43 protein-coding genes and 1 pseudogene (1 of these 44 running past the window's edge) are annotated in these 57,671 nt (G+C 73.4%); 22 read left to right on the plus strand and 22 right to left on the minus strand.

The window, feature by feature from the left end; all coding sequences use genetic code 11:
- Nucleotides 1-2,101: carbohydrate-binding module family 20 domain-containing protein (locus tag ABD52_RS00005; protein WP_047890359.1), on the plus strand; the 2,101-nt coding region annotated here is incomplete at its 5' end.
- 48 nt (nt 2,102-2,149) lie between these two features.
- Here the strand turns inward: ABD52_RS00005 and ABD52_RS00010 are convergent.
- The 4 genes from ABD52_RS00010 to ABD52_RS00025 form a co-directional block, all read right to left on the minus strand.
- Complete coding sequence (locus ABD52_RS00010; protein WP_152748161.1) at nt 2,150-3,346, minus strand: MFS transporter; 1,197 nt, start codon at nt 3,344-3,346, stop codon at nt 2,150-2,152.
- A 79-nt stretch (nt 3,347-3,425) separates the two neighbouring features.
- A complete protein-coding gene (locus ABD52_RS00015; protein WP_047890360.1) occupies nt 3,426-3,899 on the minus strand; it encodes a hypothetical protein in 474 nt (157 codons plus the stop codon).
- Between the two features lie 33 nt (nt 3,900-3,932).
- Entirely contained in the window at nt 3,933-4,121 is a 189-nt protein-coding gene (locus tag ABD52_RS41540) for a hypothetical protein (protein ID WP_047890361.1), read from the minus strand.
- Between the two features lie 41 nt (nt 4,122-4,162).
- Complete coding sequence (locus ABD52_RS00025) at nt 4,163-4,975, minus strand: hypothetical protein (protein ID WP_235437284.1); 813 nt, start codon at nt 4,973-4,975, stop codon at nt 4,163-4,165.
- Between the two features lie 110 nt (nt 4,976-5,085).
- On the opposite strand from ABD52_RS00025, the gene ABD52_RS00030 reads away from it, so the two are divergent.
- Nucleotides 5,086-7,746, plus strand: a complete 2,661-nt coding sequence (locus ABD52_RS00030; protein ID WP_047890363.1) for a cation-transporting P-type ATPase — start codon at nt 5,086-5,088, stop codon at nt 7,744-7,746.
- A 33-nt stretch (nt 7,747-7,779) separates the two neighbouring features.
- The gene (locus tag ABD52_RS00035) at nt 7,780-8,661 is read left to right on the plus strand and encodes a universal stress protein (RefSeq protein ID WP_047890427.1); all 882 of its coding nucleotides are present in this window, start codon (nt 7,780-7,782) and stop codon (nt 8,659-8,661) included.
- Between the two features lie 76 nt (nt 8,662-8,737).
- Here ABD52_RS00035 and ABD52_RS00040 read toward each other — a convergent pair whose 3' ends face one another.
- Complete coding sequence (locus ABD52_RS00040; RefSeq protein ID WP_013286839.1) at nt 8,738-9,037, minus strand: STAS domain-containing protein; 300 nt, start codon at nt 9,035-9,037, stop codon at nt 8,738-8,740.
- A complete protein-coding gene (locus ABD52_RS00045; RefSeq protein ID WP_047890364.1) occupies nt 9,034-13,182 on the minus strand; it encodes a SpoIIE family protein phosphatase in 4,149 nt (1,382 codons plus the stop codon). The genes ABD52_RS00040 and ABD52_RS00045 overlap by 4 nt, the downstream gene beginning before the upstream one ends.
- A gap of 293 nt (nt 13,183-13,475) precedes the next feature.
- On the opposite strand from ABD52_RS00045, the gene rph reads away from it, so the two are divergent.
- From rph to mmsB, 7 genes and pseudogenes are all read left to right on the plus strand, one after another.
- Nucleotides 13,476-16,070 (plus strand): rifamycin-inactivating phosphotransferase, encoded by a 2,595-nt coding sequence (gene rph, locus ABD52_RS00050; RefSeq protein WP_047890365.1) that lies wholly within the window; start codon nt 13,476-13,478, stop codon nt 16,068-16,070.
- Between the two features lie 48 nt (nt 16,071-16,118).
- Nucleotides 16,119-16,487: a MerR family transcriptional regulator gene (locus ABD52_RS00055; RefSeq protein WP_047890366.1), complete on the plus strand. Its 369-nt coding sequence runs from the start codon at nt 16,119-16,121 to the stop codon at nt 16,485-16,487.
- Between the two features lie 42 nt (nt 16,488-16,529).
- On the plus strand, nt 16,530-17,624 hold the full coding sequence (locus ABD52_RS00060) for a 12-oxophytodienoate reductase (RefSeq protein WP_047890367.1): 1,095 nt from the start codon (nt 16,530-16,532) through the stop codon (nt 17,622-17,624).
- Nucleotides 17,625-17,809: 185 nt separating this feature from the next.
- A complete protein-coding gene (locus ABD52_RS00065) occupies nt 17,810-19,162 on the plus strand; it encodes an endo-1,4-beta-xylanase (RefSeq protein ID WP_013286834.1) in 1,353 nt (450 codons plus the stop codon).
- Nucleotides 19,163-19,498: 336 nt separating this feature from the next.
- Nucleotides 19,499-20,503 (plus strand): annotated as a pseudogene (gene chvE, locus ABD52_RS00070) (multiple monosaccharide ABC transporter substrate-binding protein).
- A gap of 83 nt (nt 20,504-20,586) precedes the next feature.
- The gene (gene mmsA, locus ABD52_RS00075) at nt 20,587-22,125 is read left to right on the plus strand and encodes a multiple monosaccharide ABC transporter ATP-binding protein (RefSeq protein WP_047890368.1); all 1,539 of its coding nucleotides are present in this window, start codon (nt 20,587-20,589) and stop codon (nt 22,123-22,125) included.
- Nucleotides 22,122-23,372: a multiple monosaccharide ABC transporter permease gene (gene mmsB / locus ABD52_RS00080; RefSeq protein WP_047890369.1), complete on the plus strand. Its 1,251-nt coding sequence runs from the start codon at nt 22,122-22,124 to the stop codon at nt 23,370-23,372. Before mmsA ends, mmsB begins: the two co-directional genes overlap by 4 nt.
- A gap of 59 nt (nt 23,373-23,431) precedes the next feature.
- Here the strand turns inward: mmsB and ABD52_RS00085 are convergent, their stop codons facing one another.
- Complete coding sequence (locus ABD52_RS00085; RefSeq protein WP_047890370.1) at nt 23,432-25,087, minus strand: glycoside hydrolase family 27 protein; 1,656 nt, start codon at nt 25,085-25,087, stop codon at nt 23,432-23,434.
- Nucleotides 25,088-25,741: 654 nt separating this feature from the next.
- Here ABD52_RS00085 and araB point away from each other — a divergent pair.
- The 9 genes from araB (at nt 25,742) to ABD52_RS00130 (ending at nt 38,015) form a co-directional block, all read left to right on the plus strand.
- The gene (gene araB, locus ABD52_RS00090) at nt 25,742-27,424 is read left to right on the plus strand and encodes a ribulokinase (RefSeq protein WP_047890371.1); all 1,683 of its coding nucleotides are present in this window, start codon (nt 25,742-25,744) and stop codon (nt 27,422-27,424) included.
- Nucleotides 27,421-28,092, plus strand: a complete 672-nt coding sequence (locus tag ABD52_RS00095; protein WP_047890372.1) for an L-ribulose-5-phosphate 4-epimerase — start codon at nt 27,421-27,423, stop codon at nt 28,090-28,092. The genes araB and ABD52_RS00095 overlap by 4 nt, the downstream gene beginning before the upstream one ends.
- Before the next feature lie 97 nt (nt 28,093-28,189).
- Nucleotides 28,190-29,185 carry an ABC transporter substrate-binding protein gene (locus ABD52_RS00100; protein ID WP_047890373.1) on the plus strand — a complete coding sequence of 332 codons (996 nt, stop codon included), beginning with the start codon at nt 28,190-28,192 and terminating at the stop codon, nt 29,183-29,185.
- 72 nt (nt 29,186-29,257) lie between these two features.
- A complete protein-coding gene (locus ABD52_RS00105; protein ID WP_047890374.1) occupies nt 29,258-30,799 on the plus strand; it encodes a sugar ABC transporter ATP-binding protein in 1,542 nt (513 codons plus the stop codon).
- On the plus strand, nt 30,796-31,866 hold the full coding sequence (locus ABD52_RS00110; RefSeq protein ID WP_047890375.1) for an ABC transporter permease: 1,071 nt from the start codon (nt 30,796-30,798) through the stop codon (nt 31,864-31,866). The genes ABD52_RS00105 and ABD52_RS00110 overlap by 4 nt, the downstream gene beginning before the upstream one ends.
- A complete protein-coding gene (yjfF, locus tag ABD52_RS00115) occupies nt 31,863-32,855 on the plus strand; it encodes a galactofuranose ABC transporter, permease protein YjfF (protein ID WP_013286824.1) in 993 nt (330 codons plus the stop codon). Before ABD52_RS00110 ends, yjfF begins: the two co-directional genes overlap by 4 nt.
- Nucleotides 32,856-32,881: 26 nt before the next feature.
- Nucleotides 32,882-34,384: an L-arabinose isomerase gene (gene araA, locus ABD52_RS00120; protein ID WP_013286823.1), complete on the plus strand. Its 1,503-nt coding sequence runs from the start codon at nt 32,882-32,884 to the stop codon at nt 34,382-34,384.
- A gap of 248 nt (nt 34,385-34,632) precedes the next feature.
- Nucleotides 34,633-36,708 carry an RICIN domain-containing protein gene (locus ABD52_RS00125; RefSeq protein ID WP_047890376.1) on the plus strand — a complete coding sequence of 692 codons (2,076 nt, stop codon included), beginning with the start codon at nt 34,633-34,635 and terminating at the stop codon, nt 36,706-36,708.
- Nucleotides 36,709-37,025: 317 nt separating this feature from the next.
- Nucleotides 37,026-38,015 carry a LacI family DNA-binding transcriptional regulator gene (locus ABD52_RS00130; RefSeq protein WP_030268480.1) on the plus strand — a complete coding sequence of 330 codons (990 nt, stop codon included), beginning with the start codon at nt 37,026-37,028 and terminating at the stop codon, nt 38,013-38,015.
- Nucleotides 38,016-38,068: 53 nt separating this feature from the next.
- On the opposite strand, the gene ABD52_RS00135 is transcribed toward ABD52_RS00130, so the two are convergent.
- The 3 genes from ABD52_RS00135 to ABD52_RS00145 are packed head-to-tail and all read right to left on the minus strand — an operon-like array spanning nt 38,069 to nt 40,481.
- On the minus strand, nt 38,069-38,671 hold the full coding sequence (locus ABD52_RS00135; protein WP_013476443.1) for a copper resistance CopC family protein: 603 nt from the start codon (nt 38,669-38,671) through the stop codon (nt 38,069-38,071).
- A gap of 20 nt (nt 38,672-38,691) precedes the next feature.
- Nucleotides 38,692-39,909, minus strand: coding sequence for a Dyp-type peroxidase (locus ABD52_RS00140; RefSeq protein WP_047890377.1), 1,218 nt, complete (start codon nt 39,907-39,909; stop codon nt 38,692-38,694).
- On the minus strand, nt 39,906-40,481 hold the full coding sequence (locus tag ABD52_RS00145; RefSeq protein ID WP_047890378.1) for a copper chaperone PCu(A)C: 576 nt from the start codon (nt 40,479-40,481) through the stop codon (nt 39,906-39,908). The genes ABD52_RS00140 and ABD52_RS00145 overlap by 4 nt, the downstream gene beginning before the upstream one ends.
- Nucleotides 40,482-40,710: 229 nt before the next feature.
- Here ABD52_RS00145 and ABD52_RS00150 point away from each other — a divergent pair, with 229 nt between their 5' ends.
- The gene (locus ABD52_RS00150) at nt 40,711-41,115 is read left to right on the plus strand and encodes a Fur family transcriptional regulator (RefSeq protein WP_013286817.1); all 405 of its coding nucleotides are present in this window, start codon (nt 40,711-40,713) and stop codon (nt 41,113-41,115) included.
- 38 nt (nt 41,116-41,153) lie between these two features.
- Here the strand turns inward: ABD52_RS00150 and ABD52_RS00155 are convergent, their stop codons facing one another.
- The 6 genes from ABD52_RS00155 to ABD52_RS00180 form a co-directional block, all read right to left on the minus strand.
- Nucleotides 41,154-41,546, minus strand: a complete 393-nt coding sequence (locus ABD52_RS00155) for an SCO5389 family protein (RefSeq protein ID WP_013286816.1) — start codon at nt 41,544-41,546, stop codon at nt 41,154-41,156.
- Between the two features lie 139 nt (nt 41,547-41,685).
- The gene (locus ABD52_RS00160; protein WP_047890379.1) at nt 41,686-47,151 is read right to left on the minus strand and encodes a carboxyl transferase domain-containing protein; all 5,466 of its coding nucleotides are present in this window, start codon (nt 47,149-47,151) and stop codon (nt 41,686-41,688) included.
- A gap of 235 nt (nt 47,152-47,386) precedes the next feature.
- Nucleotides 47,387-47,617, minus strand: a complete 231-nt coding sequence (locus ABD52_RS00165) for a DUF2188 domain-containing protein (RefSeq protein ID WP_013286814.1) — start codon at nt 47,615-47,617, stop codon at nt 47,387-47,389.
- A gap of 133 nt (nt 47,618-47,750) precedes the next feature.
- On the minus strand, nt 47,751-49,130 hold the full coding sequence (locus ABD52_RS00170; protein WP_047890380.1) for a rhodanese-like domain-containing protein: 1,380 nt from the start codon (nt 49,128-49,130) through the stop codon (nt 47,751-47,753).
- 39 nt (nt 49,131-49,169) lie between these two features.
- Nucleotides 49,170-49,514: a rhodanese-like domain-containing protein gene (locus tag ABD52_RS00175; protein ID WP_047890381.1), complete on the minus strand. Its 345-nt coding sequence runs from the start codon at nt 49,512-49,514 to the stop codon at nt 49,170-49,172.
- 46 nt (nt 49,515-49,560) lie between these two features.
- Nucleotides 49,561-49,875 (minus strand): rhodanese-like domain-containing protein, encoded by a 315-nt coding sequence (locus tag ABD52_RS00180; RefSeq protein ID WP_047890382.1) that lies wholly within the window; start codon nt 49,873-49,875, stop codon nt 49,561-49,563.
- 197 nt (nt 49,876-50,072) lie between these two features.
- Here ABD52_RS00180 and ABD52_RS00185 point away from each other — a divergent pair, with 197 nt between their 5' ends.
- Nucleotides 50,073-50,723, plus strand: coding sequence for a cyclopropane-fatty-acyl-phospholipid synthase family protein (locus ABD52_RS00185; RefSeq protein ID WP_047890428.1), 651 nt, complete (start codon nt 50,073-50,075; stop codon nt 50,721-50,723).
- Nucleotides 50,724-50,735: 12 nt separating this feature from the next.
- On the opposite strand, the gene ABD52_RS00190 is transcribed toward ABD52_RS00185, so the two are convergent.
- From ABD52_RS00190 to ABD52_RS00215, 6 genes are all read right to left on the minus strand, one after another.
- The gene (locus ABD52_RS00190; protein WP_235437285.1) at nt 50,736-51,938 is read right to left on the minus strand and encodes a sugar efflux transporter; all 1,203 of its coding nucleotides are present in this window, start codon (nt 51,936-51,938) and stop codon (nt 50,736-50,738) included.
- Nucleotides 51,939-52,006: 68 nt separating this feature from the next.
- On the minus strand, nt 52,007-52,312 hold the full coding sequence (locus ABD52_RS00195) for a DUF2470 domain-containing protein (RefSeq protein ID WP_082171158.1): 306 nt from the start codon (nt 52,310-52,312) through the stop codon (nt 52,007-52,009).
- Nucleotides 52,309-53,847: a heme ABC transporter ATP-binding protein gene (locus tag ABD52_RS00200; protein WP_047890384.1), complete on the minus strand. Its 1,539-nt coding sequence runs from the start codon at nt 53,845-53,847 to the stop codon at nt 52,309-52,311. The genes ABD52_RS00195 and ABD52_RS00200 overlap by 4 nt, the downstream gene beginning before the upstream one ends.
- On the minus strand, nt 53,844-54,947 hold the full coding sequence (locus ABD52_RS00205) for an iron ABC transporter permease (RefSeq protein ID WP_047890385.1): 1,104 nt from the start codon (nt 54,945-54,947) through the stop codon (nt 53,844-53,846). The genes ABD52_RS00200 and ABD52_RS00205 overlap by 4 nt, the downstream gene beginning before the upstream one ends.
- Nucleotides 54,944-55,978 carry a hemin ABC transporter substrate-binding protein gene (locus ABD52_RS00210; protein ID WP_235437286.1) on the minus strand — a complete coding sequence of 345 codons (1,035 nt, stop codon included), beginning with the start codon at nt 55,976-55,978 and terminating at the stop codon, nt 54,944-54,946. The genes ABD52_RS00205 and ABD52_RS00210 overlap by 4 nt, the downstream gene beginning before the upstream one ends.
- Nucleotides 55,975-56,802 (minus strand): neocarzinostatin apoprotein domain-containing protein, encoded by an 828-nt coding sequence (locus ABD52_RS00215; protein WP_047890386.1) that lies wholly within the window; start codon nt 56,800-56,802, stop codon nt 55,975-55,977. The genes ABD52_RS00210 and ABD52_RS00215 overlap by 4 nt, the downstream gene beginning before the upstream one ends.
- Before the next feature lie 193 nt (nt 56,803-56,995).
- On the opposite strand from ABD52_RS00215, the gene ABD52_RS00220 reads away from it, so the two are divergent.
- A protein-coding gene (locus ABD52_RS00220) for an HtaA domain-containing protein (RefSeq protein ID WP_047890387.1) crosses the window boundary here: on the plus strand, nt 56,996-57,671 show its start. 818 nt of this gene lie beyond the right edge of the window; the window shows 676 of its 1,494 coding nt (coding positions 1-676); the start codon lies at nt 56,996-56,998; its stop codon lies off the right edge, out of view.

The raw sequence follows: 57,671 nt of genomic DNA on the forward strand, positions 1-57,671 counted from the left end.
CCCAGAGGTTGGCGGTCACCTCGCCGTCGTCCTGAACGACAGCGAGGTGACCGCCAACCTCTGGGAATGGAACTGGAACTCGGTCGCCGCCGCCTGCACCGACCACCTCGGACCGGCCGGCTACGGCGCGGTGCAGGTGGCGCCGCCGCAGGAGTCGGTGAAGCTGCCCGCCAGCGCCGACGGCGCCTACCCCTGGTACGAGGTGTACCAGCCGGTGTCGTACAAGCTGGACAGCCGGTTCGGCAACCGCCAGCAGTTCGCCGCCATGGTCACCGCGTGCCACAACGCCGGTGTGCGCGTCTACGTCGACGCGGTCGTCAACCACATGGCCGGCACCAACAACCCGGCCGGCACGCGCGGCTACGCCGGCACCGAGTTCTCCGGCTACAGCTACCCGGCCGTGCCGTACGGCGCCGGCGACTTCCACCGCCCCGGCGACAACTGCCCGACCGGCGGCGCGATCAGCGACTGGAACAACGAGGCCCAGGTGACCAGCTGCGAGCTGCTGTCGCTGTCCGACCTCTACACCGAGAAGGAAGCGGTCCGCAACAAGATCGCGGGCTACCTCAACGACCTGATCGGGCTCGGCGTCGACGGCTTCCGGGTCGACGCGGTCAAGCACATCCGCAAGGACGACTTCGCGGCCATCCTGGGCAAGCTGAACAACACCGTCGCCGAGGGCCGGCGTCCGTACGTCGCACAGGAGATCTTCGACGGCGCCAGTAATCCCGCGTTGCAGGCCCGGGCGTACATCGGCAACGGCGACGTGCTCGACTTCGCGTACGCCAAGGGCATTCGCTCGGCGTTCCAGGGCTCGATCTCGGCGCTGGCGAACGTGCCGAACTGGAACCTCGACGCGCCGAGCGCCAACGTCTTCGCCATGGTCACCAACCACGACCTGGAGCGCGACGGTGTGGTGCTGTCGTACAAGAACGGCACCGACTACGTGCTGGCGAACTACTTCGCGCTGGCCTACCCGCACGGCAAGCCGTCGGTCTACGACAGCTTCACCTGGTCCAACCGCAACCAGTCCCCGCCGCACGACGGCACCGGACGGGTCACCGACACGACCTGCGGCGCCGCCTGGAACTGCCTGAGCCGCAGCACCGGCGTCAAGGGCATGGTCGGCTGGGCCAACGCCGCCCGGCCGGTGAAGACCGTCTCGGACTTCACCACAGTGAACAGCAACGTGATCGGCTTCCACCGGGGCGACCGGGCCTGGATCGGCGTCAACGACTCCGGCTCGGCCACCACCGCCACCTTCGTCACCGGGCTCGCCGACGGCCGGTACTGCGACGTCATCTCCGGCGTCGCCACCGGCAGCGGCTGCACCGGCTCCACGGTGACCGTGGCCGGCGGCCGGGCCACGGTGACCCTCCCGGCCAACGACGCGGTCGCGATCCACGTGAACGCCCGGCCGGGTGCCAGCCCGTCCCCGACCGCCTCCCCGACCGTGTCGCCGACGGCCTCCCCGACCGCGTCCCCCACGGTCAGCCCGGGTGACCGGATCGCCACCACGTTCACCGTCGCCGCGAACCTGGCCGCCGGGCAGGACGTCTACGTCGTCGGCAGCATCCCCGAGCTGGGCTCGTGGACGCCCGCGAACGGCGTCAAGCTCGCCGCGCAGGGCGGCGGCACCTACCGCGCCACCGTCAGCCTGCCCCGGTCCACCGGCGTGGAGTTCAAGTTCGTCAAGCTGACCACCGCCGGTGCGGTCACCTGGGAGTCCGGCGCGAACCGGACGCTCACCACGCCGGCCACCGGCACGTACGCGGTGACCGAGACGTTCCGCGGCGACACCGTCAGCACGGCTGTGGCCACCACGTTCTCCGTCACCGCGACCACCGTCTACGGACAGAACGTGTTCGTGGTCGGCAACATCCCGGCGCTCGGCGGCTGGAACCCGTCCGCCGCCGTCGCCCTCTCGTCCGCCGCCTATCCGGTCTGGCGGGCCACGGTCGACCTGCCCGCGAACACCGCTGTCGAGTACAAGTACGTCAAGAAGAACCCGGACGGCACGGTGATCTGGGAGTCCGGCGCGAACCGGACGTTCACCACGCCGGCCGGCGGCACCCGGGCCGTCAGCGACACCTGGCGCTGACGATCGTGCGGCCCGTCCCCCTCACCCCTGGGGACGGGCCGCATCCGGTCAGGCCCGGACCCGGGCCTCGGCCTCCGACGCGGTGATGACGCCTCCGCGGCCTCCGGTCCGGGCCGCCGCCAGTGCCGCGGCCAGGCACGCCACCGCGGCGAGCACCAGCGGCGGCCGGCCGCCGACCGCGACCGCCGCCGACCCGAGCGGGATGGCCAGCGTGATCGGGCCGAACATCGCGGTGTTCGCGGTCCCGGCGACCCGCCCGAGCATCGCCTGCGGCGTGTACGTCTGCACGGCGGTGACCGCCGCGACGAGCGTCCACGGCAGACCCACACCGACGACGACCGAGGCGGCCACAGTGCCCGGCCACCAGGGCAGGCAGCGCCCCAGACAGCCGGCGGCGAACAGGACCGCGCCCGCGGCACCGACCGTGATCTCGCCGTGGCGACGGACGAGCCGGCCGACGACGAGCCCGGCGAGCAGTGACCCGCCGCCCTGCGCGCTCGCCAGCACACCGAGGAACGTCGACGGCAGCGCCAGGTCCGTCACCACCACGTCGTACAGCGCTGCGGTGGTGAACCCGGACATCGCGATGGACACCGCCGCGAGCGCCACGGGTACGCGCACCGCCCGCCGGGCCAGCAGCGCGGCGAGGCCGTCCCACACCCGCGCCGGGCGTGCGGCCGGGGGAGCGGGGGCGGTCCGCGTCAGGCGCAACGCGCCGTACAGGGCGGCCGCGAGCACCGGTACGGCGGCGGCGAGCACCGCGACGACGTGCCCGCCCCGCCACGCGTACAGGCCCGCCCCGGCCAGCGGCGCCACCAGCTTCATGCCCTCCTGTGCGCTCGACCGCCAGCCGTTGACGTCGGCCAGCCGGGCCGGGGGGAGCGCGGCGGGCAGCAACGCGGTCTCGCCGGCGTCGACGAGCACGTAGCCGATGCCGTAGGCGAGCGAGACGGCGTAGATCAGCCACGCCTCGCCGGGCCCTCGCACCGCCAGCAGGCTCAGCAGCGCGGCGGCGAGCGCGAGGTCGACACCGATCACCAGGGGACGCCGGGGCACCCGGTCGAGCAGGCCGCCGAGCCACGGTCCGGCCAGCGTCGGGGCGTAGACGCAGAGCCCGGCCAGCGCGGCGAGCCCGGTGGAACCGGTGAGATCGAGGATCCAGATGCCGGAGACCAGGGCCATGGCGCTGCCGCCGAGGCCGGACAGCAGCGAGACGGCCACGAACAGGACGGCGTTGCGGCGCATGGATCCCCCGAGAGGTTGAGTCTGGTGGACTCACATCCTCCGGAGTTGAGCCGTCTCGGGGCAATGCCTTGGGCGTACGTCAATGCGATGTTGACAGCGCGGCGGCGATGCGCCGGGCGGCGTCGCGTGCCGGAGCGGGCAGCCGCCGCCCCGCCCCGGCCAGGTCGTCGGCGAGGTGCGCGGCCAGCGCGTACAGCGGCCCGGCGGGGGCGTCCAGCGCGAGCGCGCAGGTGCGGCGCGTCAACGCCGCGCGGGCGAAGCGCCCGTCCCACGCGCGGTCCGTCTCGATCCAGCGGTGCAGGTCGGTGACTGCCGCCCGCAGCACGGGCAGTTCGGGGGAGTCGCCCGGGTCGAGCCGGGCCAGGCGGGTCCGCCGGGCCGCCACGAGGCGTTGCCGGCGCTGCTCGGCGGCCTGCCGGCTGCCCAGGCCCAGCGCCCGCGCGACGTCGGCCCAGGTGGCGCCGTCGTGCCGGGCCCGGTCGATCAGGTCCAGCTCGCGGTCGTCCAGCCGGACCCGGGCCGCGGCGATCTCGGACAGGCGGTCCAGGGTCACCCGTCAACGCTACATTGACATCGGCCCGGCGCGTCAGTCCGCCGGGACGCCCGGGCCCACCTCGCCGCGCGCCAGGTGCTCGGCGTTGCGGTCGGCCTCACTTTCCGCGTTCTCCGCCCCGGCGCCCGGATCCCGGGTACGCCGTCCCTCGGCGTCCTGGAACACCTGCCCGCGCTCGAGCGCGCCCTCCTGCTGCCGCTGGAACTGCTCCGGATCAGTCATGACCGTCAGGTGCCCCGGCGGCCGCGCGGCAAACCGGTACGTCAGCGCGGCGGCGCCACGTAGAGGGCGGTCCGGCAGCCGGTCTCGCCCGGCTCCAGCCAGATCCGGTCGTACCCGGGACTCTCGATCTTCCCGGCCGGCGTGCGGACGAGCAGGAGACAGTCCCGTTCGGCCGGTACGCCGACGGCGGCGACGAGCGCGCCCTCGTGCACTGTCGTGTCGACGCTGATCCAGTCCTGTGGGAAGGCCGCCCGCACCGCGCCCGCAAGCGTGTCCGGGGTGGCGGTGCGGGGCACGGCGGTGAGCCGCTGCCGCCCGTCCTCGGGCACCCTCGGCACCGGCGCGGCGGTGGGCGGCGAGGGAGCGGCGCCGCTCGGACAGTCGATCTCGTGGTACGTCGTGTAGCGGTAGAGCTCGAACTCGTAGCGGTAGCAGCGCGCGGCCTCACCGGCGCTGTTGCTCGCGCCACCGATCGACACCGGCGGCTGCTCCGGCACCGTCACCACGAACCGCACGTCGACGGTGGCCCGCTCGTTCCCGGCGGTGCGCCCGGACCAGGCCAGCGCCTCCCGCCGGACTGTCGCACCGCCGCCGGACGCGGCGTCCGTCGGCTCCTGGACGATCTCGGCCGCTGCGATCGACCCGGCGTCCCGCGCCCGGTTGCGGTGACCCAGCTCCGTGTTGAGCTGCTTCGCCTCCGCCGCCGCGGTGTCACGCGCCAGCGCGTCGCCGCTCTCCTCCCCGAACCCCCTCCCGCACCCCGCCGACGCGAGGAGGAGCACCGCGAGCGTCCACCGGACCCATCGGTGACGGGACAGAGGTGTCGGCTCGGTGGCGCTGCGTGTCCGGCTCACCGCGCCGACGTTACCGACGAGCCGGGGGCCGCGCTGCCCCGTACGCGGGGGGCCGTTGGTCCCGGGTCCGACAGGCCCTCGGCCCTGCGACCCACGTAGGTTCGCGCGGCATGCTGGGATTGCCCGGCGCGGGCGGCGACGACATGGAGGACGATGTGGTGATCAACGGCGGGCCGGCGACAGCGACGACGCCCACCGAGATCTCTCCGGCCCCCGCGACCGGGCTCGGCTCGGCCGAGGCGGCCGCCCGGCTGCGCGCCGACGGCCCGAACACCGTGGCCGCCCCGCGCAAGCGCGGGCTGGCCGGCCGGGTGTTCCGCCAGCTCACCGACCCGCTGGTGGCGCTGCTGCTGGCCGCTGCCGTGGTGACCACGCTGCTGCGCGACTACCCGGACACCGCCGTGATCGTGCTGGTCGTCCTGATCAACACCGTGATCGGCGTGGTGCAGGAGGTACGCGCCGACCGGGCCGTCGCCGCGCTGGACCGGCTCGCCGCACCGACCGCGCGTGTGGTCCGCGACGGCCGTGACCTCGTGCTGCCCGCCGCCGACCTGGTCCGCGGCGACCTGGTCCGGCTGGAGGCCGGCGACGTGGTACCCGCCGACCTGGACCTCACCGACGCGGTACGCCTCAGCCTGGACGAGTCGGCGCTGACCGGCGAGTCGGTGCCGGTGGCCCGGGTCGCGGGGGAGGAGGCCAGCGCCGGCACCGTGGTCACCACCGGCCGCGCCACCGGAACCGTGGCGCGCACCGGCGCGGCGAGCGCGCTGGGCCGGATCAGTGCCCTGGTCGCGGCGACCCGGCCGGCGCCCACCCCGCTGCAACGACGCCTGTCCTCGCTCGGCCGGGTGCTCGGCCTGACCGCCGTGGTGCTCTCCGGGCTGGTCTTCGCCATCGGCGTGCTCGACGGGCGGCCGGTCACGCAGATGGCCGTCACCGCCGTCAGCCTCGTGGTGGCGGCCGTACCGGAGTCGCTGCCCGCCGTCGTCACGCTGGCGCTCGCCCTGGGCGCGCGCCGGATGGCCGGCAGCCGCGCCATCCCCCGCCGGCTGCACGCGGTGGAGACCCTCGGCTCGGTCACCGTGATCGCCTCCGACAAGACCGGCACGCTCACCGAGGGCCGCATGGCCGTGCAGTACGCGGTCGTCCCCGGCCGCGACCGCTACGCCGTCACCGGCACCGGCTACGCGCCCGACGGCGAGGTGCACCACCGGGGCGAGCCGGTGAGCGCCCCCGACGAGCTGCGCGCTCTCGCCCGCGCCGGGCTGCTCTGCAACGACGCCACAGTGACGCCGCCGACCGACGAGCGGCCCGAGTGGACGGCGATCGGTGACCCGCTGGAGGCGGCGCTCGTCACGTTCGGCGCCCGCTGCGGCCTGGACCCGGACACCACCCGCGACGCCTGGCCCCGCGTGGCGGAGGCCCCGTTCGACCAGGACCTGCGCCGCATGACCACGGTGCACCGCCGCTGCGACGGGCGCTACCTGGTGGTCTGCAAGGGCGCGCCGGAGAACCTGCTGGCCGCGCCGCTGGTGGACGCCGACGCCGCGGAACTGGCCGAGCTGACCGACGCCGCGCACCGGCTCGCCACCGAAGGGCTGCGGGTTCTGGCGGTGGCCTCCGCGGTGGTCGACACCCTGCCCGACCCGGCCCGGCCGGCCGGCCTGCGCCCCCTGGGCCTGGTCGCGGTCGGCGACCCGCTGCGCGCCGCGGCCCCCGGCATCGCCGCGGGCTTCGAGGAGGCCGGCATCCGGCTGGTCCTCATCACCGGCGACCATCCGGCGACCGCCGCCGCCATCGGCGGACGGCTCGGGCTCTGGCGCGACGGCGACCCGCTCGCCAACGGCGACGACGGCGACCCGGGCCGCGCCCACCCCGAGACCCGGGTGTACGCGCGGACCCAGCCGGAACAGAAGCTCGACATCATCGCCGGCCTCCAGAACCGGGGGCACGTGGTGGCGATGACCGGCGACGGCGTCAACGACGCCCCGGCGCTGCGCCGCGCGGACATCGGCGTGGCCATGGGCGGCGGCACCGAGGTGGCCCGGCAGGCCTCCGACCTGGTCCTCGTCGACGACGACCTGACCACCGTGGCGACCGCCATCGGCGAGGGCCGCCGGATCTACGACAACATCCGCCGGTTCCTGCGCTACGCGCTCGCCGGTGGCGTCGCCGAGATCGCGGTGATGCTGCTCGGCCCGCTGTTCGGCCTGCCGGTGCCGCTGCTGCCGGCGCAGATCCTCTGGATCAACCTGCTCACCCACGGCGTACCCGGTGTGGCGCTCGGCGCGGAACCGGCCGAGCCGGGCACGCTGCGCCGGCCGCCCCGCTCGCCGCAGGAGTCGGTGCTCGGCGCCGGCCTGGGCCGGGACGTGCTGGTCACCGGCGGGCTGATCGCCGCGGCGACGTTCGGCGCCGGGGTGTGGGCCGCGGCGGCCGACCGGCCGTGGCAGTCGGTGGTGTTCGTGGTCCTCGGCCTCGCCCAGCTCGGCGTGGCGCTGGCGGTCCGCGCGATCCGTACCCCGGGTTCGCGCGAGCGCAACCTCGCGCTGCCGGTGGCGGTAGCGATCTCCGCTGTGCTCCAGGTGGCGGGCGTGCTGCTGCCGCCCCTGCGCGAGCTGCTCGGCACCTCGCCGCTCAGCGCGCTCGACCTGCTCGCCTGCGCCGCGATCGGCGTGCTGCCCGGGCTGGTGCTGCGGCTGACCCGCCGCTTCCGCGGGACCAACGGCCCCCACGCCGGGCCCGCCGGCCCTGCCGGGCCGGCCGCCTGACCGGCAGGCTGAGGACGAGTGAAGGAGGACGACATGACGATCCACTCGCAGGCCCCCGTCGTGGTGGGCGTGGACGGCTCCGCCGCCTCGCTGGACGCGGTCCGGGTGGCCGCCCGCGAGGCCGCCGACCGGAACCGGCCGCTGCAGGTGGTGCACGCCTTCATCTGGCCGCTGACCCGCGCGCCGCTCACCCCGGCCCCGGGCGCGCCCGCCGGCGCCGGCCTGCGCAACCAGGCCGAACGGGTCGTCGCCGAGGCGGTCGCCGAGGCCGGCAAGGTCGCGCCGGACGTACCGGTCACCGGCGTGGTGGTCGACGGCGCGCCGGCGGCGGTGCTGGTCGCCGAGTCGAGCGAGGCGGCGCTGATCGTGCTCGGCCACCGCGGTCTGGGCGGGTTCGCCGGCCTGCTGATCGGCTCGGTCACGCTCCAGGTGTCGGCCCGCGCGCACTGCCCGGTGCTGGTGACGCGCGGCGAGGCGCGCGCCGACGGCCCGGTCGTGGTCGGCGTGGACGGCTCCGAGCTGTCCACCGCGGCGGTCGGGTACGCGTACGAGGAGGCCGACCGCCGGGGCGCGTCGCTGATCGTGGTGCACGCCTGGCTGTACCCCACCCCGATCGGCCCCGGCGACATCCTGCCCCTGGTGTACGACCCGGAGGCGCTCGCCGAGGAGTCCCGGCGCGTCCTCGCCGAGTCGATCGCGGGCTGGGCCGAGCGTTACCCCGACGTGCCGGTACGGCAGCGGTCGCTGCGCGGCGCCCCGGCCCGGGTGCTTGTGGAGGAGTCGAAGGACGCCCAGCTCGTGGTGGTCGGCGCGCACGGACGGGGCGCGCTGGGCGGGCTGCTGCTCGGCTCGGTCAGCCACGCGGTGCTGCACCACGCCCACTCGCCGCTGGTGATCGTGCGCAACGGAACCTGACCCCGCGACCGCGCCCGACCAGGCGACAGCCCGTGACGGCGCCCGACCCGCGACAGCGCCTGACGCCCCGACGGCGTCAGGCGCTGCGGACCGTGGTGAGGTCGGCCAGCCCGGAGATGGTCAGCAGCGGCTCCAGCAGCGGGCCGGCGATCAGCGCGATCCGGTCGGCGTGCGGGAACAGCGCGGCCAGCCCGGCGCTGTCCAGGTACTCCACCTTCGTGAGGTCCACGACCAGGGGCTCGCCGTCGGGGCGTACGGCCTCGGCCAGCGCGTCGGCGAAGGCGGACGCGTTGCTCATGTCGATCTCACCGACGGCGGCCAGCACGCGGACGCCGTCGGGGCTGTCGCTCGTGGTCAGGGTCAGGGACGTGCTCATGGCGTGATCCTCGCCTGCATGTCGACGGTGGTGCCGGTGGCCCCCGGAGTGACGCTGATGTTGTCCATCAGCGCGCGCATGAGCACGAGTCCCCGGCCGCGGTGCGGGTCGGGAGGCTGGTCCCGGTCGCGCCAGTGTCCGCTGTCGGTGACGCTCAGGCGCAGGGCGCCGGCGGTGGCGGCGGCGCGCAGCCGGATCCGGCCGCCCGGGTTGTCGCGGTGCCCGTGCTCGATCGCGTTGGCGCACGCCTCCCCGGCCGCCACCAGGATGTTGTACGCGTGGGCCGGGGCCAGCCCGCAGCGGTCCAGCCATCCCCGCAGCGCGGTGCGGACCTCGGCGAGGCGCGTCGACTCGGCCGGGAACTCCAGTTCCAGCGGCCCGGGGTGACGGTAGAGCAGCAGGGCCACGTCGTCGTGGTAGCCGCCGTCCGGGGTGAGCCGGTCCATGATCTCGGTCGCCAGCACCTCGACCGGCGCGTGGTGGCCCTGCTGGATGGCGTCGGTGGCGCGGGCGATGCCGGCGGTGATCGGCTGGCGGCGGCGTTCCACCAGGCCGTCGGTGTAGAGCATCAGGGTGGCGCGCGGCGGGACCGTCGCCTCCGCCTCGGGACGTTCCTGCCCGGGGCGTACGGCCAGCGGCCGGGACCGGCCGTGCTGCAGCAGTTCGGGAGTGCCGTCGGCGCGGACCACGATGGCCGGTGGGTGACCGGCGCTGGAGTAGCGCATCAGGCCGGTGGCCGGGTCGAGGACGCCACAGAAGACGGTGGCGCAGGACGCCCCCGGCAGCAGCGCGGCGAACCGGTCCAGCGCCACGAGCGTCCGGGCCGGGCTCGGGTCCTGCAACAGCAGGGCACGGCAGGCGCTGCGCAGCTGCCCCATCACCGTCGCGGCCTGAAGGCCGTGTCCCACGCAGTCGCCGACCACGATGCCGATGCGCCCGTCCGGCAGCTCGACGGTGTCGTACCAGTCGCCGCCGACCTTGAGCGGCATCGCGGCGGGGGAGTACCGCACCGCGAAACCGGCGGGGAGCTGCGCCGGGCCGAGGATCGCCCGTTGCAGGGCCAGCGCGGTCTCCCGCTGCTGGTCGATCTGGTGCACCCGGTGCAGCCCCTGCCCGATGTGGCCGGCCAGCAGCGCCAGCAGCGTCTGGTCCTGCTCGGTGCAGGGCCGCTTCTCGCCCAGGTCGATCCAGAGCGCCATGGTGCCGTGCGGATGCTCGACGGCGATGCCGGCGCCGTGCGTACGCGTCGCCACCGGGGTCAGCAGCGGGGTGTCCCGGAGCGCGAGCAACGCCTGCCGGCGCTCCTGCGGCAACGTCTCCCACCGGGCCGCCGGGTCGGTGGCGGTCACCTCGGGGGCGGGCAGGTCGCCGAAGACGGCGGTGAGCACGCCGGCGGCCCGCCACAGCTTGCGCAGCTCGTCCAGCACCCCGTGCAGCGCGTCGGTGAGGTCGTCGGCCTGCGACAGCCGCATGCTGAGCCCGGCCAGGGCGGTCTCCCGCTGCACCGCGTAGTGCTCGGCGGTGACGTCGCGGAACGTGCCGACGATCATCCGGCGGCCGCTGTCCGGGTCGTCGACCTGGTTGAACGCGGCCGAGATCCAGATCCGGTGCCCGTCGCGGTGGGTCACCGGCACGGTGTACGTGCCACGGGTCTGGCCCACGAGTCTCGAGAACGCCTCCGCCACCTGGCGGTGCGCCTCGGGCTCGGCCTCCCGGTCCGGCCACCACGGGTGCACCGCGGGGTAGGGCAGGTCCTCGGTCCCGTACCCGAGGATGCCGGTGAACGCCGCGTTGATCTCGACCACCGCGCCGTCCTCGTCGCAGACGAAGAACGCCTCCTGCAACGAGTCGACGAGCGCGGTACGCCAGCGGGCGTGGTGGTTGCGCAGCCGGGCCAGCTCCACGTTCGCGCGTACCCGGGCCAGCAGTTCGGCGGCCGGGAACGGCTTGACCAGGTAGTCGTCGGCGCCGGCCTCCAACCCCTCGATCGAGGCCTCCTGACCGGCGCGGGCGGACAGCAGCAGCACCGGAGTGCCGGCCGTACGCTGGTCGGCGCGCAGCGCGGCCACCAGTTGCAGGCCGTCGAGCCGGGGCATCATCACGTCGCTGACCACCAGGTCGGGGGTGTGCGCGCGGGCGGCGTCCAGCGCGGCCCGCCCGTCGGCGACGGCCCGCACCTCGTGTCCGGCCGAGCGCAGCAGCCGGGTGAGGTACTCCCGCATGTCGGCGTTGTCGTCGGCCACCAGGACCCGGGCCGGCGCCCCACCGGGCAGCGGCTGGACCGGCCCCTCGGCCGGGTCGCCCGCGCCGACGGCGGCGCCCGGGTCGGCGGGCAGCCAGCGCAGCGCCTCCTGCACGAACGGCTCGGCCGACACCGGCGCCCGGCCGGTGCCCGCCGGGGCGAGCGCGTCGGCGGGCAGGTGGGCGGTGCCGAACGGCAGCCGGATCGTGAAGCTGGTGCCCCGGCCCACCGCGCTGGACGCGTCGATGTCGCCGCCGTGCAGCGTGACCAGCTCCTGGACCAGGGCCAGGCCGATTCCGCTGCCCTCGTCGGAGCGGGAGCGGGCGTTCTCGATGCGGTGGAACCGCTCGAACAGGCGCGGCATCTCGTCGGCGGGTACGCCGATGCCGGTGTCGGAGATCCGCAGCACCGCCGCGTCGCCATCGGCGCGCAGCTCCACCCGGATCGTGCCGTCGAAGGTGAACTTCAGCGCGTTGCTGAGCAGGTTCAGCACCACCTTCTCCCACATGCCGCGGTCCAGGTGCACCGGCTCGGGCAGGGGCGGGCAGTCCACCTCGAAGGACAGACCGGCCCGTTCGATAGCCGACCGGAAGACGCTCGCCAGGTCGGCGGTCACCGCGGCCAGGTCCACCGGCTCGTAGCGGGCCTGCATCCGCCCGGCCTCGATGCGGGAGAAGTCGAGCAGGCTGTTGACCAGCTTGCCCAGGCGCAGCCCGTTGCGGCGGATGACGTCCAGCTCGGTGCGGACCTGCTCGTCGGCGCCCTGCAACCGGCCGCGCAGCTCGTCCAGCGGTCCCATGATCAAGGTGAGCGGGGTGCGGAACTCGTGACTGATGTTGGAGAAGAACGCGGTCTTCGCGCGGTCCAGCTCGGCGAGTTCCTCGGCCCGCCGCTGCTGCGCCTGGTAGCTGCGGGCGCTGGCGATCCCGGTGGCCAGATGCCCGGCGGTCAGCTCGACGAAGCCGCGGTACCCGTCGTCCAGCGCCCGGTAGCGGTTCAGTCCGGCGACCAGGAACCCGTACGGCGCTCCGCCCTGCTGCCGCAGCGGCACCAGGAGCGCCTCGGCCGGCGCGGCGGGCCAGACACCGGCGGGCAGGTCCGTGAAGGCGGGGCCGTCGAGCGCGACCCGCACCGACTCGCCCTCGGTGAGGGAGCCGGCCGGCCACGGCGCGGCCGGGTCGCCGGGCGACAGCGTGGCGGGGGCCGCCGGATGGCCCGCCGCCAACCCGGTCGCCTCCACCAGCCGAGCGCCGCCGTCGTCGTCGTACAGGTAGGTGAGCGTGAACGGCAGGTCCTGCGGGTTGCGGGCCAGCTGGCGGCTGACGAACGCGAGCGTCTCCTGTTCGGTGCGGATGACGCTCGGGTCCGAGCCGAGGTCGCGCAGCGTGGCCATCCGCCGTTCGCCGATGACCCGCTCGGTGTCCTCGCTGACCACGCAGAGCATCCCGACCAGGCTGCCGTCGTCGGCGCGCAGCGGGCTGTAGGAGAACGTGTGGTACGTCTCCTCCCGGTAACCGGCGCGCTCCAGGAACAGCAGCAGGCCCTCGTCCCAGGTCGCCTCGCCGGTGCGCAGCACGGTGTCGACACGGGGGCCGATGTCGTCCCAGATCTCCGCCCACACCTCGTTCGCCGGCAGCCCCAGCGCCCACGGGTACTTGCGGCCGAGCGTGTCCCGCCGGTAGGCGGCGTTGCAGAAGAAACTGAGCTGCGGCCCCCAGGCCATCCACATCGGGAACCGGGAGGACAGCAGGATCCGCACCGCGGTCCGCAGGCTCTGCGGCCAGGTGTCCGGCGGGCCCAGGGGGTGCGCCGACCAGTCGATCCGCGCCAGGTCCGGCCCGATCTCCGCGTCCACGGCGAAGACGTCGGCGCGCGTACGCGGGTCGGTGTCAGCGCCGCTCATCGCCCGAGTCTCCCCCACCCCGTCCGGTCCCGCTCGTCCGGGCCGCGTCGCGGCCTCGTGGTCGCTTCTTGCCCCGTCGCGCCCCCGGCACTCCACCCGGGGCGGGGAGATCTGACTCACGTGACGGCAGCGGGTCAGGGCAGGGGTTCGTGGTGCGGCAAAACGAAAGGCAAGGAGACACCTCTCCTCGCCACTATCAACGTATATCGCACCCCGGGTCTTGCCGCAAGGCCCCGGTGATGCCGCAGAATCAGCGGCCGATGCGGGTCGAGCTGCGAAAACGGGGGCACGGCATGACCGGACGGTACGTGTGGCAACTGCACGAGGTCGACGAGACGCGGATCGCCGCGGTCGGCGGCAAGGGCGCGCACCTGGGGGCGTTGACGCGGATCGACGGGGTGCGCGTACCCCCGGGTTTCTGCGTCACCACCGACGCCTTCCGGCTGGCCGTGGCGCGGACGCCGGCGCTGGCCGGCCCGCTGGACCGGCTCGCCCGCGCGGACGCGGACGACCCGGCGGCGCTCCGGACGGCCGCTGCCGAGGTGCGTCGCGTCGTCGAGCGGACCGCGCTACCGGGCGACGTCGCGGCGGCGGTCACCGCCGCGCTGGCCGGGCTTGGCGCGGACGCCGCGTACGCCGTGCGGTCGAGCGCGACCGCCGAGGACCTGCCGACCGCCTCGTTCGCGGGCCAGGAGGACACCTACCTGAACGTGGTCGGCACGGCCGAGGTGCTGCGGCACGTGAGCCGCTGCTGGGCCTCGCTGTTCACCGACCGGGCGGTGACCTACCGGCGGCGCCACGGCATCGACGACCGTGCCGTGGACATGGCCGTGGTGGTGCAGCTGATGGTCGTCCCGGACGCGGCCGGGATCATGTTCACCGCCGACCCGGTGACCGGGAACCGGACGGTGGTGTCGGTGGAGGCCGGCTTCGGTCTCGGCGAGGCCCTGGTCTCCGGCCTGGTGAACCCGGACGTCTTCACGGTGCGCGACGGCGCGGTGGCCGGCCGGACGATCGGCGCGAAGGCGCGGGCGGTGCACGCGGTGCCCGGCGGCGGCACCCGGGAGACGCCAGTCGACCCGGCGCGGCAGGCCCAGCCCGCGCTGACCGACGCGCAGGCGGTACGCCTCGCCGCGCTGGGACGGCGGATCGAGGCGCGCTTCGGGTGCCCGCAGGACATCGAGTGGGCCCTGACCGGCGACGACATCCACATCCTCCAGAGCCGGCCGATCACCACGCTGTTCCCGGTGCCGGCGGCCGCCGACGGGCGGTTCCGCGTCTACCTGTCGGTCGGCCACCAGCAGATGATGACCGACGCGATGAAGCCGCTGGGCCTGTCGATGTGGCGGCTGACCGCCATGGCGCCGATGCACGAGGCGGGTGGGCGGCTGTTCGTCGACGCCACGCCGCACCTGTCCACGGCGGCGGGTCGTACCGCGTTCCTGGGCATGATCGGCCGGGCCGACCCGCTCACCCGGGACGCGCTGGACACGGTCCTCGCCCGGGACGTCGTACCGGCCGCGCCGGACCCGGCCCCGGCCGGCCCGCCCGTGGGCGGCCCGCCGCCCTCGATCGACACCGACCCGGCGATCGTCACCACGCTCGTCGAGCGCAGCCGGGAGTCGATCGCCGCCCTGCGCCGCGACGTCCGCGGCCGCTCCGGGCCCGAGCTGTTCGACTTCCTGATCGAGGCGTTCGCCGAGCACAAGCGGGTGCTCACCGATCCGGTGAGCGCCCAGGTGATCATGGCGGGGATGCAGGCCACCTGGTGGCTCAACGACAAGCTGGGGGAGTGGCTCGGTGAACGCGACGCCGCCGACACGCTCACTCTCTCCGCGCCCGGCAACGTCACCGCCGAGATGGGCCTGGCGCTGCTCGACGTGGCGGACGTGGTCCGCGCGTACCCCGAGGTGGTGGCGTTCCTGCGGGACGCCGCCGACGACGGGTTCCTGGACGAGCTGCCGAAGCTGCCCGGCGGCGTCGGGGCGCGCGACGCCATCGCCGGCTACCTCGACCGGTACGGCATGCGCTGCGTCGGCGAGATCGACATCACCCGGCCACGATGGAGCGAGCGCCCGGCCACGCTCGTCCCGTTGATCCTGGACAACGTCCGCACCTTCGCCCCGGGCGCCGCCGCGCGCCGCTTCGCCCAGGGCCGGGAGCGGGCCGAGGCGAAGGCCCGGGAGGTGCTGGACCGCCTGCGCGCGCTGCCCGACGGCGAGCGTAGGGCCGCCGAGACGCAGGCCGTGATCGAGCGGGTACGGACGTTCGCCGGCTACCGGGAGTACCCGAAGTACGACATCGTGAGCCGCTACGCCGTCTACAAGCAGGCGCTCATGGCGGAGGCCGGCCGGCTGGTGCGCGCCGGTGTGCTCGCCGGTCCGGAGGACGCCTTCTACCTCACCTTCGACGAGTTCCGCGAGGTCGCGGCCACCGGCTCTGTGGACGCCGCGCTGATCCGCAGGCGCCGGGAGGAGTTCCGGGCGCACCGGTCGCTCACCCCGCCCCGGGTGCTCACCTCCGACGGCGAGGCGCTGAACGGCTCGTACCGGCGCGACGACGTGCCACCGGGCGCCCTGGCCGGGCTGGCGGTCTCGGCCGGCGTCGTCGAGGGGCGGGCGCGGGTCGTGGCGGACCTGGCCGGCGCCGACCTGGAGCCGGGCGACATCCTCGTCACCGCACACACCGACCCGAGCTGGACGCCGCTGTTCGTGGCCGTCGCGGGCCTGGTGACGGAGGTTGGCGGGCTGATGACGCACGGCGCGGTGATCGCCCGTGAGTACGGCCTGCCCGCAGTGGTGGCGGTGCCGGACGCGACCCGGCTGATCCCGGACGGTGGGCGGATCCGCGTGCACGGCACCGACGGGTACGTCGAGCTGCTGTCCTGACCGGTGCGGCATGCCCGATGATGGAGGTCCGGCGAGCGGGGAGGCGCGATGCGGATCGGGGAGCTGTCGGCGCGTACCGGGGTGAGCGCCCGGTCCATCCGGTACTACGAGCAGCAGGGCCTGCTCGCCGCCGTGCGCACCGCGAGCGGGCAGCGGGTCTTCGCCGAGTCGGCCGTGGACCGGGTCCGGCTCATCCAGCGGCTGTTCGACGCCGGGTTGAGCAGCCGCCGGATGGCCGAGCTGCTGCCCTGCGTGACCGATCCGGAGGTCCGCACCTCGTGGCTCACCGACCGGCTGCGCGAGGAGCGGACCCGGATGACAGCCGAGATGGCATGGCTCGCGCACGCCGTCGCGGTGCTCGACGACGTGGTGTCCGACATGACAGTGACCGAGGACACCCGGGATCCGGCCGCCTGAGCGCTTGCCCTTGACACCGGTGTCAACTCCTAGCGTCGGGTCATGAACGCGACCCTGGACACCGGATCGCCGGTGACGCCGCTGCTGGAACCCGTCACCGTCGCCGGGCTGCCGTTGCCGTCCCGCTTCGTGATGGCGCCGATGACCCGTAACCGCGCGCCGGGCGGCGTGCCGACGCCGGAGATGGCCGACTACTACCGGCGCCGCGCCGCGGCCGGCATCGGCCTGATCGTCACCGAGGGTGTGCTGGTCGACCATCCCAGCGCGGGGCACGAGGACACCGTGCCCCGGATGACCGCCGGCGCGGCCGAGGCCGGCTGGCGGGACGTGGTCGAGGCAGTGCACGCCGCCGGCGGCCGGATCGCCGCGCAGCTGTGGCACCTGGGCAGCCTGCGCGAACCGGTCGACGGCCGTCCGGCGTGGACACCCTCGGGGGTACGCGAGCCGGGCCGCCCCGCGCCGTACGCGATGACCGCGGCCGACGTGGACACCCTGCTCGCGGCGTACGCGAATGCAGCAGAGGTCGCGGTGCGGGCCGGGTTCGACGCGATCGAGATCCACGCCGCGCACGGTTACCTGCTCGACGAGTTCCTGTGGCCGTACACGAACCGCCGGACCGACGCGTTCGGCGGCTCGCCGGAGCGGCGGGCGGCGTTCCCGGCGGCGGTGGTGCGCGCGGTCCGCGCGCAGGTCCCGGCGCGTCACCCGGTGATCGTGCGGTTCTCCCAGTTCAAGGAGCGGGCGTTCGACGCGCGGATCGCCGAGACCCCGGGTGAGCTGGCGCAGATCCTCGGCGCGTTCGCCGAGGCCGGCGCGGACGTGCTGCACGCCTCGCAGCGCCGCTTCTGGCAGCCGGCGTTCCCCGGCTCGCCGCTGAACCTGGCCGGCTGGGCGAAGCGTCTCACCGGCCTGCCGTCGATCACCGTCGGCTCGGTCGGGCTGCGGCGGGACTTCCTGCGCCCGGACGGCCCGGAGTCGGTGGCGGGCCTGGCGGCGCGGCTGGCAGACGGGGAGTTCGACCTGGTCGCGCTGGGCCGCGCGCTGCTGGGCAACCCGGCCTGGGTGACGCACGCCGCCGCCGGACGGCTGGGCGAGATCGTCGACTACCGCAAGGCGCACGAGGACGTGTACCCCTAGGGCCGGGATGAGCCGAAGGGGTTGACGCCGGGGGATGTTATCGCTCACAGTCGATGGCAGGGCATGAGCGCCGCAAGGCTCACCGGGCGAGCCGCGCTGGTCGTACCTCGACACCACCGCCACCGGACGCGGGGTCGGGGAGTCGCACCACCACCATCGCGCAACCCCCCGGAAGAGGAATCCGCATGAGACGAAAGAGAGCCTTGCTGACCACCGGCATCCTGGCCGGCGCGCTCGCCGCCGGGATGGCGGTGGCCCTGGCGCCGGCCGCGAGCGCCGGCACCACGCTGCGCGCGGCGGCGGCCGAGAAGGGCCGCTACTTCGGCGCCGCCGTCGCCACCGGCAAGCTGTCCGACAACACGTACGCCACGGTGCTGAACCGCGAGTTCAACTCCGTGGTGGCCGAGAACGAGATGAAGTGGGACGCCACCGAGCCGCAGCAGGGGCGGTTCAGCTACACCGGCGGCGACCGGCTGGTCAGCCACGCCCGCGCGAACGGGATGTCGGTGCGCGGGCACACGCTGCTCTGGCACGCCCAGCAGCCGTCGTGGGCACAGGGCCTGTCCGGCAGCGCGCTGCGCAACGCCGCGATCAACCACGTCACCCAGGTGGCCACCCACTTCCGCGGGCAGATCTACGCCTGGGACGTGGTGAACGAGGCGTTCGCCGACGGCGGCAGCGGCGGGCGCCGCGACTCGAACCTGCAGCGCACCGGCAACGACTGGATCGAGGCGGCGTTCCGGGCGGCCCGCGCCGCGGACCCGGGCGCGAAGCTCTGCTACAACGACTACAACACCGACGGCATCAACGCGAAGTCGACGGGCATCTACAACATGGTCCGCGACTTCAAGTCGCGCGGCGTGCCGATCGACTGCGTCGGCTTCCAGTCGCACCTGGGCACCACGATCCCCGGCGACTACCAGGCCAACCTCCAGCGCTTCGCCGACCTGGGCGTCGAGGTGCAGATCACCGAGCTGGACGTGATGACCGGTGGCAACCAGGCGAACATCTACGCCGCCGTGACCCGCGCCTGCCTGGCGGTGTCGCGCTGCACCGGCATCACGGTCTGGGGCGTGCGGGACTGCGACTCGTGGCGCGGCTCGGACAACGCGCTGCTGTTCGACTGCGCGGGCAACAAGAAGGCGGCGTACAACGCGGTGCTCGACGCGCTGAACGCCGGCGGCAACAACCCGCCGCCGACCACGACGCCGCCGCCGAACAACCCGACCACCCCGCCGCCGGGTCAGGGCGGGTGTTCGGCCTCGGTGTCGCTGAACTCCTGGACCGGTGGGTTCGTGGCGACGGTGAAGGTGACCGCGGGCTCGTCGGGCACCCGGGGATGGACCGTCACCATGACGTTGCCGGGCGGCGCGAGCATCACCAACACCTGGAGCGCCACCGCGAGCGGGAGCAGCGGCACGGTGCGGTTCGCGAACGTGAGCTACAACGGCCAGCTCGGCGCCGGTCAGAGCACCGAGTTCGGGTTCCAGGGCAACGGCAGCGGATCGGGCATGACGCCCACCTGCTCCGCGACCTGAGCCGGGCCACCGCGGGGGCGGCGCGCCGTCGCCCCCGCGGTGTTCCGCCACGTCGTCCCGTCCGACCTGGACTGTCGTCTCTGTTACGAGAAAGAGACATGCGCATTTCGCGCGATTGGTTGACGGGGCAACTTGTGAGCGTTAACACTCCCCGTGAGGGTTACCTGTGTCACAGGGACCGCCACGACAGGGAGGACGCTCGTGCGCAGACGACTTCTGGCCGCACTCAGCGGTGCCGCGCTCGCGATCAGCCTGGCCGCCTGCAGCGGCGAGGGCGCGGGAGGCGGCGGAGACACCAGCTCGGCCAAGCCCGGCGACCTGACGATCGGCGTCTCGATGCCGACGCAGACCTCGGAACGGTGGATCGCCGACGGCAACTCGGTGAAGGAGAAGCTCCAGGCCAAGGGCTACAAGGTCGACCTCCAGTACGCCGGGGACGACATCCCGACCCAGTCGCAGCAGATCGACCAGATGATCACGCAGGGCGCGGACGTGCTGGTCATCGCCCCGATCGACGGCACCGCGCTCAGCGGCCAGCTCCAGGCCGCCGCGGCGGCGAAGATCCCGGTCATCTCCTACGACCGGCTCATCCGCAACAGCCCGAACGTCAGCTTCTACGTCAGCTTCGACAACTACAAGGTCGGCGTGGCGCAGGCCAACGCGCTCCTGGTCGGGCTCGGCCTGCTCACCAAGGACGGCGCCAAGGGCACCGCCACCGGCCCGTTCAACGTGGAGCTGTTCGCCGGCTCGCTCGACGACAACAACGCCGGGTTCTTCTTCAACGGCGCGATGGACACGCTGAAGCCGTACTTCGACGCCGGGACGCTGAAGGTCAAGTCCGGGCAGACCAAGATCGAGCAGGCCGCCATCCTGCGCTGGCAGTAGGAGACCGCGCAGAAGCGGATGGAGGACCTGCTCACCTCCAGCTACAACGACGGCAGCAAGGTCGACGGCGTGCTGTCGCCGTTCGACGGCCTGTCCCGCGGCATCATCACCGCGCTGCAGAACGCCGGCTACCGCGGCGGCGCCAAGAAGATGCCGGTGGTGACCGGCCAGGACGCCGAGGTCGCCTCGGTCAAGCTGATCAACGACGGCGTGCAGAGCTCGACCGTCTTCAAGGACACCCGGCTGCTGGCCGAGCAGGCGGTGATCGCCGCCGAGGCGTTCCTGCGCAAGGAGGAGCCGAAGGCCAACGAGACCAAGGCGTACAACAACGGCGTCAAGGTCGTGCCGGCGTTCCTGCTGCCGGTGCAGACCGTCTACAAGGAGGACATCAAGTCCGTCCTGATCGACTCCGGCTACCTGACCGAGCAGGAGGTCGCCGCGGGCCGGGCCGGCTGATCCGCGGCGACGGGCCCGGCGGCCGCCCGCGCCACCGGGCCCGTCCGCTCCGGACACCACGACCACGAGCAGGACGGATATCCATGAGCGATCACATCCTCGAGATGCGTGGCATCACGAAGACCTTCCCGGGCGTGACCGCGCTCCAGGACGTCTCGCTCGCCGTACGGCGTGGCGAGATCCACGCGATCTGCGGTGAGAACGGCGCCGGGAAGTCGACCCTGATGAAGGTGCTGTCCGGCGTCTACCCGGCGGGCAGCTACGACGGCCAGATCGTCTTCGACGGCGAGCCGGTCGGGTTCCGGGGGATCCAGGACAGCGAGGCCCGCGGCATCGTCATCATCCACCAGGAACTCGCGCTGGTGCCCTACCTGTCGATCGCCGAGAACATCTTCCTCGGCAACGAGCGCCGCGGCCGCGGCGGGCTCATCGACTGGCACCGGACCAACGCGGAGGCCGCGGCGCTGCTGCGGTCGGTCGGGCTGCACGAGAACCCGGTCACCCCGGTCATCCAGCTCGGTGTCGGCAAGCAGCAGCTCGTGGAGATCGCCAAGGCGCTGTCCAAGAAGGTACGGCTGCTGATCCTCGACGAGCCCACAGCGGCACTCAACGACGTCGACTCCGCGCACCTGCTGGACCTGATGCGCCGGCTGCGCGACCAGGGCATCACCTGCATCATGATCTCGCACAAGCTCGGCGAGATCACCGCCGTCGCCGACTCGACCACAGTCATCCGCGACGGCCGTACCGTCGAGACGCTGGACATGTCCGACGGCGCCGTCACCCAGGACCGGATCATCCGCGGCATGGTCGGCCGCGACCTGGCCGCCTTCTATCCGACCCGCAGCGTGACCCCCGGCGACGAGGTGCTGCGCATCGAGGACTGGTCGGTGCGCCACCCGACGCAGGACCGCCTGGTCGTCGACCGGGCCTCGCTGCACGTGCGGGCCGGGGAGGTCGTCGGCATCGCCGGCCTGATGGGCGCCGGGCGCACCGAGCTGGCGATGAGCGTGTTCGGCCGGGCGTACGGCCGGGACATCAGGGGGCGGCTGTTCGTCAAGGGCCGCGAGGTACGGGCGCGCACTGTCGCCGAGGCCATCGCCAACGGCATCGCGTACGCCACCGAGGACCGCAAGCACTACGGCCTCAACCTGATCGACGACGTGCGGGGCAACGTCTCGGCCGCCGCGCTCGACAAGCTGGCCCGGCACGGCTGGATCGACGGCAACCGCGAGATCCAGGTCGCCGAGCGGGGCCGGCGCGACATGAACATCAAGGCGCCGACCGTGATGTCGGTGGTGGGCAAGCTCTCCGGCGGCAACCAGCAGAAGGTCGTGCTGGCGAAGTGGCTGTTCACCGACCCGGACGTGCTGATCCTCGACGAACCGACCCGGGGCATCGACGTCGGCGCGAAGTTCGAGATCTACACGATCGTCAACCGGCTGGTGGCCGACGGCAAGGCCGTCGTGCTCATCTCCTCCGAACTGCCCGAGCTGCTCGGCATGTGCGACCGCATCTACACCCTGGCGGCCGGCCGCATCACCGGGGAGATGCCGGTGGCCGAGGCCACCCAGGAGAACCTGATGGAACTCATGACCAAGGACAGGGATCTCGTCCGATGACCAGCACGAAGCCTCCCCCCGCCACGAAGATCGCCGCGCCGGACACCGGCGCGGCGGCGACCCTGCACACCGGCACCAGCGATCCGCGCGCGCTGATCCTGGGCAACCTCCGGCAGAGCGGCATCTACATCGCCCTGGTGGTGATCGTGGCGCTGTTCGCGGTCCTCACCGACGGCGTCTCGCTGAGCCCCGGCAACCTGACGAACATCGTCCTCCAGTACTCCTACATCCTGGTGCTCGCGATCGGCATGGTCATCGTGATCATCGGCGGCCACATCGACCTGTCCGTGGGATCGGTGGTGGCGCTCACCGGAGCGGTCTCCGCGGTGCTCGTCATCCGCGAGGGCATGCCCTGGTGGGCGGGCGTCCTGGCCGCGCTCGCGGTGGGCGTCGCGGTCGGTGCGTGGCACGGGCTCTGGGTCGCGTACGCCGGCATCCCGGCGTTCATCGTCACCCTGGCCGGCATGCTGCTGTTCCGGGGTCTGACGCTGCGCGTGCTGGACAACATCTCGCTGTCGCCGTTCCCAGAGGAGTACCAGCGGGTCGCCGCCGGGTTCCTCAACGGTCTGCTGGGCGGCCAGGGCTACGACGCCTTCACGCTGTTCAGCGGCGCCTTCGCCGTGGTCGGGTACGCGGTGAGCGTGTTCCGGACCCGGATCGCCCGGGTGCGCCACGAGCAGCCGGTGGAGTCGTTCCCGCTGTTCGTCCTGCGGATCGTGGTGGTCGGCGCCGTGGTCATGTGGTTCGCCTGGCAGCTCGCCCACGCCCGGGGCCTGCCGATCGTGCTGATCGTGCTCGCCGTGCTCGTGCTCGTCTACGGCCTGCTCACCCGCCGTACGGTGTTCGGCCGCCAGGTGTACGCCATCGGCGGCAACCTGCCCGCGGCGATGCTGTCCGGCGTACGGGTGAAGCGGGTCAACTTCTGGATCTTCGTCAACATGGGCTTCCTGTCCGCCGTGGCGGGCGTCATCTACTCGTCCCGGTCCAACGGGGCCCAGCCGGCGGCGGGCAACATGTTCGAGCTGGACGCGATCGCGGCGGCGTTCATCGGCGGCGCGGCCGTCACCGGTGGCGTCGGCACCGTGGTCGGCGCCATGGTGGGTGGCCTGATCATGGCGGTGATGAGCAACGGGATGCAGCTCATGGGCGTCGACCAGTCCGTCCAGTCGGTGGTCAAGGGCCTGGTACTGCTCGTCGCGGTGGCGTTCGACATCTGGAACAAGCGCCGGGCCGCCGGCGCCCGGTGACGGCCGGCCGGACGCTCGCCCCTTCGTCCGGCCGGCCGCCGTTCACCGGCCGTAGCCGCTCACGCCCGGCTCCACCGTTGGTTGGCGTTGCCGTGGCAGGTCCAGACGATCACCCGGGTGCCGTTGGCGGTGCCCGCGTTGTCGACGTCCAGGCACAGCGACGGGAAGCGCCCGTTGCTCACCGTGCCGTTGCCGTTGACGGTCCACTGCTGGTTGGTGCCGCCGTTGCAGTCCCAGATCTGCACCCGGGTGCCGGCCGTCGCGTTCGTCGGCACGTCCAGGCACTTGCCCAGCACCTGCAACGCCTGTCCGCTGGCGGTGAACTGCTGGTTGGCGTTGTTGTGGCAGTCCCAGACCAGCGTCCCGGTGCCGTTCGCGGTGCCGGCGTTGTCCACGTCGAGGCACCGGCCGGACGACTCGCTGCGCAGCCGGAACGTGGTCGGGACCGGCGGCGGCGTGGTGGTGCCGCCCCCGCTGACCCGGTAGACCACGGTGCCGTGCGCGGGCACGCTGGCGGAGATCGTGCCGGTGCTGGTGGAGGTGGCGTCGGTCCACGCGTCGCGCAGCGTGAACGAGCTGCCGCTCTTGCCCACCCCCGCCGCGGTGGTGGAGACCGTGGTGGTCGAGCTGCCCTGGTTGAACAGGGCGACCGCCACGTCGCCGTTGGCCAGCGGCTTGGCCAGCACCCGCCGGGTGCCGTCGAAGGAGACCTGGGCCGCCTGACGGCCGAGCGTGTCCTGGTTGATCGCGACCAGGTTCGCGTTGCGCAGGATCGCCAGCGTGGCCGCGTTCGCCGACCGTACGTCGTTGCCCATCATCAGCGGCGCGGCCAGGACCGCCCAGAGCGCGAAGTGGCTGCGCATCTCCGTGTCGTTCATGCCCCCTCGGCCGACCTCGAGCATGTCCGGGTCGTTGAACCCGCCGGGCGCGGCGTACCCGGCCAGCGGCACCGTGACGTCGACGATGTTCTGGATGCCCATCGGGTAGCCGTTCGTCTGACCGGTGTTCCACGCGTTGGTGATGTCCTCGGTGGTCCGCCAGAGGTTCGCCACGTCGCTCCAGTTGCGCTGCGGCCCGGTCTTGGCGTGGTAGCTGTTGGGGTTGATGCTGTAGACGATCGGCCGGCCGGTGGAGGCCAGCGCGTCGCGCATGATGCCGAACCGCGCCACCTGGTCGTTGATCGTGCCGGTGGACGAGCACCAGTCGTACTTCAGGTAGTCCACGCCCCAGGCGGCGAACTGCCGCGCGTCCTGGTACTCGTGGTTGAGGCTGCCGGTGGCGCCGGGGAACGCGCCGCCGACCTGGGCGCAGGTCTTGTCCAGCGGCACCTGGTAGATGCCGAACAGCAGGCCCCGGGCGTGCAGGTAGTCACCGAGCGACTTCATCCCGCTGGGGAACCGCTGCGGGTGCGCCTGGAGGTTGCCCTGCGAGTCCCGGTTCGGGTCGAACCAGCAGTCGTCCACGACGACGTACTTGTACCCGAGGTCGCGCAGGCCGTTGCTGACGATCGCGTCGGCGGTCTGGCGGATGAGGGTCTCGTTGATGTTGCAGCCGAAGGTGTTCCAGGTGTTCCACCCCATCGGCGGGGTACGGGCGACGCCGTTGTCCAGCGCCCGGGCGGGACGCGGGGCCACGGCCTGGTCGGTGACTGTCGCGGCGAGCGCCACCGCCGCGACGCCCAGGACGGCGAGCGTCCGTCGGGTCCATCTGCGCACTGATCCTCCTCGGTCGCCGGGCGCCGGCCGTGCCGGCGTCCGGTTGGGAGCGGCCCGCCGATCGCGCGGCGTCGCCCGGGGTGCGCGGGGACGTACGCGGCACGGCAGTGGAGAGGGGCCGGCCGGTCACCGGCGGGCGCTCGTGGGTGGTGGGTCCGGCGGTCGACGGGGTCGCCGTCCGCGTCGCCGCCCGGCTGCGGCGCCGGGGTTTCCCGGACGGCGGCGCCACGAAGCAGGGATGGCGAGAATGTTATCGCTGACATCAAACCCTGTAAATAGCGTGACGGTCCGCCCGGCCCGTGTCGGCGACCGTTCGCGCGGGTGTAGGCGCCGGGAAAAGTGCCGCTGAGGGGCGCTTTGCGACCTCGGGAGGCTCTCTCCGCGGGCCGGGGGCCCGCCGCGCCGATCGCGGCGGCACGACGATCCACTAAGGCATTGATTGTTGTCGCTAACAAGGCGCTCGCCGGGACTCGGGGGCCGGACCGGGAGCGCGTCCGTGTGGATCTCCTCCGGGTGCGGCCCCGCCGGTCCGTGCCGCCCGGCCGCGGTGGTCCGGCGAGGGTGGTTCCTCGTTACGTAGCTGTTGCCCGGAGGTGTCTTGACGGATGTATATGTGAGCGCTAACACTAACTCCGTGACACGGCGGAGGTGCAAATGAGCGAAGTGGACGCGTCCGACCGGTACGTGATCGGTGTCGATTTCGGCACGCTGTCCGGGCGGGCGCTCGTGGTCCGCGTCCGGGACGGCGCCGAACTCGGTACGGCGGTGCACGAGTACCGGCGCGGGGTCATCGAGACCGCGCTTCCCGACGGCGGCCCGGCGCTGCCCCCGGACTGGGCCCTCCAGGACCCGGACGACTACCGCGACGTGCTGCGCCACGCGGTGCCGGCCGCGCTCGCCGAAGCCGGCGTGGACCCGTCCCGGGTGGTGGGCATCGGCACCGACTTCACCGCCTGCACCGTGCTCCCGACGCTCGCCGACGGCACACCGCTGTGCGAGATCCCGCAACTGCGCGACCGCCCGCACGCCTGGGTGAAGCTCTGGAAGCACCACGCCGCGCAGCCGCACGCCGACCGGATCAACGCGCTGGCGGAAGAACGCGGCGAACCGTGGCTCGGCCGCTACGGCGGCAAGATCTCCGCGGAATGGCAGTTCGCCAAGGGCCTGCAGATCCTGGAGGAGGACCCGGAGGTCTACCGGCGGGCCGAGCGCTTCATCGAGGCCGCCGACTGGATCGTCTGGCAGCTGTGCGGCGCCGAGACCCGCAACGTCTGCACGGCCGGCTACAAGGGCATCCGGCAGGACGGCCGCTACCCGTCGCCGGACTACCTGGCCGCGCTCGACCCCGGATTCGCCGACTTCGTGACCAAGCTGGACGGTCCGCTGCTGCCGCTGGGCGCGCGGGCCGGCACGCTCAGCGCCCGCGCCGCGGCCTGGACCGGACTGCCCGAGGGCATCGCGGTCGCGGCGGGCAACGTCGACGCCCACGTCACCGCCGCGTCGGCCCAGGCGCTGCGGCCCGGCCGGCTGGTCGCCATCATGGGCACCTCCACCTGCCACGTCCTCAACGGCACCCACCCGGCCGAGGTGCCGGGCATGTGCGGCGTGGTCGACGGCGGCATCAGCCCCGGCGCCTGGGGCTTCGAGGCCGGGCAGAGCGGGGTGGGGGACATCTTCGGCTGGTTCGTCCGCCACGCCGCCCCGGCGGGGTTCGACTCGCACGAGCGGCTCACCGAGGCCGCCGGCGCCCAGCCGGTCGGCGCGCACGGGCTGGTGGCGCTGGACTGGTGGAACGGCAACCGGTCCCTGCTGGTCAACCACGACCTCAGCGGGATGATCGTCGGGCTGACGCTGGCCACCCGGCCGCCGGACGTCTACCGCGCGCTGCTGGAGGCGACCGCGTACGGCACCCGGATGATCGTCGAGGCGTTCGGGCAGGCCGGGGTGCCGGTCGACGACCTGGTGGTGGCCGGTGGTCTCACCTCCAACCGGCTGCTCATGCAGATCTACGCCGACGTCACGAACCGGCCGCTGAGCATCATCGGCTCCGCCCAGGGCCCGGCGCTCGGCTCGGCCATCCACGCGGCTGTCGCCGCTGGGGCGTACCCGACGATCCACGAGGCGTCCGCCGCGATGGGGCGCATCGACGAGGCCGTCTACCGGCCCGTACCGGAGAACGTGCGGGCCTACGACGCCCTGTACGCCGAGTACCGCGCGTTGCACGACCACTTCGGCCGCGGCGCGAACGACGTCATGCTCCGCCTGCGGGCGATCCGCAACGCGGCGGTCGACGCCGCCGCGGACCGTACCGCCGCGACCCTGGAGGTGGTCGGATGAACAGCCAGGTCAACGCGCTACGCGAGACGGTGGCCCGTCTGCACCGCGAACTGACCCGCTACGACCTGGTGGCCTGGACCGCCGGCAACGTGTCGGCCCGCGTACCCGGTCAGGACCTGATGGTCATCAAGCCCAGCGGCGTCGACTACGACGACCTGACCGCCGGGGCCATGGTGGTCTGCGACCTCAACGGCACGGTCGTCGACGGCGACGGCGCCCCGTCCAGCGACACCGCCGCGCACGCCTACGTCTACCGCGCGATGCCCGAGGTCGGCGGCGTCGTGCACACGCACAGCGGGTACGCCACCGCCTGGGCGGCCCGCGGCGAGGCGATCCCGTGCTGGCTGACCGCGCAGGCCGACGAGTTCGGCGGGGAGATCCCGATCGGGCCGTTCGCGCTGATCGGCGGCGACGACATCGGCAAGGGCATCGTCAGCACGCTGTCCGGGCACCGCTCACCGGCGGTGCTCATGCGCAACCACGGCGTCTTCACCATCGGCCGCGACGCCCGGGCGGCGGTCAAGGCCGCGGTGATGTGCGAGGACGTGGCCCGCACCGCACACCTGGCCCGCGCGCTCGGCCGGCCGGTGCCGATCGCGCCGGCCGACATCGACTCGCTCTACGACCGCTACCAGAACGTGTACGGCCAACGCCCGTCGGCGCACTGACCCCGGACCGCGCCGCGCACCCCCCACCACCACATCCGGGCCGCTCCGGTTTCCGCCGGTCGCGCGCCCGGAACATCCAACCCCCGGAGGAGAATCGATGAGAAGCAGGAGCACGGCACGCACTGTCATCGCGGCGTTCGCCGGCGTGCTGCTCGCCGCCAGCATGGCCGCGTGCGGCAACAGCGACACCGGCGGCGGTTCCGGCGACGGCAACGACAAGATCGTCCTGGGCTTCTCCCAGGTGGGCGCCGAGAGTGGCTGGCGCACCGCCAACACCACCTCGATCAAGGAGGCGGCGGCCGAGGCGGGCATCGAGCTGAAGTTCGACGACGCCCAGCAGAAGCAGGAGAACCAGATCAAGGCGATCCGCAACTTCATCCAGCAGAAGGTCGACGTGATCGCCTTCTCGCCGGTGGTGGAGTCCGGCTGGGACACCGTGCTCAAGGAGGCCAAGGACGCCAAGATCCCGGTGATCCTGACCGACCGCGCCGTCGACTCGGCCGACAAGTCGCTCTACAAGACGTTCCTCGGCTCGGACTTCGTCAAGGAGGGCCGCCTCGCCGGCGAGTGGCTGGTGGAGCAGAAGAAGGCGGCGTCCGGCCCGGTCAACATCGTGGAGCTTCAGGGCACGACCGGCTCGGCGCCGGCCAACGACCGGAAGAAGGGCTTCGCCGAGGCCATCGCCGCCAACCCGAACCTGAAGATCGTCGCCTCGCAGACCGGTGACTTCACCCGCGCCGGCGGCAAGCAGGTGATGGAGCAGTTCCTCAAGGCCAACCCGAAGATCGACGTGCTCTTCGCGCACAACGACGACATGGGCCTGGGGGCGCTCGAGGCGATCACCGCGGCGGGCAAGGAGCCCGGCAAGGACATCACCATCATCACCGTCGACGCGGTGAAGGACGGCATGCAGGCCCTCGCGGACGGCAAGTTCAACTTCATCGCCGAGTGCAGCCCGCTGCTCGGCCCGCAGCTGATGGACCTGGTCAAGAAGGTCAAGGCCGGCGAGGAGGGGCCCGCCCGGATCGAGACCGAGGAGACCACGTTCACCCAGGAGCAGGCCAAGGAGGCACTGCCCAACCGCAAGTACTGAGTCACCCGGGGGTCGCCGTCGCAACCGACGGCGGCCCCCGTACCACCACCGTCGAAGAAGAGGTCCGATGGGATGACGGGTAACCGTCCGGTCCTGACCATGACCGGCATCAGCAAGACCTTCCCCGGGGTCCGCGCACTGCGCGACGTCGACTTCCGGCTGTTCCCGGGCGAGGTCCACGCCCTGATGGGCGAGAACGGCGCCGGCAAGTCCACCCTGATCAAGGTGTTGACCGGCGTCTACGGGACCGACGCGGGCGTCGTCACGCTCGACGGCGAGCAGGTCTCGTTCACCGGTCCGATGCAGGCCGCAGCGGCCGGTGTCAGCACCGTCTACCAGGAGGTCAACCTCTGCACCAACCTGTCGGTGGCGGAGAACGTCTTCATCGGCCGGGAGCCCCGCCGGCTCGGCGCGGTGCGCTGGGGCGAGATGCGCCGCCGGGCCCGCGACCTGCTGGCCCGGCTCGATCTCGACCTCGACGTCTCCGCGCCGCTCGGCTCGTACTCGCTCGCGGTGCAGCAGATGGTCGCCATCGCCCGCGCGATCGACGTGCAGGCCCGGGTGCTGATCCTGGACGAGCCGACCTCCAGTCTGGACGCCGGCGAGGTGGCGCAGCTGTTCCGGATCATGCGGCAGCTGCGTGACGAGGGGATCGCGATCCTGTTCGTCACCCACTTCCTCGACCAGGTCTACGGCATCGCCGACCGGATCACGGTGCTGCGCAACGGCACGCTCGTGGGGGAGTACCGCACCGAGGAGCTGCCGCAGTTCAGCCTGGTCGAGAAGATGATCGGCCAGGAGCTGGACGTGCTGGAGCGGCTCGACGAGCAGCAGAAGCGCGCCACAGTCGACGCCGGTGGCGAGGCCCCGCTCGTGGACGCCGCCGAACTGGGCCGGCGTGGCGCTGTCGCCCCGTTCAGCCTCCGCATCCACGCCGGTGAGGTGGTCGGCCTGGCCGGCCTGCTCGGCTCCGGCCGGACCGAGGTGGCGCGGCTGATCTTCGGCGCCGACCGGGCCGACCACGGCCAGGTACGGCTCGACGGCGGCCGGGCGCCCGTGCGCAACCCGATGCAGGCCATCGGCCAGGGCGTCGGGTTCTGCTCGGAGAACCGCCGGGCCGAGGGCATCGTTCCGGAGCTGACGGTACGGGAGAACATGATCCTGGCGATGCAGGCCGCGCGCGGCTGGCTGCGTCCGATCCCGCGCCGCCGCCAGGACGAACTGGTCCGCAGGTACGTGGAGGCGCTGAGCATCCGCCCGGCCAACCCGGAACTGCCGGTTCGCAACCTGTCCGGCGGCAACCAGCAGAAGGTGCTGCTGGCCCGCTGGCTGATCACCGAGCCGCGCCTGCTGATCCTGGACGAGCCGACCCGCGGCATCGACGTCGGTGCCAAGGCCGAGATCCAGAAGCTGGTGGTGCAGCTCTCCGACGGCGGGATGGCGGTGCTGTTCATCTCCGCCGAGCTGGAGGAGGTGCTGCGCCTGAGCCACCGGGTCGCGGTCATGCGCGACCGGGAGATGGTCGCCCAGCTCGACAACGACGACACGCTCGACGCCGACCGCGTCATGCGCACCATCGCCAGTGGAACGCCCCGGGAGGAGGTGACCCCATGACCGCCGTCGCCGACCGCCTCCGCCCGCTGACCGGCCACCGCCTGTTCTGGCCGGCGCTCGTGCTCGTGGTCATGATCGCCGCGAACACCGTCTACCGTCCCGGCTTCCTCGCCGTCGAGGTCAAGAACGGCCACCTGTACGGCACGCCGATCGACATCCTCCGGCTGAGCGCGCCGCTGATCCTGGTCGCGCTCGGGATGACGCTCGTCATCGCCACCGGCGGCATCGACCTGTCGGTCGGTTCGCTCTGCGCGATCAGCGGCGCGATCGCCTGCCTGCACATCAGCGGGGCGGCCGATCAGAACAGCCCGGCCACGGTGGCCACCGCGCTGGCCCTGGCCTTCGGCGCCGCGCTCGTGCTCGGCGCCTGGAACGGGATACTCGTGGCGGTCATCGGCATCCAGCCGATCATCGCCACGCTGATCCTCATGGTGGCCGGGCGGGGCATCGCCCAGCTGGTCACCGAGGGCCAGATCATCACGATCAACTCCGGTCCGTACCGGGCGATCGGGCTCGGGCACTTCCTGACGCTGCCGCTGGCCGTCCTGATCGCGCTCGCCGCCGCGCTGCTCGTGGCCGCGTTCACCCGCCGCACGGCGCTCGGGCTGATCGTCGAGTCGGTCGGCGGCAACGCCGAGGCCAGCCGGCTCGCCGGCATCCGGTCGCGGCGCATCGTCTTCCTCGTCTACGTGATCAGCGCCGTCTGCGCCGCGCTCGCCGGTTTCATGGTCACCGCGAACGTCTCCAGCGCCGACGGCAACGCCGCCGGCCTGTGGATCGAACTCGACGCGATCCTGGCGGTCGTCATCGGCGGCACCTCACTGGCCGGCGGCCGGTTCTCCCTCGGCGGCACCGTCCTCGGCGCGCTGATCATCCAGACCCTGACCACCACCGTGTACGCCATGAACATCTCGCCGCAGACGTCGCTGCTGTTCAAGGCGGTCGTCGTCATCGCCGTCTGCCTCGTCCAGGCCCCGGCGTTCCGGGCCCGGCTGCGCCGGCGACGGCGCGGGACCGAACCCGGCCCGGCGGCACCGCAGCGGGAGAAGGAGCAGGTGCCGGCATGAGCAGCACGTCGTTGACCACCGGCCGGTCCTGGCGGCCCAGCCTGCCCCGCCGGCACGTCCCGGTGCTGGCCACGCTCGCCCTGCTGCTGGTCATGTACGGCATCGGCGTGTCCCAGTACCGCGCCTTCTCCAACGTCCAGGTCGTCTTCAACGTCTTCATCGACAACGGCTTCCTGCTCGTCGTCGCGGTCGGCATGACGTTCGTGATCCTCACCGGCGGCATCGACCTGTCCGTCGGCTCGGTGGTGGCGATGACCGCGATGGTGTCGGCCGCGCTGCTGCGCGACGGCCTGCCCGCGGCCCTGGTGCTGGTGATCGCGCTGCTGATCGGCCCGACGCTCGGGTTTCTGATGGGCTGCGCGATCCACTTCTTCGAGATCCAGCCGTTCATCGTGACACTCGCCGGGATGTTCTTCGCCCGGGGCATGTGCACGTTCATCAGCGACGCCTCCATCTCCATCACCGACGGTTTCTGGACCTCGATGTCGCAGCAGCGCATCGGCGACCCGGCCGGCAACTTCGTGTCGATCAGCGTACTGATCGCGTTCGCGGTGGTGCTGATCGCGGCGTACGTGCTGGCGTACACCCGGTTCGGCCGCAACGTGTACGCGGTCGGCGGCAACGCGCAGTCGGCGCTGCTGATGGGCCTGCCGGTGGCGCGGACCCGGATCGCCGTCTACACGATCAGCGGGCTCTGCTCGGCGATCGGCGGCATCCTGCTGTCGTTCTACACGCTCTCCGGCGCGCCGCTGATCGCCGTCGGGATGGAGCTGGACGTGATCGCCGCCGTGGTGATCGGCGGCACCGTGCTCACCGGCGGTTCCGGGTACGTCTTCGGCACCGTGCTCGGCGTGCTGGTGCTGGGCGTGATCCAGACGCTGATCACGTTCGACGGCAGCCTCAACTCCTGGTGGACCAAGATCGTGATCGGTGGCCTGCTGTTCGCGTTCATCCTCCTCCAGCGCCTCATCGGCATCCGGTTCAAGTGACGGTTCCTAGCGCGGAAGGCAACAACATGGCAACTCACCCCCAGCCCGAGGTCTGGTTCCTCACCGGCAGCCAGGGCCTCTACGGCGAGGACACCCTGCGGCAGGTCGCCGAGCAGTCCCGGCAGATCGCCGCGCGCCTGGACGAGTCGCCGGACATCCCCGTACGCGTGGTCTGGAAGCCGGTCCTCACCTCCAGCGCGGACATCCTCGCCGCCTGCCGGGACGCGGCCGCGCAGGGCGCGGTCGGGGTGATCGCCTGGATGCACACGTTCTCCCCGGCCAAGATGTGGATCTCCGGGCTGGACGCGCTGCGCACGCCGCTGCTGCACCTGCACACGCAGGCCAACGTGGCGCTGCCGTGGGACGACATCGACATGGACTTCATGAACCTCAACCAGGCCGCGCACGGCGACCGGGAGTTCGGGTTCATCCAGACCCGGCTCGGGGTGGCGCGCAAGACCGTCGCCGGGCACGTCACCGACCCCCGGGTCGTCGGGCGGGTCGCGGCCTGGGCCCGCGCCGCGATCGGCTGGTCGGCGGTGCGGACGCTGCGGCTGGCCCGCTTCGGCGACAACATGCGCGACGTCGCGGTCACCGAGGGGGACAAGGTCGAGGCGGAGCTGCGCTTCGGCGTCTCGGTCAACACCTACGGCGTCAACGACCTGGTCGCCGCCGTCGACCAGGTGCCCGACGCGCAGGTCGACGACCTGGTCAAGGAGTACGACGACACCTTCCGCGTCGCGTCCGAGCTGCGGCCCGGCGGGGACCGGCACGACTCGCTGCGGTACGCGGCGCGCCAGGAGCTGGGCCTGCGTGCCTTCCTCGACGCCGGCGGTTTCCGGGCGTTCACCACGAACTTCGAGGACCTCGGCGGACTGCGCCAGCTCCCCGGGATCGCGGTGCAGCGCCTGATGGCCGACGGCTACGGCTTCGGCGGCGAGGGGGACTGGAAGACCTCGGTGCTGGTGCACACGCTCAAGGCGATGGCCGTCGGCGTGCCGGGCGGCACCTCGTTCATGGAGGACTACACCTACGACCTGACGTTCGGTCAGGAGCTGATCCTCGGCGCGCACATGCTGGAGGTGTGCCCGAGCATCGCCGCCGACGTACCCAGCGCGGAGGTGCACCCGCTGAGCATCGGCGGGCGGGAGGACCCGGTACGCCTGGTCTTCGACGCCGCGCCCGGCCCGGCGGTCGTGCTGGGCATGGTGGACATGGGGGAGCGGTTCCGGCTGGTCGCCAACGCGGTGGACGTGGTGCCGCCGCCGCACCCGCTGCGCCGGCTGCCGGTGGCGCGCGCGGTGTGGCGTCCGCAGCCCGACCTGGCCGGCTCGGCGGAGGCGTGGATCACCGCGGGCGGGCCGCACCACACCGTCCTCTCCCAGGCCGTCGGCATGGAGGAGCTGCGCGACCTGGCCGCGATGGCCCGGACCGAGCTGGTGGTCATCGACGCCGAGACGCGCCCCCACCGCTTCGCGGACGAGCTGCGCTGGAACCAGGCGTACTACCGGCTCGCCCGGGGTTTCTGAGCCGCCACGGGCCGCCTCGGGCCGCCCGTGCGGCGGGGTCCGTGTTACGCCTTGACGAACGGCATGTTATCGCTCACAGTCGATGGATAGGGTCACCGGCACCGCTCGCGGGCCGTTCCGGGCGCGATCTGCGCCGCAGTTGCCAGGGATCCGACTCCCGCCTGGGTGGGCATCGCTGTTAGCGATAACGCTGCCGTCGTCGGAGCGTACTGCCGTGCCCGGGCTCCGGTCGACGAAGGAGGATCGTGGTGACGGCTCGACTGTCCCGTGGACGTGGACGCCTGTCCCGGTTGCTGGCCGGGGTGGTGGCACTGCTTGTCGGCGGCGTGGTGGTGGGCGCCGTGCCCGCGCCGGTATCGGCTGCCACAGTGGACACCAGCGCCTACTACGTGCTGGTGAACCGCAACAGCGGCAAGGCGCTGGACCTGTACAACCAGGCGACGAACGACGGGGCGCGGATCACCCAGTGGACGCGCAACGACGGCGCCTGGCAGCAGTGGCAGTTCGTGGACTCCAGCGGTGGCTACTACCGGCTGCGGTCCCGGCACTCCGGCAAGGTGCTGGACGTGACCGGCGCGTCCACAGCCAACGGCGTGGCGGTGGTGCAGTGGACGGACCACGGCGGCACCAACCAGCAGTTCCGGCTGGCCGACTCCGACAGCGGGTACGTCCGGCTGATCAACCGGAACTCGAACAAGGTGATGGAGGTGCAGAACGCCTCCACCGCCGACGGCGGTAACATCGTCCAGTACGACGACTGGAACGGCGCGAACCAGCAGTGGCAGCTCGTCCGCGTCGGCGACAACCCCGGCAACCCGGGCAACCCGGGCGGCAGCTTCACCAACCCGGCCGTCTGGCAGGACTTCGCCGACGTCGACATCATCCGGGTGGGCGACGTCTACTACATGTCCGCCTCCACCATGCACTACTCGCCCGGCGCGCCGGTGCTGCGTTCCTGGGACCTGGTGAACTGGGAGTTCGCCGGGCACTCGGTGCCACGGCTGGAGTTCGGCACCAAGTACGACCTGAGCGCCAGCGAGCAGGCGTACGTGGACGGCATCTGGGCGTCGACGCTGAACTACCGGCCGAGCAACCGCACGTTCTACTGGGCCGGGTGCATCGACTTCGCGCAGACCCACATCTACACCGCCACCGCCGTGGACGGCGCGTGGAACCGCCTGACCACCATCCCCAACTGCTACTACGACGCCGGCATGCTGATCGACGACAACGACACCATGTACGTCGCGTACGGCAACGGCACGATCAGCGTGGCCCAGCTCTCCGCCGACGGGCGCAGCCAGGTCCGGGCCCAGCAGGTCTACCAGACGCCGTCGAGCATCGGCACGCTGGAGGGCGCGCGCTTCTACAAGCGCAACGGCGCGTACTACATCTGGCTGACCCGGCCGGCCAACGGCCAGTACGTGTTGAAGTCCACGAACGGCCCGTTCGGCCCGTACGAGCAGCGGCAGGTGCTGCTCAACCTGCCCGGCCCGATCTCCGGTGGCGGCGTGCCGCACCAGGGCGGGCTGGTGCAGACGCAGACGGGCGCCTGGTACTACATGGCGTTCACCGACGCGTACCCGGGCGGCCGGATGCCGACGCTGGCGCCGATCACCTGGACCTCCGACGGCTGGCCGCAGGTGCAGACCGTCAACGGCGCCTGGGGCGCGAGCTACCCCAACCCGCTGCCGACCCGCCCGGTCAAGCCGCTCACCGGCACCGACACGTTCTCCGGCACCACGCTCGGCGTGCAGTACGAGTGGAACCACAACCCGGACAACAGCAGATGGTCGGTGAACAACGGCCTGCGGTTGCAGACCGCCACCGTCACGAACGACCTGTACCGGGCCCGCAACACGCTCACCCACCGCATCCAGGGTCCGACCTCGACCGGCACGATCGAGCTGGACTACTCGACCATGCGCGACGGTGACCGGGCCGGCCTGGCGATGCTGCGGGACAGCTCGGCCTGGATCGGCGTACGGCGGGACAACGGCGCCACCCGCGTGGTGATGACGAACGGCCTGACCACGGGCTCGAACTGGAACACCACGAGCACCGGGACGGAGATCGCCAGTGCGGCGGTGTCCGGCGGGCGGATCTGGCTGCGGGTGAACGCCGACATCCGGCCCGGCTCGGGCCGGCAGGCGCGGTTCTCCTACAGCACCGACGGGGTGAACTTCGTGTCGCTCGGTAACGCGCTGACGCTCAACAACGCATGGCAGTTCTTCATGGGCTACCGGTTCGGCTTCTTCAACTACGCCACCCAATCCCTCGGCGGCGCGGTGACGGTGCGGCAGTTCTCCCTGACGACACCGTGACAACGGTCACCATTCGCGGCCGTTGACACATCTTCGACAACCCGGGGTGCGGCTCCGGCAATCGCCGGAAATGCCGCACCCCGGGCGCAATTCCACCCGCTCCGAGCTGCCTGTTCGTGCCACTGCGTAACGGAAGGGAATGAGCCGCCTGTCGATTCCCCGATATCGCCCCGCCACGGCGGGAACGGGCGATCAACGGTGCCGATACCGATGGGACCGCTGGCGTAGACTGTCGCCACCCGGGACGGTCCGGTCGAGATCGACCGGGTGTGGCCGCGGGCAGTGGCGAAAGTGAGGTGGCCGTGCGCGGTCCTGCGATGACGGACGTGGCCCGCCTCGCCGGGGTGTCGCACCAGACGGTCTCCCGGGTTCTCAACGGGCATCCCAACGTGCGTGAGCAGACCCGGTTACGGGTGCAGGCCGCCATCACCGAACTCGGCTACCGGCCCAACCGCGCGGCCCGCGCGCTGGTGACCGGCCGGTCCCAGGTGATCGGCGTGGTCGCGCAGAACACCACGCTCTACGGCCCGGCGTCGCTGCTCGCGGCGCTGGAGCAGACCGCCGCCGAGGCCGGCTTCGCGGTGAGCGTCGGCAGCGTCCGCGACCTCGACCACCGCTCCATCTCGGCCGCCGTGGAACGGCACCTGGCACACCGGGTCGCCGGCATCGTGGTGATCGCCCCGGTCGAGTCCGCCGGGGAGGCGCTGGAACGGCTGCCCCAGGACGTACCGCTGGTGACTGTCGACGGCGACCCGCGGCGACCGATCCCGCTGGTCACAGTCGACCAGGTCGCCGGCGCCCGGGCCGCCACCGAGCACCTCCTCGCCGCCGGGCATCGCACGGTGTGGCACGTGTCCGGCCCGTCGGACTGGTTCGACAGCGCCGGCCGCATCGAGGGGTGGCGCGAGGCGCTGCGGCAGGCGGGAGCCGAGATCCCGCCGCTGGTCCCGGCCGACTGGTCGGCGGCGGCGGGCTACCGGTGTGGGCAGATGCTGGCCCGGATGCCGGAGGTCACCGCCGTCTTCACCGCCAACGACCACCTGGCGCTGGGCGTGCTGCGGGCGCTGCACGAGCACGGCCGCCGGGTTCCCGACGACATCAGCGTGGTCGGGTTCGACGACGTGCCCGAGGCGGCGTACTTCATCCCGCCGCTGACCACCGTCCGGCCGGACTTCGGCGCTGTCGCCGCGGCGAGCCTGGACCTGCTCCTGGCCCAGATCGAGTCGCAGACCGTCGGGCCGCTGCGGCAGACGATCGCGCCGACGCTGGTGCCGCGCCGCAGCGTCGGCCCGCCGCCCGCCCGCTGAGGCGGTAGCGGCCCCTCACCCGTGGCCCGGCCCCGCCGTGCGAGGTCCGGTCGTCAGTGGTCCGTTCGGCGAGCGCGCGCCCGGCGTGCGACCAGCAGCACGATTCCGGTGATCACGAGCAGCCCGGCGACCGCCCCACCCGCCAGCAGCGCGACCGGCGGGCCGTCGTCGCCGGACCGCGCGCCCGAGGCATCCGGCTCGTCCGCGCCGTCCACGCCGGCCGACGCGGCAACCGCCGTCGGCGTGGGAGCCGCCGACGCGGGAGCCGACGGTGCGGGCGCCGCCGGGTCGGCCACTGTGAAGCGGTACGAACCCTGGACCGGGTGGCCGTCGCGGGAGACCACCCGGTACGCGACGGTGTAGGTGCCGTTGCCCAGCGGCTCGTCGATCGTCACCGTGCCGGTGGCGCCGTCCACCGCCGGTGCGGAGGTGGGCACCGTGCGCTGGGCCGCGTCGCTGACCGTGATGGTGGTGAAGGAGGGGTTCAGCCCCTGCAGGAACCGCAGCGTGACCTGCGTGGGCGCGGCGGTGAGCCGGGCGTCGCGCGCCGGGGTGGCCTCCTGGAGCGAGTTGTGGGCCGCCGCGGGCGTGGCCGGGACCAGCAGCAGCGCGGTGAGGGCCGCGGCGAGCAGCGCGGTGACGGAACGGGTACGCATGACGCGCCTTCCTGTGGTGGTCAGCCGAGCAGTTGCGAGCCGATCCAGCCGCCCTCGGGGCAGCCGGGCGGTACGGCGAACACGGCGGAGCCGATCGGGGTGGTCCACTCGTTGAGCAGGTCGCGCTCGGCGAGCCGGCGCTGGACGGGCAGGAACTGCCGGGCGATGTCGGCCTGGTACGAGGCGAAGACGAGCCCGCTGTCCGCGGTCCCCTCCGGGGTCGGCACGCCGTCGTAGTTGTACGGCCGGCGCAGGATCTTCTGCCGGTCGTCGGTGACGCGGGCGCGGGTCAGGTGCGAGAAGTCGGGGATCACGGTGAGCCCGTCCGGGCCGAGCGCGGCGAAGTCCGGCTCGTCGTGTTCGGCCCGGCCGGTCAGCGGCGCGCCGGTGTCGATGCGCCGCCCCACGGCGAGTTCCCGGTCGGCGCGGCCCAGCAGGTCCCAGGTCTCCAGGTTCATGCTGATCCGCCGCACCACGAGCGTGGTCGAGTCCCGCAACCAGTCCGGTCCGTCGGTCACCCACACCGCGGTGTCCGCGGGCGTGCCGGGCTTGGGGTTGGCGGTGCCGTCGAGCTGCCCGAACAGGTTGCGCTGGGTACGCCCCGGCTCGGCGCCGGCCGCCCGGCGGAAGCCCTGCTGCACCCAGCGGACGGCGGCGAACGGACGGCTGTCCTTGACCAGGACCCGCTGGGCGTGGGCGACTGTGAGCGGGTCGTCGGCGCAGATCTGGAGCAGCAGGTCCCCGCCGGACCAGCGGGGTTGCAGGCGGTCGATGCCGAACGCGGGTAGCTCGGCCACCGAGGCGGGCCGCCGGTCGTCGAGCCCGGCGGCGGCGTAGAGCCCGGGGCCGAAGCCGAACGTGACGGTCAGCCGGGCCGGCAGGAGGCTCAGTTCCGGCTCGGTGTCGGCCAGCGCGGGGCGGCCCTGGGTGAGCCGGGCCGCGTCGTCGGAGAGCAGCCGCAGCATCCGCCCGAGCGCCGCCCGGTCGGTGCCGGGGCGCAGCGTGAACGCGACGAACGCCGCGTGCGCCTGCGGGTCGGTGGTGACCCCGGACTGCCGGACGCCGTGGAACGGCTCGACCGCGCTGCCGACCTGAGCCACCGGGACGGCGTCGCCGGGGCGTACCCCGGGAGTGCCGGAACGGACGGCGGTGAGGGCGCCGGCGCCGGCCAGCGCGCCCCCGGCGGCCATCGCGCCTCCGGTGAGCAGGCCGCGCCGGCTCACCCGCCTGCCGGTCATGACGCCGGGCTCGGGCCGTGGCCGGGCGCGTAGCTCTCCTGGGCGCCGGTGAACGGCTTCGCCACGGCGGTGAACGTCTGGGTACGGCCGTCGGCGAAGGTGAGCGTGATGTCGAGCTGGTCGCCGGGGCGCACCGGGCGGGTCAGGTCCATCAGCATCAGGTGGTCGCCGCCGGGTTCCAGGGCGGCCTGGGAGCGGGCGGCGACCACGACGCCGCCCTGCTTCAGCCGCATCGCCATCTTCCCGTCGGTCATGGCCATCTCGTGGATCTCGGCCCGGGACACGTCGGTGGTCACGCCGGTGATCGTGACGTCGGTGTCGCCGTCGTTGGCGAGCGTGGCGAACGCGGCGGTCATGCCCTTGTCGGCGGCCTTCACCCACGGGTCGCGGACGGTGAGCACGCCCGCCGCCGCGCTCGCCGCCGCCGACGCCGAGGCGGACGCCGAGGCCGACGCCGACGTGGCGGCGGACGGCGTGCCGGAGGATCCGCAGGCGGTGACCGACGCGGCGAGCACGGCGGCGCCGATCAGGGCCGCCGCGCGCAGGAACCGGCGGCTGGTGGTGCTGGGCATGACGTCGTCCCCTCGAAGATCCGGTGTTCGTACCGTTTGTCGGCGCGGTACGCCGGATAGTTCCGGCCGGGGCGGTCGGGCATGTCACACCCCGGGCGGCGGGCCGTCACGGACCCGGGATCGGCGGTGCGCCCGGAAGGCATAATGGTTCCGGGTGTCACGTGGCGCGCCGGGCGCGGCCGCGGCCGGACGAGGGTGCCGGGCGGGCGCCCGGACGAGGGAGGCGACGGTGACCCAGGCGACGACCGGGGCGACCCGCAACACCCGTCAGCGCGCCGAGGTGCTGGCGCTGCTGCGGGAGTTGGACGGCTTCCACAGCGCGCAGCAGCTGCACCAGATGCTCGTCCAGCGGCAGGCGAAGGTCGGCCTCACCACGGTGTACCGGACGCTCCAGATGCTCGTCGACAACGGCGAGATCGACTCGGCGCGGCTGCCCGGCGGCGAGCACCTCTACCGGCGGTGCAGCCAGAGCCGCCATCACCACCACCTGGTCTGCCGCCGCTGCGGCCGGGCCGTGGAGGTGGCCGGCCCGGCCGTGGAGCGGTGGGCCGACCAGGTCGCCGCGCAGCACGGCTTCACCGACGTCGGGCACACCCTGGAGATCTTCGGCACCTGCGACCGCTGCGCCGCCTGAGCCGCCGCGGGCGGTGACCCGCCCGCGGCGCGTCGCCGTCAGCAGTTGCGCAGTGCCGGTGACTGGTTCAGCAACTGGCCGCGGCTGGAGGTGAACCGGCGGTACGCCTCGGAGCCGGCCGCGCCGGGGCGGAACGCCGCCACCCGGTGGCAGTTCTGGAACGCCAACGTCACCCCGAAGTGCCGTTCCAGGCCGGCGCGGATCGCGTCGCTGGCCATCGCGCGCAGCAGTTGCCCGCGCTCGGCGTCGCCCGGCGGCGGCACCACGTTGTCGGCGAACTCGGCGTCGGACGCGGCCAGGTCGGCGGCCACCCGGCTGACCGTCTCCCAGGCGTACGGCAGGGAGTCGCGGACGCAGGCGACGAACGCCTCCTCGTCCACGGGACCGGTCTCGGCGGCGTGCAGCAGGGCGGGCGGAACGGTGAGCGACATGGGTCCTCCGTCATCGCTAACGAACACGGTTTCCATTACCGATTGAGCACACCATGCGGCGGCAGGCCCGTCAAGGACCGGCGCACGCGAAACGGCGGGCGGACCCGAAGGCCCGCCCGCCGCCCGGCGGTGCAACGTGTCAGCGCAGGCGCGCCTCGATCGCCTCGATGACGCGGGGACGCAGCTCGGCGGCGCGGATCACCGCGTCGACCGAACCGACCTCGACCGCCCGCTGGATGCTGTGCACCCGGTCGAACTCGGCGGCCACCTCGCCCAGCTTCTCCGCCCGCACCGACGAGCGCAGCTCGTCCAGCTCGGCGGTGAGCGCCGCCCGCTCGGTGCCGGCCGCGGCGGTGACCTTCGCCTCCAGGTCGCGTACCCGGGGATCGGCGGCCGTACGGGCGGCGACCTCGCCGGCGAACACCACGGCGGCGGCGGGCGCGCCACCGAGCACCGAGGCGAACGACCCCTCGATCGCCAGCACCGTCATGTCCGGGTTGAGTGCCTTGGAGAACACCACGAACGCGCCGCCGTGGTAGCGCGAGATCACGCAGAACACGATCGGGCCGCGGAAGTTGACGATCGCCCGGCCGATCTCCGCGCCGTACTCCAGTTGCAGCTTGCGCATCGACTCGGGCGAACCGTCGAAGCCGGAGAGGTTGGCGAGCACGACCAGCGGCCGGTTGCCGCTGGCCGCGTTGATCGCCCGCGCGGCCTTCTTCGACGAGCGCGGGAACAGCGTGCCCGCGGTGTACGTGTCCGGGCCGTCGGTGGGCGGGAAGCCGTGCCGGGGCACCGAGCGGGACTCGATGCCGAGCAGGCACACCGGGATGCCGCCGAGGTGCACGTCCTGCACCACAGCCGTCTCCGCGTCGGCCATGCCGGCCCACCGCTCCAGCACCGGGTGGTCCTGGTCGGCGAGCGCCCGCATCACGGTACGGATGTCGAACGGCTTCTTCCGGTCCGGGTTCGCGGTGGCGGAGAAGATCTCGCCCACCGTGGCGAAGTCGCTGCCGGCCACCGCGTGCGGGTAGCCGCAGATGTCCCGGTCCACCGGGTCCATCGTGACGGCCCGGCGCGGCGCGTCCTCGCCCGGCGCGACGTACGTGTGGTCGTAGTGCGCCATCAGCACGTCCCGCGCGGCCGGCAGGCTCGGCGCCCAGTACTGCGCCTGCCCGTTCGGGCCCATCACCCGGTCGTAGCCGCCGATGCCGAAGTTGTCCTCGGCCGAGACACCGCCGGAGAAGTCGAGCGACTGCTTGCCGGTGAGCACCATCGCCGAGTCCGGCGTCATGACCAGCACGCCCTTGGTGTGCATGAGCATCGTCGCCTCGGCGTTCCAGTACGGCTGGGCGCCGACGTTGATGCCCGCCACCACGATGTTGATCTCACCGCCGTCCTGGGTGAACTCGACGATGCGCTTGAGCGCCGCGGCCACCCAGTCCATGTTCTCGGTGCCGGAGGTCATCGAGATGCGGGCGCCGGCGCTCAACGCGTACCACTCCAGCGGCACGCCCATCCGCTGCGCGAGGTCCAGCGCGGCGATCACCCGCCGGCACTCCGGCTCGGACAGCGCGCCGAGGGACTTGGTCGGGTCGCCGAGCAGCACCACCCGGGTCACGCCCTGCGGATGCCGCGGTGTCGGCGTGGTCACCACACCGGCCACGATCGCCGCGGTGTTGCGGCCCTTCGGCCGGTCCACCGGCACCAGCGCGTGACCGGCGTCCAGGTCGTGCTCGACGAAGTCGCCCAGCAGGCCGGTCAGCTCGTACGGGTACACCGTGTTGCGGCCGGCCGCCCGCAGCACCTTCAACCGGTAGTCGTCAAGCGGCTCGACCGGCTCGGACGGCGGCTCGCCCACTGTCAGCTGCGCGTGCCCTGTGGCGTCGAACGTGATCCGCACGCCGACCTTCGTCAGCTCGCCGGTACGCCGGTCGCGCTGCCGGGCGATGAACAGGATCTCCTCCAGCTCGGCGCCCACGGTGGTCGGGCGTACCCGGCCGGCGATCAGCTCCATCTCCTCGCGGGTCAGCTCGCTCGGCGGCCACACGTAGACGACGATCCGGTTGGTCGGGAACCGCGACTTCGACGGCCGCCGCGACTGCGCCCGGCGGATCGAGTCGATGCAGGCCGTCACCGTGTCCTCGGTGGTCGGCAGCGCCACCAGGCGGCCGTCCTGCTCCCGCAGCTCGGTCAGGTCACGTACCTGCGCGAACGCGACCAGCCGCTGGTCGGACGGGTTCTGCCGGGCGACCGCCTGGAACAGGTAGACCTCCTCGTCCAGCGAGGGCAGCCGGGTCAGGTCGAACTCGCGCAGCCGTTCCAGTTGCATCCGCTGCGCGATGTACGGGTGCAGGCCGCGGATCAGCCGCTCCTCGGCCATCCCGCCGCCCTCGGCCGGACGGAACGTGACGTGGTGGTGCATCACCGCGCCGCCGCGCCCGGCGACGGTGGTGGTGAGGCGGCGTACCTGCTGCGGCAGCGGGTGTGCGTTCACCACGTCCAGCAGCGCGGCGGCGGCGGCGTCCAGGTCCTCGGGCTGGTTCTCCCAGGCCAGGTAGACGTCCGCGTCGACGGCCTCGCAGTCCCGGGCCACCTCGGCCAGGCCGCGCAGCGCGTCGCCGAGCGCGTCGAAGCGGACGGCGGCCGAGACGACACTCGACCCGTCCCGCCCGGCCACCACGAACGTGCAGCCACCGGCGGTGCGGGTGCGGACCTCGGTGAGCGCCTTGTTGCCGTAGTACCGGCGGGTCAGCACCTCCAGCATGGCCGCGTTGTCCAGGTCGTTGCGGACCAGGCGCTGACCGAGCAGCCGGACCAGCGGCTCGGTGCTGCGCACCATCTCGGCGATCCGCCCGGCGCGGTCCGGCGCGTCCGGCTGCGCGTCGAGGTGCCGCAGGTGGGTGCGGACCTGGGCGTAGACGCGGGCCCGGTTGCGGCGCAGCAGCGGCTGGGCGAACCAGGCGAACACCACGCCCCGGGCCAGGTCGGCGACCACCGGGAAGCGGACCTGGGTGGCCGCGACGAGGCGTTCCAGCGTGAGACCGGCCGGCTCGCGCAGCGCCTCGTCCGGCGGCGGCTCGCGCAGCCAGGAGCGCAGCAGCGCGGCGATCACCGCGGCGTCCGCGGCGGCCCGCTGCTGGGCCAGGAAGATCCGGAAGACCGCGGCCTCCAGCTCGGGCGAGCGGTCCAGCTCGGTGACGCCGTAGTGGGCGAGCGCCTTGGCCAGGCGGGCCCGGAACGACTCCGGGGAACCGGCCCGCTCGACGTCGAGGCTCTGCAGGTAGGTGTGGAAGTACTCGCGGGCGCTGTGCACGTGCCCGCCCGGCCCGTCGTCGCCGCCGGGCCGGTTACGGCTCAGCTCGGCCAGGTCGGCGAAGACGTTCACCAGTTCCAGTTCCTCGGCCAGCGGCCGGTGCCCGGCCTCCGTGGCCGCCCGCCGCGCGTCCAGGTAGTCGTCGAGCACCCGGCGCTCGTCGTGCGGGTCCACGTCGTAGCCGAGCAGCAGCGAGCAGAGGTCCTCCTGGCCGCGTTCGGCGCGGGACCGCGCGGGCACGTCGGCGGGCGCGGTGGGCAGGTCCAGCTCGACAGCCGGTCCGGCCGGCCCGGCGGCCGCCTCGGCGTCGTCCTCCGCGACCGGCTCCAGGCGCAGCAGCGGCGCCCCGGCCTCCACCTGGGTGCCCACCGCCACCGACGACTCCTTGAGGCGGGCCCGGAACGGCGCCCGCAGCACCGTCTCCATCTTCATCGCCTCCAGCACCAGCACCGGCGCGCCGGCCTCGACCTCCGCGCCGACCTGAAGCGGCGTGGCGACCACCAGCGCCGGCATGGGGGAGCGCAGCACGCCGCCCTCGTCGCGGCTGACCCGGTGCGTCACGCCGTCCACCTCGACCAGGTGCACCGGGCCGTGGGTGTCGGTGAGCAGGCGGAACCGGGCGCCGTTGACGGCGATCTGACCGGTGTGCCGGTCGAAGCGGTCCAGCTCGACGTCGGCGGTGCGCACGTCGCCACCGGCCTCGACACCGACCCGGAACCGGTGCGCGCCGACCCGGGCCACCCGCATCCGGTAGGTCACGCCGCGCAGCTTCAGGTCCAGCGGCCGGCCGCTGCGGTGCTGCACCTGCGGGCGTCCACCGGCCGCGGTGGACAGCAGCCGCTGCCGTTCGGCGGTCTCGTCCTCCTCGTACGCCTCGATCGCGGCTGCCGCCAGCGCGACGGCGGAGTGCCGGTGCGCGACCAGGCGGCCCTCGCCGCGCACCCGGTCGATCCAGCCGGTGTCCGCGCTGGCGTCGATCACCTCGGGCTGGTCGAGCAGGTCGAGCACGAAGCTCTTGTTCGTCGCGCCGCCGGCGATGACCACAATGGTGTTCGCCATCGCCCGGCGCAGGCGGCCCAGCGCCTCGTCCCGGTCCCGGCCGTACGCGATGATCTTCGCGATCATGGAGTCGAAGTCGGCCGGGATGGTGTCGCCCTCGCTGACCCCGGTGTCGACCCGGATACCCGGCCCGGCGGGCAGGTCGAGCCGGGTGATCCGGCCGGGGGAGGGTGCGAAGTCGCGGTCCGGGTCCTCGGCGTTGAGCCGGGCCTCGATCGCGTGGCCGCGCTCGACCGGCGGCTCGCCGGTGAGCCGGCCGCCGCCGGCCACGTGCAGCTGCGCCTTGACCAGGTCGAACCCGGTGGTGGACTCGGTGATCGGGTGCTCGACCTGCAGGCGCGTGTTGACCTCCAGGAACGCGAACAGCCGGTCGCCCGGGTGGTAGAGGAACTCGACTGTGGCCGCGCCCCGGTAGCCGACGGCGACCGCCAGCCGCTCCGCCGACGCCTTCAGCTCCGCGGTCTGCTCGGGGCTCAGCACCGGCGACGCGGACTCCTCGATCACCTTCTGGTTGCGCCGCTGCACCGAGCAGTCCCGTACGCCGAGCGCCCACGCGGTGCCCTGTCCATCGGCGATCACCTGGACCTCGACGTGCCGGGCGCCGGTGACCAGGCGCTCCAGGAACACCACGCCGCTGCCGAACGCGCGAGCCGCCTCCTGGCTGGTGCGCTCGTAGGCGTCGGCCAGCTCGGCGTCGCTGCGGATCACCCGGATGCCGCGCCCGCCGCCACCGGCGGTCGCCTTGAGCATCAGCGGGTAGCCGATCGAGGCCGCCGCGCGCAGCGCGTCGTCCAGGCTCTCCACCGCGCCGCGGCTCCACGGCGCGACCGGCACGCCGACCTCCTCGGCGATCAGCTTCGCGCCGATCTTGTCGCCGAGCTTGCGCATGGCGTCCGGGCTCGGTCCGACGAACGTCACGCCGATCTTCTCGCACAGTTCGGCGAACGCCGGGTCCTCGGCCACGAAACCCCAGCCCACCCACGCGGCGTCCGCGCCGGTCTCGACCAGCGCGCGCTCCAGGGCCTTGAGGTCGAGGTACGGGCGGGCCGACGCGGGGCCCAGGTCGTAGGCGACGTCCGCCTCGCGGACGAAGGTGGCGGTACGGTCGACGTCGGTGTACAGCGCGACGGTCTCGATCCGGCTGCCGGTCTCCGCGGCCAGTTCCCGGACCGCGTGGATGAGCCGCATCGCGGCCTCACCACGGTTGACGATGGCGACACGGGTGAACACGTGACCGTCCCCTTCGGTTGACCCACGGTGGCGCGCCGGGCGCGGCGATGCCCCCGGCTCGCCTCACCTTTCCGCCTATGCGCGGGCGGCGCCATGTCGTAACGGCCGAAGCCTGAGCGGGGACCGTTGTAGGAACCGAACAAAAGTTTTTAGCCAGCCACTCACTACCTGCCGGTATGCGATACGGCGCCGGACCCGCTCGGGTCCGGCGCCGTATATCGCCTGCGCTGCGTGCTCAGCCCGGGATCTCCCGGGGGTCGCGGCTGCGGGGGTACGTGTTCTTCTCGCCGATCGTGCCGTCCTGCTTCTTGATCACGTGCTCGGCGCCGCGCTCGGCCGCCATCTCCCGGCCGGCCGCCTCGGCCTCCGCCTTGGTGTCGTGGCGGCTGGTCGCGCGCTCGTTGCCCTCCGGGCGGTTCTTCCACTGCCCGTCCTGCTGGTAGGTGTCGATGTCGCCCTTCGCCATGCCGTCAGCTCCCTCGTTCGCGTGTCCGATGACAAATGTCTGCCCATGCGAGGGGAGTGCTAATCCTGGCGGCGCGATCGGACGGTCCGGGCCGGGCGGGGGAGGTGGCCCCAACCCGGGCCGGACCGGTGGGTCACGCGGCGGCGTGCAGGCCCTGCCAGGCGCCGTAGCCGCCGAGCAGGTCGGACACGTCGGCGTGACCGGCGTTGCGCAGCAGGCTGGCGGCCACCGAGGAGCGGTAGCCGCCGGCGCAGTGCACGACGACGGGGCGGTCGGTGGGCACCTCGCCGAGGCGGTGGGTCAGCTCGGCCAGCGGGATGTGCCGGGAGCCGTCCACCGCGCCCTGCTCCCGCTCGCCGGCGTTGCGGACGTCCAGCACCACCGGCGCGTCCGGACCGTCGAGGGCCGCGCGCAGCTCGGTGGCGGTGACCCGGCTGGCCCGGGTCATCTCGGCGACCATCTCCAGGAAGGCGCCCTCGGGTTCGCGCAGGTAGCCGATCACCCGGTCGAAGCCGATCCGGGCGAGGCGGACGACGATCTCCTCCTCCCGGTCCTGCGGGGCCACCACGAGCACCGGCCGGTCGGGCGCCACGACACTGCCGGCGGTCTCGGCGAACCGGCCGTCGGCCGGGACGTTGAGCGCGCCGCGCAGGTGCCCGGTCGCGTACTCCTGCGGGTCGCGGGCGTCGACCACGACGGCGCCGTCGGCCCGGGCGGCCAGGAACTCGGCCGGGGTGAGTGGGCGGGCCGGCCGGGCGTGGTCGAACAGCTCACGCGCCTTGCGGTTGAGCACCGCGTCGAAGGCGAAGTAACCCGGCGCGGCCGGCTGCCCGCCGGTGACCAGGGCGAGGAAGCGCTCCTCGCTCATCGGCGCGCAGGCGTAGTTGGTGCGGCGCTGCTCGCCGATGGTGGACTGCCGCTCGGTGGACAGGTTCTTGCCGCAGGCCGAGCCGGCGCCGTGGGCGGGGAAGACGCGCACCTCGTCGGGCAGGCCCATCAGCTTGTGCTGCACGCTGTCGTAGAGCATGCGGCCGAGTTCCTCGGCGGTCACGCCGAACGAGGCGAGCAGGTCGGGCCGGCCCACGTCGCCGATGAACAGCGCGTCGCCGGTCAGCACGCCGTACGGGACCGGGTCGTCGGCGCGCTCGTAGACCAGGATGCTGATCGACTCGGGCGTGTGGCCCGGGGTCTCCATGATCTCCAGCGTCACGTCGCCGAGGCTGATCCGTTCGCCGTCGGCGAGCTTGCGGCTCGGGTACTCGGTCTCGGCCCGGCTCCCGTAGCCGATCCACGCGCCGGTCGCGGCGGCCACCTCCAGGTGCCCGGCGAGGAAGTCGGCGTGGAAGTGGGTGTTGACGACCCCCTCGATCGTCAGGCCGCGCGCCTTGGCGTCGGTGAGGTACTCGTCGATGTCCCGGCGCGGGTCGACGAGCACGGCCCGGCCGGTGCGGTCGTCGGCGATCAGGTACGAGGCCTGGGACAGGCAGTCGAGGTAGTACTGGGTGAACAACATCGGCCGTGCTCCTTCTCCTGGTGATGGACGGGCGTCTGCTCAGGCCACGTGGCCCGGCCTGCCGCCCTTGGCTCGTACCGCCAGCCCGGCGTTCGTCCACGCCCGCATGCCGCCGGTCAGGTCGTGCACCTCGTGGCCTGCCGCGGCGAGCAGCTTGGCTGCCCGTCGCGACCGCGCGCCGGAGCGGCAGACGGTCACCACGGGCCGGTCCGCCGGCACCTCGGACAGCCGGCCCGCGAGCTGGCCGAGCGGGATGTGCCGGGCGCCGGGGGCGTGTCCGGCCCGCCACTCGGCCGGCTCGCGGACGTCGAGCAGCAGCGCGCCCGCGCCGGACAGCGCCGCCGCCTCCGCCGGGGTGACCCGGGCGACGCGAGGGCCGAGCAGGCGGCGGAGGAAGCCGGTGCGCGGAGCGGCTGCCGTCTCCGGCCGGTCACGGCCGGCTGCCAGCGGTGACCGGGCGGCCCGAGCGCACCCAGGCGGAGGTGCCGCCGGCCACCGACAGGGCGTTGATGCCGGCGCGTTCCAGCAGCTCGGCGCCGACCCGGCTCCGCCCGCCGGCCTCGCAGATCACGTAGACGGGGCCGGTGCGCGGCACCTGCGCCATCTGGGTGGCCAGGTGGCCCAGCGGCACACAACGGGCACCCGGGACGTGTCCGCCGAGGTACTCGGCGGTCTCCCGGACGTCGATGACAGTCGCCCCGTCGGCGTGGGCGGTGGCGAACGTGGTCACGTCGACCTCGTGCATGGGCGTTCTCCTTCCGGATCCATATACCCCCGGGGGTATCTGCTCTCGACGGTAGCGCAGCGTCCGCCCGCCCGCCACCCCCACCCGCTCGTCCGGTGTGCTCGTTTGCCGGAACGGCAAGGTTCCTTGCTGTCCGATCGGCGGCGGCGCACGATGGCGTGACCGGACGGGAGACGGCCGGCGGCGAGGAGGCAGACATGACGGGGCACCACCACGAGCAACCGGCGGCGGACACCGACCCGGCCCGGTTCTGGGACGAGCGGTACGGCCAGCGGGACCGGATCTGGAGCGGCCGGGTGAACCCGGTCCTCGCCGAGGTCGCCGGCGCGCTGCCGCCCGGCACCGTGCTCGACCTGGGCTCCGGTGAGGGCGGCGACGCGGTGTGGCTCGCGTCGAAGGGATGGCGGGTCACCGCCGTGGACATCTCGTCCGTCGCGCTGGACCGCCTCGCGGTGGAGGCCGAGCGGGCCGGGGTGGCGGACCGGATCACCACCGTCCGGCACGACCTGACCCAGGGCTTCCCGCCCGGCCGGTACGCCCTGGTGTCCGCGCAGTTCTTCCAGTCGCCGCTGGTCCTGCCCCGGGAGAAGGTGCTGCCCCCGGCGGCCGAGGCGGTCGCGCCCGGCGGGCGGCTGCTCGTCGTCGAGCACGGCGCGCCGCCGCCCTGGGCCGGGCCCGACACCGGCCACCACCGGTTCGCCAGCCCGGAGGAGATCCTGGCCGCGATGAACCTCGACCCGGACGGCTGGGACACCGAGCGGCTGGGCGCGGCGCGCCGTACCGCCACCGGCCCGGACGGCCGGACCGGCGAGCTGATCGACCACGTGGTGCTGGTGCGGCGCCGCTGACCGCCGGGCCGGTCAGGCCCGCGCGTGCGGCCGGGTCAGCAGCAGCACCAGCAGCCCGGCCGCGCACAGCGCGGTGCTCATTCCGTACGCCCACCGGTAGCCGACCTGCGCGGAGAGCCCGAGCAGCGGCCCGGCGAGCATGGCGCCGATCGGGAACGTGTTGGTGAACAGCGTGGTGGCCCGGCCCGGCTCGCCCGGCAGCAGATCCTGCACGTAGGCGATGCCGACGCCGGACACCGCGGCGATGAACAGCGCGTTCACCGGCTGCGCGAGCAACAGGACCGCCACGCCCGGCGCCGTCGCGGCGGTCGCGTAGTAGGCGACCCCGCAGGCGCCGCCGACCAGGATCAGCGGCCGCAGCCGGACCCGCGCGGTCAGTGCGCCCAGCCCGAGCATCAGCGGGATCTCCAGCGCCGCGCACAGGCCCAGCACCAGCCCGGCGCGGGAGGGGTCGTCGTTCAGTTCGGCGTCGATGAACAGCGGCAGCGCCTGCACGGCGAGCGTCAGCGGGCACTGGAGCAGGACGAACGCGAGCGCCGTCAGCGCCAGCCGCAGCCGGGACGCGCCGGGCGGGGCGGGCACCGCGCCGTCCGGATCGCCGGGGACCGGCCGCGTCGGCAGCGGCAGCTCCTCCAGCCGGAACGCGGCCACCAGCGCGGCCAGCGCGTACATGACGGCGGCCATGCCGTAGACCAGGCGGAAGCCGCCGATGTCGAGCAGCACCGCGGCCAGCGCCGGCCCGGCCACCCAGGCCAGCGAGAACACGGTACGCATGAGGCTGACGCCGAACGCGGCCCGCCCCGGATCGTCCCTGTCGAACAGCGCCCGGGTGTACGCGAACGACTGCGGGAACAGCGAGTTCGCCAGCGCGGTGGCCGTCGCGGTCAGCCCCAGCAGGATCCAGTAGTCCCGGACGTACGCGGTCATTCCCGCGCCCACCACACCGGCCAGCGCGGCGCCGACGAGAAGCGCGCGCCGGATCGGCAGGCGGTCCGACAGCCGGCCGATCAGCGCGGAGGCGACCACCCCGGACAGCGGGGCGACGACCAGGAACACGGTCACCCGTAACGGACTGGCGTGGACCTCGCGGTCGAGGAACAGCGACAGGAACGGCAGCACCACGGCGGTGGACAGACCGACGGTCAGGAAGACCACGCCCAGCGGGAGCAGCCGGAATCGGCCGGCGCGCACCGCCGGCCTCGTGTCCACAGCCATGCGGCGGACTGTACGCCGCGGCGGTGCGGCAGCCGACCGGGTTTCCGCAGCCCGGACGGTCCCGGTGCTCAGCCGGCCGGCCGGGGCGGTACGCCGGCCCGCTCGCAGGCCTCCCGGTACATGCGCACCACCTCCCGGCGGATCTGCGCCCGTTCGGTGAGCCGGTGGGCGAACGGGACGCGCACCGGGACCTCCGTGCCGCCGACTGTGACGGCGAAGTCGATGCCGTCGGCGTCCAGGCCGGTGGTGCGGGCCTCGGTGGCGTCCGGCCGGCCGCCGAGCGTACGGCAGATCAGCAGCGCGTCCCCGGCGTGGTCGTCGTTCATGTGCCGGCTGACGGCGGCGACCACCTCCGGCGGGAAACCGGCGCTCACGCGGCGCCCTGCCGGCCGCTCGCCGCCACCAGGCGACCCAGGTCGGTGAAGACCGCGATGTTGTGCTCGTACGCCACCAGCACCTCGTCGCGCAGCGCGGAGCGGCCGGCCTCGTCCAGCGCGAGCGCGTCCAGCCTCGCCCGGTAGGCGTCCTTGTACGACTTCGGGTCGCTGATCCCCGGGAACGTGTAGAACGACGCCCCGGCCTCCTCGGTCACCCCGTAGTACCGGGCCACGCAGCGCCCGATGTGCCGCCCGCCGGACAGGTCGCCGAGATAGCGGATGTAGTGGTGCGCGATGAACCGCTCGGGCGATCCGGCGCAGGCCGAGGTGATCCGCGCGGCGTACGCGACAGCGGCCGGAACAGGCTCCATCACCTCGCGCCAGCGCGGGCCGAGCAGGAACCGCAGGTCGGCGGCGAGCGCGGGCAGCCGGGTCAGCGCGTCGTCGACGAACGGGCCGGCCAGCGGGTCGTCGCGCATCGTGTCCGCCACGCCCTCCAGCGCCGCGTAGATGCCGTGGTGCGCGACGACGAGCGCGGTGTAGCCGGCGACGTCGAGTTCACCGGCGGTGAGCGCGGAGACGTACCGCTGGGACTCGGCGCTCCGGTGTGCGTCGCGTGTCTCGGCGCGCAGCCGGGCCGCGAACGTCTGTGTATCCATCTGCTGTCTCTCCTCGTCGGCTGACGGTCTTTCGGGCCGGCCGCGTCGGGGCACGATCAGCGGCAGCTCGTCACGGGGGTGGGGGACGACGTCGATGTCGTACCGGTAGACCTCGCTGAGCAGCGGGGCGGTGAGCACCTCGCGCGGTGTCCCGGCGGCGCGGACGCGTCCGTCGCCGAGCAGGGTCACGGTGTCCGCGTACGCCCCGGTCAGCGTCAGGTCGTGCAGCACCACGACCACGGCGTCCCCGGCGCGGGCCCGCTCCCGGGCGATGCGCATGACCAGTTCCTGGTGCCGCAGGTCGAGCGCGGCGGTCGGCTCGTCGAGCAGCAGCGTGGTGGCCCGCTGCGCCAGGACCCGGGCCAGCGCGGCGCGGGCCTGCTCGCCGCCGGACAGCGCGGGGTACGGCCGGGCCGCGAAACGGGCGACGTCGCAGCGTTCGAGCACGTCGGCGACGACGGCGTCGTCCTGTTCCCGCTCCGGCCGCCCCGCCCACGGCGCCCGGCCCATCCGCACCACCTCCCCGACGGTGAACGGGAAGCTCAGCGTGTTGCGCTGGGTGAGCACGGCGCGGCGCCAGGCCAGCTCCACCGGGCTCCACGACTCGCGGGGCAGCCCGTCGACCTCGATCCGGCCGGCGGCGGCCGGCACGTCACCGCTGATCGCGCCGAGCAGCGTCGACTTCCCGGCGCCGTTCGGCCCGACCAGGGCGTGCACCTCGCCGGCGCGTACCTGAAGGTCGATCCCGTCGAGCACGGTCCGGCCGGCGCGCTCGACGCGCAGCCCGGCCACCCGGATCCGGAGGTGCCCGGCGGGCGCCGGGCGCGGCGGCCGGGCGGCGGCGAACCGGCGCGGCGTACGTGGGAGGCTCATCCCCAGCCTCCGGCCCGGTCGCGGGTGCGGCGCAGCAGCCAGAAGAACGCCGGGCCGCCGATGACCGCGGTGAGCACGCCGAGGGGCAGCTCCTGGTGCTCGACGAGGGTACGCGCCGCGAGGTCGGCGCCGATCACCACGACGGCCCCGCCGAGTGCGCTGGCGATCAGCAGCACCCGGTGGCCCGGTCCGGCGACCATCCGGATCAGGTGCGGCACGACCAGTCCGACGAAGCTGATGATGCCGGTGAACGCGACAGCGGCGGCGCCGAGAAGCGCGGTGACGACGATCAGCCGCAGCCGCAGGCGTTCGACGTTCACGCCGAGGTGCCGGGCGGCGGGTTCGCCGAGGGCGAGCAGGTCGAGGCGGCGCGCGTCGGCGCAGGCGACGGCGAGCCCGGCGAGCAGGCACGGCGCGGCGAGACCCACGGCCGTCCAGCCGGCCTGGGCGAGGCTGCCGAGGTTCCAGAACGCGATGGCCTGCACGCCGGACTGGTCGGTGACGAACATGAGCAGCCCGATCACCGAGCCGGCGACCGCGTTGACGGCGACGCCGGTCAGGACCAGCGTCACCACCTCGGTCCGGCCCCCGGAGCGGGCCAGCACGTACACCAGGTAGGTGGTGGCGAGGCCGCCGGCGAAGGCGGCGAGCGGCACGGTCCATCCGCCCAGGACGGTGACGCCGGTGACGATGGCCAGGGCGGCGCCGACAGCCGCGCCGGCCGAAACCCCGATGACGCCGGGCTCGGCGAGCGGGTTGCCGAAGACGCCCTGCATGACCGCGCCCGCGCAGCCGAGGGCGGCGCCGACGACGGCCGCCAGCAGCACCCGGGGGAAGCGGACGATCCAGAGCGCGTTCTCGCCCTGCGCCGCCGACGGCAGCGGACCGAGGTCCAGCCCGAGGCGGTGCAGCACGGAGCCGAGCACCTCGGCGGGGGAGATCGCCACCTGGCCGCGCCCGGCGGCCAGCAGGGCGACGAGCACGAGGGCGACGCCGAGCCCGGCCACCAGCACGGTGCCCCGCCGGCCGGGGGACCGGGGCGCGCCGGTGACTGCCGCCGGGGCGGCGGCGGGCGCGGGCCGCTTCCGTAGCGTGGTCACGACGGGTCCTCGCAGGAGTAGACGGCGCGGGCCAGCGCCTGGACGACCCGGCCGGAGCGGACGCCGAAGGTGAGCAGCGTGCCGTCGGCCATGTCGACGACGCGCCGGTTCGCCCCGGCGGGCGTCTGCGCCACGCCGGGCAGCTTCACCAGGCCGTCGACGCCGCCGACGGAGGCGAGCCCGGCGCTCATCACCAGGATCACGTCGGGCGCGGCGTTGATGAGGCCCTCGCTGGTCAGCGGACGGAACCTGGACAGCCCGGCGGCGCTGCCGGCGTCGACGCCGCCGATCGCCTCGATCATCGCGTCGGACCCGGCGCCCCGGCCGCCGATCAGGTACACCCCGGCGGTGCCGCGGAGGTAGAGGAACGCGATCCGTGGCGCCCGGCCCGCCGGGGCGGTACGCCGGGCTGCGGCGGTCTCGCTCTGCACGCGGGTCACCAGCCGCTCCCCGGCCCCGGGTACGCCGAGCGCCGCCGCGACCGCGCGGATGTGGGCCGGTACGCCGTCGAGGGTCGGCTCGGCGCGTACCTGGACGACCGGGACACCGGCGGCGCGGAGCTGGCGCAGCACCTCGGGCGGTCCGACGCCGTCGTCGACGAGCACGACGCTCGGGTCGAGGTCGAGCACCGCCTCGGCGGAGAGGTCGTGCCCGCCCGGGGTGACCACCGGCAGGTGCGCGGCGGCGGGGAACGTGGTCGAGGTGTCCCGCCCGATGACGTTGCCGCCCAGGCCGAGGCCGAAGACGATCTCGGCGATCGAGCCGTGCAGGTTCACCGGGAGGATGCGGCTGACGTCGTCCACAGTCACCGTCGTGCCGTCGCCGGAGCGTACGGTGGTTGGTAGCGCTGGTGTGGGTGCCGGGCGGACCGGCTCGACGTCGGCGTCGTCCACCGTGGCGGTGACCGGCCCGCAGCCGGCGGCGGACGGCGTACCCGATCGGCCCGGCGCGGCGCAGCCGGTCGCCGCCATGGTCACCGCGAGCAGCGCGACGAGCGGTCCCCGGCCTGGTCGCCGGTGCGGGCGGCTCACCGGCCGGCACCGCGACGGCGCCGCCACCGGCCGAGGCCGAGCAGGACGGCCAGGGCCAGTGCGGCGGCCACCACCCCGGCGGTCCATCCGCGTCCGGCCCCGGAGGTGTCGCTGACCCGGGTGACGTGGAGGTCGCCGGCCGCGGCCTGCGACGGCGCCCCGGCCCCGGTCGCGGCGCCCGTCACCCCTGCCGCCCCCGCTGCGGCCGGCGCGCTGCCGGAGGCGGCCGGGGCCGGTGCGTCCTGCGCGGTGGCGGTCCGGGGCGCGGCGGCGGGCGTGGTCGCCTTCGGCGCCGGACCGGCCTTCGGCGGGGCGCTCGTGGCGCCGGCGGCGAACGTGACCGGCACCCGTACGTCCTGGGACCGGTCGGAGGCCCGGGTGTGGTCGGCGCGGGTGACGACCGCGCAGCGCCGGACGGTGCAGTCGACGTCGCCGATGGTGGGGGTCACCTTGACCGTCACCGAGAAGGAGCCGCCCGGGCCGTACGGCTTCGGCAGGCCCTCGGCGTAGGCGGGCGGGTTCGACGAGATCCACTGCGAGGCGCCCAGGCTGCCGGTGGTGTCGGCGCCGCCGCCGCACGGGGTGGCCGCCACGCCCGGTCCGTTGTCGACGCAGTACGCGACGTAGATGCCCTTGTCGACGTCGTAGCCGCGCCCGGAGACGGACACGGTGGCGCCGGAGCGGCTCAGGCCGGTGCTCGGGGTGACGGTGAGCTTCTGACCGCCGCTGCCGGTGGCGGTGCCGGCGTGAGCCGGCGCGGGCGTGGCGACGACGGCGGCGGTGAGCAGAACGGTGGTCAGGATGGTGCGGCGCCGTGCTCGCATCGGGCTCCTCACACGACAGGTCCGGCCGGGTGCACCGACCGGGCAACAACTTAGGTTTGGCTAACCTAAGCGGCAAACGCGCAGGTGGCAAGGGGTCCGTTCGGTTGAAGATCTTGGGACGCTCCGCGGATCACCCGATCATCTTAGGTTTGCCTAACCTAATGCCTTCGCTTCCCCTCCCGAGAGGAACAGCATGTTCAGATCCAGAGCCGGAGCCCTCCGGTCGATGCGCTGGGCGGCGGTGCTCGCCCTCGGCGTGTCGAGTGCGCTCGTGGGCGCCGGACCCGCCTCGGCGGCCGAGGCCGAGATCACCAGTGGCAGCCTGACCTGGGGTTTCAAGGCCAGCTTCCGCAACTACGTCAAGGGCGGCAACGGGGACCCGCCGATCGCTGTCAGCAACGGCGCCACTGTCAACGCCGACGGCACGTTCACGTTCCCGTCGACCGGCGGCACGCACGACGCCGCCGCCGGTACGACCAACGCCACGTACGGCGGCACAGTGGTGTTCTCGTACCCGGCGCACCTGCTGACCATCACGCTGGCCAACCCGACCGTCGCCGTCTCCGGCGGCACCGCCTCGCTGAAGGCGGACGTCGACCTGGCCACCACGATGACCGAGCCGGTCTCGGTGAAGCAGGCCACCGTCGCCACCCTCACCGGCAGTCCCGCCGCCGGCGGGAACACGGTGACCGGCAGCAACCTCGCCGCGGCGCTCACCAGCGTGGGAGCCGGCGCCTTCAACGGCTTCTACGCCGCCGGTGAGGCGCTGGACCCGGTGTCGTTCACGTTCACCACGGCAGGCGGCACCGCGCCCGCCACCCCGGCGGTGACAGTCGACCCGGCCCAGGGCCTCGACCCCGCCGGCGCGA

This window comes from Micromonospora sp. RV43 (genome assembly GCF_001029515.1).
Classification (GTDB): Bacteria; Actinomycetota; Actinomycetes; order Mycobacteriales; family Micromonosporaceae; genus Micromonospora; species Micromonospora aurantiaca.

What these genes read in the sequence shown, in the direction of transcription:
- ABD52_RS00010 (WP_152748161.1), bottom strand. Translation starts at nt 3,346, where the DNA reads ATGCGCCGCAACGCCGTCCTGTTCGTGGCCGTCTCGCTGCTGTCCGGC.
- ABD52_RS41540 (WP_047890361.1), bottom strand. Translation starts at nt 4,121, where the DNA reads ATGACTGATCCGGAGCAGTTCCAGCGGCAGCAGGAGGGCGCGCTCGAG.
- ABD52_RS00030 (WP_047890363.1), top strand. Translation starts at nt 5,086, where the DNA reads ATGCTGGGATTGCCCGGCGCGGGCGGCGACGACATGGAGGACGATGTG.
- ABD52_RS00035 (WP_047890427.1), top strand. Translation starts at nt 7,780, where the DNA reads ATGACGATCCACTCGCAGGCCCCCGTCGTGGTGGGCGTGGACGGCTCC.
- ABD52_RS00040 (WP_013286839.1), bottom strand. Translation starts at nt 9,037, where the DNA reads ATGAGCACGTCCCTGACCCTGACCACGAGCGACAGCCCCGACGGCGTC.
- ABD52_RS00045 (WP_047890364.1), bottom strand. Translation starts at nt 13,182, where the DNA reads ATGAGCGGCGCTGACACCGACCCGCGTACGCGCGCCGACGTCTTCGCC.
- rph (WP_047890365.1), top strand. Translation starts at nt 13,476, where the DNA reads ATGACCGGACGGTACGTGTGGCAACTGCACGAGGTCGACGAGACGCGG.
- ABD52_RS00055 (WP_047890366.1), top strand. Translation starts at nt 16,119, where the DNA reads ATGCGGATCGGGGAGCTGTCGGCGCGTACCGGGGTGAGCGCCCGGTCC.
- ABD52_RS00060 (WP_047890367.1), top strand. Translation starts at nt 16,530, where the DNA reads ATGAACGCGACCCTGGACACCGGATCGCCGGTGACGCCGCTGCTGGAA.
- ABD52_RS00065 (WP_013286834.1), top strand. Translation starts at nt 17,810, where the DNA reads ATGAGACGAAAGAGAGCCTTGCTGACCACCGGCATCCTGGCCGGCGCG.
- mmsA (WP_047890368.1), top strand. Translation starts at nt 20,587, where the DNA reads ATGAGCGATCACATCCTCGAGATGCGTGGCATCACGAAGACCTTCCCG.
- mmsB (WP_047890369.1), top strand. Translation starts at nt 22,122, where the DNA reads ATGACCAGCACGAAGCCTCCCCCCGCCACGAAGATCGCCGCGCCGGAC.
- araB (WP_047890371.1), top strand. Translation starts at nt 25,742, where the DNA reads ATGAGCGAAGTGGACGCGTCCGACCGGTACGTGATCGGTGTCGATTTC.
- ABD52_RS00095 (WP_047890372.1), top strand. Translation starts at nt 27,421, where the DNA reads ATGAACAGCCAGGTCAACGCGCTACGCGAGACGGTGGCCCGTCTGCAC.
- ABD52_RS00100 (WP_047890373.1), top strand. Translation starts at nt 28,190, where the DNA reads ATGAGAAGCAGGAGCACGGCACGCACTGTCATCGCGGCGTTCGCCGGC.
- ABD52_RS00105 (WP_047890374.1), top strand. Translation starts at nt 29,258, where the DNA reads ATGACGGGTAACCGTCCGGTCCTGACCATGACCGGCATCAGCAAGACC.
- ABD52_RS00110 (WP_047890375.1), top strand. Translation starts at nt 30,796, where the DNA reads ATGACCGCCGTCGCCGACCGCCTCCGCCCGCTGACCGGCCACCGCCTG.
- yjfF (WP_013286824.1), top strand. Translation starts at nt 31,863, where the DNA reads ATGAGCAGCACGTCGTTGACCACCGGCCGGTCCTGGCGGCCCAGCCTG.
- araA (WP_013286823.1), top strand. Translation starts at nt 32,882, where the DNA reads ATGGCAACTCACCCCCAGCCCGAGGTCTGGTTCCTCACCGGCAGCCAG.
- ABD52_RS00130 (WP_030268480.1), top strand. Translation starts at nt 37,026, where the DNA reads ATGACGGACGTGGCCCGCCTCGCCGGGGTGTCGCACCAGACGGTCTCC.
- ABD52_RS00135 (WP_013476443.1), bottom strand. Translation starts at nt 38,671, where the DNA reads ATGCGTACCCGTTCCGTCACCGCGCTGCTCGCCGCGGCCCTCACCGCG.
- ABD52_RS00140 (WP_047890377.1), bottom strand. Translation starts at nt 39,909, where the DNA reads ATGACCGGCAGGCGGGTGAGCCGGCGCGGCCTGCTCACCGGAGGCGCG.
- ABD52_RS00145 (WP_047890378.1), bottom strand. Translation starts at nt 40,481, where the DNA reads ATGCCCAGCACCACCAGCCGCCGGTTCCTGCGCGCGGCGGCCCTGATC.
- ABD52_RS00155 (WP_013286816.1), bottom strand. Translation starts at nt 41,546, where the DNA reads ATGTCGCTCACCGTTCCGCCCGCCCTGCTGCACGCCGCCGAGACCGGT.
- ABD52_RS00165 (WP_013286814.1), bottom strand. Translation starts at nt 47,617, where the DNA reads ATGGCGAAGGGCGACATCGACACCTACCAGCAGGACGGGCAGTGGAAG.
- ABD52_RS00170 (WP_047890380.1), bottom strand. Translation starts at nt 49,130, where the DNA reads ATGTTGTTCACCCAGTACTACCTCGACTGCCTGTCCCAGGCCTCGTAC.
- ABD52_RS00180 (WP_047890382.1), bottom strand. Translation starts at nt 49,875, where the DNA reads ATGCACGAGGTCGACGTGACCACGTTCGCCACCGCCCACGCCGACGGG.
- ABD52_RS00185 (WP_047890428.1), top strand. Translation starts at nt 50,073, where the DNA reads ATGACGGGGCACCACCACGAGCAACCGGCGGCGGACACCGACCCGGCC.
- ABD52_RS00190 (WP_235437285.1), bottom strand. Translation starts at nt 51,938, where the DNA reads ATGGCTGTGGACACGAGGCCGGCGGTGCGCGCCGGCCGATTCCGGCTG.
- ABD52_RS00200 (WP_047890384.1), bottom strand. Translation starts at nt 53,847, where the DNA reads ATGAGCCTCCCACGTACGCCGCGCCGGTTCGCCGCCGCCCGGCCGCCG.
- ABD52_RS00215 (WP_047890386.1), bottom strand. Translation starts at nt 56,802, where the DNA reads ATGCGAGCACGGCGCCGCACCATCCTGACCACCGTTCTGCTCACCGCC.